This is a genomic window from Actinoplanes sp. M2I2, assembly GCF_023544445.1.
Classification (GTDB): domain Bacteria; phylum Actinomycetota; class Actinomycetes; order Mycobacteriales; family Micromonosporaceae; genus Actinoplanes.
Genome location: NZ_JALPVJ010000010.1, coordinates 168,962 through 225,693, shown reverse-complemented (window position 1 = coordinate 225,693; position 56,732 = coordinate 168,962). Strand labels below are relative to the sequence as shown.

The window sequence follows — 56,732 nt, the reverse complement described above, 5'->3', positions numbered from 1 at the left end:
CACCGACGGTCTGCGGGCCGAGCGCGAGCAGGGCATCACGATCGACGTGGCCTACCGCTACTTCGCCACGCCGCGGCGCAAGTTCATCATCGCCGACACCCCGGGCCACATCCAGTACACCCGGAACATGGTCACCGGCGCCTCCACCGCCGACCTGGCGCTGATCCTGGTCGACGCGCGCAAGGGCCTGGTCGAGCAGTCGCGCCGGCACGCGTTCCTCACGTCGCTGCTGCGGGTGCCGCACCTGGTGCTCTGCATCAACAAGATGGACCTGGTCGACTGGGACAAGGCGGTCTACGACCGGATCGCCGACGAGTTCACGTCGTTCGCGGCCAAGCTCGAGATCGGCGACCTGACGATCATCCCGGTGTCGGCGCTCAACGGCGACAACATCGCCTCCCGCTCCGAGAACAGCCCGTGGTACGACGGCCCGTCGCTGCTGCACCACCTGGAGCACGTGCACATCGCCAGCGACCGCAACCTGGTCGACGTGCGGTTCCCGGTGCAGTACGTGATCCGTCCCCAGTCGACGACCGTGACCGACTACCGCGGCTACGCGGGCCAGGTCGCCTCGGGCGTGCTCAAGCCGGGCGACGAGGTCCTGGTGCTGCCGTCCGGTCTGACCAGCACGATCGCGTCCATCGACACGGCCGACGGCCCGGTCGGCGAGGCGTTCCCGCCCATGTCGGTCACGGTGCGGCTCAACGACGAGATCGACATCTCGCGCGGTGACCTGATCTGCCGGCCGCACAACGCCCCGGCGGTCGCCCAGGACATCGAGGCGATGGTCTGCTGGATGGACGAGACCGCTCCGCTGCGCGTGGGCGGCAAGTACGCCATCAAGCACACCACCCGGACGGCCCGCACGGTGGTCCGCGGCCTGCAGTACCGGCTGGACGTCAACACGCTGCACCGCGACGAGCAGGCGGGCGAGCTGCAGCTCAACGAGATCGGCCGGGTGCGGCTGCGCACCACCGTGCCGCTGCTCGCCGACGAGTACCGGCGCAACCGCACCACCGGCGGTTTCATCCTGATCGACGAGAGCACCAACCGCACGGTCGGTGCCGGCATGATCATCGAAGCCCAGTAACCGTTCGTCAGGCTGACCGGACGGCAGTCACGGAGTTCGTGGCTGCCGCCGGCCCGGCTCGATCGGCGGTTGCAGCGTCGCCCACACCACCTTGCCGGTGCGGGTCGGCAGGCTGCCCCACGTCACCGCCTGCTCGCTGACCATCCGCAGGCCCAGACCCCGCTCGTCGAGCGGCCGGCCTCGGAGTACCCGGCTCGGCTTGAGCAGCCGGGGCAGTTCGTGGACGCCGTCGGCCACGCTGAGGTGGATGCCCTTGCCGCGCAGGCTGACCACGACCGTCATCTCCGTCCCGGCGTGCTCGATCGCGTTGTTGACCAGTTCCGACATGACCGATCGGCAGGGGTGCAGCAGCGGGAGCCGGTTCCAGGCCAGGCACGCGTCACCGACCAGGTTGCGGGCAAGGCTCGCCGAGTCGGGCTCGGGCCGGAGAGTGAGCGAGAGGCGCTCGCTCAGCGGCAGGCGGCTGGCGATGGCCACCTGGGCCTGCCGCACCTTGGCATAGATCGGCAGGAACCGGCGGGCGCCGAGGCGCTGCATCCGGTCGGCCAGCGGGAGCGCGGGCGGGATGACGAGCGCCAGCTGCACGGACGGCGCCATCGCCGCGGCCGTCTGCTGCGCCGTCACCCAGGTGGGTGCGCTGGCCGCGCGCGGGTCGTCGAGCCCGGTGAGATCCACGATGAGGGCCTCGGGGTGCTCGGCCAGGCATTTGCGCAGCCGCTCGCTGGTGAGCTGCCACAAGGCCTTGTCCCAGTGGCCCTGGACGGTCAGGAGGACGACGGACGCATCGACATCACATTCGACATGCACTGCGCGCTCCTCTGGTTAGTCGAGCTGCGCTTACGGGCATCTCGCCACGGTAGACGCGAAAAGGGCTCGGCGAGGTGCCCCTTAGCTCCCCCGGGTGATCGGACGTAAGTACTGCAACGTTGTATAGTCCACTTTCGTGCCACCAGGGCTCAAGGATGTCGCCGCGCGGGCCGGTGTGTCGATCAAGACGGTCTCCAACGTCGTCAATGGTTACGTGCACGTGGCCCCGACGACCCGCGCCCGTGTGCAGGCCGCGATCGAGGCGCTCGGCTACGTGCCCAACATGGCCGCCCGGCAGCTGCGCAGCGGGCGTTCCGGGGTGATCGCGCTGGCCGTGCCCGAGCTTCAATCGCCCTATTTCGCCGAGATCGCCGGGCTGATCGTGCAGGCCGCCGAGCGTCGGTCCTGGACGGTGCTGATCGACCAGACCGACGGGCTGGCCGAGCGCGAGCGCGACCTGGTCGAGGGGCTGCGGCGGCACGCGATCGACGGGCTGATCTTCAGTCCGCTGGCGCTGGCCGGCGAGGAGCTCGCCCTGCGCGACGGCACCCCGATGGTGCTGCTGGGCGAGCGGGTCTGGCACGGGCCGGCCGACCACGTCGCGATCGACAACACCGCGGCCGCCGCCGACGCCACCCGCCATCTGACCGCCCTGGGCCGCCGCCGGATCGCCGCGATCGGCGTGCAGGACAAGCCGTCGGCGGTGACCGCGCATCAGCGTCTGGCCGGCTACCGCACCGCGCTGGCCGAGGCCGGGCTGACTCCCGACCCGGCTCTGGAGATGCCCGCCGAGGGCTTCCATCGGGCCGACGGGGCGGCCGCCATGGCCCGCCTCCTCGACGAGGGCGCGCCGCCGGACGCGGTGTTCTGCTTCAACGACCTGCTGGCGCTGGGGGCGCTGCGGACGTTGCTGTCCCGCGGCGTCTCGGTGCCGGGCGACATCGCGGTGATCGGGTTCGACGACATCGAGGACGGGCGGTTCTCCACGCCGACGCTGAGCACGGTCGCGCCGGACGCGCCGCGCATAGCGCAGCTCGCCGTCGACCTGCTCGCCGAGCGTCTCGGGGACGGTTCGGCGGCCACCGGCTCGCCCCGCGAGCTCCGGGTGGATCACCGTTTGCTGCCCCGCGAGAGCACCGGAGCCTGAACTCGTTTCCAGAACGTTTCGGGATCTTTACCGCCGTCTCTTTACAACGATGAATGCAACGTTGTAAAAACGTGGGATGGCAGTGGCGCAGCTCACCCTTGATCCGGCATTCACGATCGCCCCCGTCGACCGGCGGCTCTTCGGCTCCTTCGTCGAGCACATGGGGCGGTGTGTCTACACGGGCATCTTCGAACCTGGTCATCCCTCCGCCGACGCCGACGGCCTGCGGACCGACGTGCTCGATCTGGTCCGCGAGCTGGGCGTCACCACGATCCGCTACCCGGGCGGCAACTTCGTCTCCGGCTACCGCTGGGAGGACGGGGTCGGCCCGCGGGAGAACCGTCCGCGCCGGCTCGACCTGGCCTGGCGCGCCCTCGAGAGCAACGCCTTCGGGCTCAACGAGTTCATGCGCTGGTCCTCGCTGGCCGGCGTCGAGCCGATGATGGCCGTCAACCTGGGCACCCGGGGTGTCGAGGCCGCGGCCGAGCTGGTCGAGTACTGCAACCTGGCCGGTGGCACGGCCGCCGCCGACCTGCGCCGCGAGCACGGCGTCGCGCGGCCCCACGACGTACGGCTGTGGTGTCTCGGCAACGAGATGGACGGGCCGTGGCAGATCGGCAACCTCACCGCCGACGAGTACGGCCGCCTGGCCGCCCGGGCCGGGCACGCCATGCGCCGGGTCGACCCGAGCATCGAGCTGGTCGCCTGCGGCAGCTCCAACTCGGACATGCCGACCTTCGCGGCGTGGGAGTCCACGGTTCTCGAACACGCCTACGACCAGGTCGACTACATCTCGCTGCACACCTATTACGACCCCGAGAAGCACGACGACGCCAGTTTCCGGGCGTCCGCGGTCGACCTCGACGGCTTCATCGACAACGTGGTCGCCACCGCCGACCACGTGCGGGCCAAGCTGCGCCGGCAGAAGCGGATCAAGCTCTCGCTGGACGAGTGGAACGTCTGGTACCAGTCGCGGTTCACCGAGCCCGAGGACCGCGGCATCGAGGAACTGCCGCACCTGATCGAGGACGACTACGACGGCACCGACGCGGTGGTGGTCGGCAACCTGCTGATCAGCATGCTGCGGCACGCCGACCGGGTCACCGTCGGCTGTCAGGCGCAGCTGGTCAACGTGATCGCGCCGATCCGCACCCGGCCCGGCGGCGACGCCTGGCGACAGACGATCTTCCACCCGTTCGCGCACACCGCCCGGCTGGCCCGGGGCACCGTGCTGCGTCCCGCTGTCACGTCGCCGGACATGGCCACCGGGCGCTTCGGCGAGGTACCGGCCCTCGACGCCGTGGCGACCCACGACGAGGAGTCCGGCGCCCTCACCGTCTTCCTGGTCAACCGGGGCACCGAGCCGGTGCCGCTCGCCGTCGACCTGCGCGCCTTCCCGCAGCACCGCCTGCGCCAGCACCTCACGATCAGCGCCGACAAGCCCGAGCTCAGCGAGGTCGCCCCCCGGGACGACACCGAAATCCTCCTTCCGCCCGTCTCCTGGCACGCGCTGTGCCTTACTCCCGAGGAGTCCAAATGAATACGAACCCTTTGAATCGAACCGGATTGAACCGCCGCGGCCTGCTGGGCCTCGGCGTCGGCGCCGGTGGAGCCGTGCTCCTCAGCGCGTGCGGCGACGGCGGCCCCAGTGACAAGGTCACCGGAGGCGGGCAGAACGCCGCGCCCGCCGCGACCTCCTACACCGGGCCCAACGTGGCGCTGGCCTTCTGGAACGGCTTCACCGGCGGTGACGGCCCGTTCATGAAGAAGCTGGTCGACCAGTTCAACAGCGAGCACCCCAACATCAAGGTGTCGATGAACACCTACCAGTGGGCCGACTACTACCAGAAGACGCCGGCCGCCGTGGCCACCGGCAACGGCCCGGACGTCGGGGTCATGCACGTCGACCACGTGGCCACCAACGCCGCCCGCGGTGTGGTCCTGCCGCTCGAGGACCTGGCCAAGGCGCTGAACTTCAAGGCCGAGGACTTCTCGCCGCCGGTCTGGAACGCGGGCGTCTACAACAACACCCGCTACTCCATCCCGCTCGACGTGCACCCGCTCGGCTTCTTCTACAACAAGGCCGTGATGGAAAAGGGCGGTCTCGACCCGGAGAAGCCGCCGACCAACAACGACGAGTACCAGGCGGCCCTGGAGTCGATGAAGTCCAAGGGCATCCAGGGCGACTGGGTGACGCCGTTCGAGTTCACCGGCAGCATGCAGTTCCAGTCGCTGCTCTGGCAGTTCGGCGGCAACCTGTTCGACGAGGGCGGCACCAAGGCGCTCTTCGGTGAGCAGCCCGGCGTCCAGGCCCTCACCTGGATGACCGACCACGTCAAGAACGGCTACAGCCCCAAGAACGTGGCCCAGGACGCCGACCTGGTGGCCCTGCGCAACGGCAAGAACGCGTTCAACTGGAACGGCATCTGGACGATCAACACGCTCAAGGAGGACAAGGACCTCCAGTGGGGTGTGGCGCCGCTGCCGCAGATCGGCACGCAGAAGGCGGCCTGGGCCGGCTCGCACCAGTTCGTCCAGTTCAAGCAGAAGGCCAAGGACGACAACAAGCTCACCGCGGGCAAGGTCTTCATCAACTGGATCAGCCAGCACTCGATCGAGTGGGCCCGCGGCGGCCAGGTGCCGGCCCGCGCCGAGATCCGCAACGGCGCCGAGTTCAAGGCGCTGCCCGAGCAGTCGGCCATCGGCACGCAGATCGACAACCTGCACTTCCTGCCGCCCAAGCCCGGCATCGCCGACGTGATGGCCACCGTGGTCACCTCGATCAACGAGGCTGTCCTGGGACGCAAGGAGCCGGCCAAGGCGCTCGCCGACGGCGCCGCCAAGGCCAACCAGCTCCTGGAGCAGAACGCCAAGAAGTATGGCAGCTGAGACCGCAGTCACCCGTACGCCGCCGGCGCTGGTCGAGACCGGCGGCGGCGGCCGGGTGCGGCGTACCGGCAGGCTCACGCCGTACCTGTTCCTGCTGCCGTACTTCGCCGTCTTCGCCACCTTCGTGCTGGCGCCGGCGGTGTACGGCCTGTGGATCAGCCTGCACGACTGGGACTACCTGCTGCCCGGCAAGCCGTTCGTGGGGCTGGACAACTACCAGGCGCTGTTCGACTCGAACTCGGCGGTCTACAGCTTCTGGTGGGAAAGCCTGTCGGCCACCGGCATCTTCACGGTCCTCAGCGTGCCGCTCCTGCTGATCATCCCGCTGCTGCTCGCCCTGTTGCTCAACCGCAGCTTCCGGGGGCGCACCTTCTTCCGGGCGGTCTACTTCGCGCCGTACGTGCTCGGGGTGGCCGTGATCGGCGTGCTCTGGCGCTTCGTGCTCGACCCGAACCTGGGCGTGGTCAACTCCGTGCTCGGCGCGATCGGGCTGCCGGGGGACACGCCGTGGACCACGGCGCTGCCCTGGGGCTGGGTCACGCTGGTCGGGGTGACGGTCTGGTGGACGCTCGGCTTCAACGCGGTGATCTACCTGGCCGGGCTGCAGGACATCCCGCGTGAGCTCTACGAGGCGGCCCGGATCGACGGCGGCGGCAAGTGGGCCGAGTTCCGGCATGTGACGTTGCCGGGTCTGCGCCCGGTGCTGCTGTTCGTCACGGTCAACACGATCCTGGTGTCGGCCAACATGTTCGGGCAGTCCTACCTGATCACGCAGGGGGCGCCGGGCACCGAGACCCGTACGGCGATCATGTACATCGCCCAGGTCGGCCTGAGCGACTACAAGATGGGCAGCGCCGCGGCGATGAGCTACCTGCTCACCGCGTGCCTGCTGGTGATCAGCGTGATCGTGTTCCGCCTGTTCCGGGAGAAGGACGCATGAGACGCGTACGGCCCATCGCCTGGTACACCGTCCTGATCGGACTGAGCCTGGTCTTCATCGCGCCGCTGGTGTGGATGTTGCTGACCGCGTTCAAGACCCCCGGCGAGGCGACCCGGGTGCCGCCCACGGTGCTGCCGCAGGAGCCCACCACGGGCGCCTTCGACACGCTGCTGGGCAACTCGCAGACGCCGGTGCTGCGGTGGTTCCTCAACAGCGTGCTGGCCGCCACCGGTCAGGCCGTGCTGGTGCTGGCGGTCGCGTCGATGGCCGCCTACGCCCTGGCCCGGCTCGACTTCCGAGGCAAGCGGCTGATCTTCGGCATGATCATCGCGACGCTCTTCATCCCGAGCTTCGTGCTGATCATCCCGAACTTCCTCATCGTCGACCGGTTCGGCATGCTCGACACCCTGTGGGCGCTGATCATCCCGGGCGCGGCCGGCGCGTTCGGGGTGTTCTTCCTCCGGCAGTTCTTCCTCAGCCTGCCCCGCGAGCTGGAGGAGGCGGCCGTGCTCGAGGGGGCCAACGCCTGGCAGATCTTCACCAAGGTCGTGCTGCCGCTGTCCAAGCCGGCCCTGGCCACGCTGGCGGTGATCAGCTTCCTGACCAACTGGAACGACTTCATCTGGCCGATCTACGTGCTCTTCAGCCCTGAGCAGTTCACGCTGCCGCCCGGCCTGGCGATCCTGCAGGGCGCCTACACGATCAACTACCCGGTGATCATGGCGGGCGCGCTCGTCGCCAGCATTCCGGTGCTGCTGCTGTTCATGGTGGCGCAGCGCTACGTGATCGAGGGTGTCTCCCGTTCCGGCCTGAAAGGATGATCATGCGACGCCTGACGGCCGCGCTAGCCGCGGCGATCACTCTGCTCGGTCTCACCGCGTCGGCCGCGCAGGCCGCTCCGGGCGGCCCGAGCAACCCCGTCTCGGCGAGCTTCGCCGACACCTTCGCCGACCCGGTGATCGTCCGCGGCGACGACGGTTTCTACTACGGCTACGGCACCAGCGACCCGTTGCGCGAGGGCGAGAAGGTCGCGCACCGCATCCCGATGGCTCGCTCGACCGACCTCAAGAACTGGACGTACGTCGGTGACGCGTTCGGTGACCTGCCGCCGTTCGCGGCGGCCAACGCCTCGCTGTGGGCGCCCGACGTCCGCAAGATCGGCAACCGCTGGGTGCTCTACGCGACCGTCACCGAGACGACCACCGCGCCCGGCGCCTCGGCGATCGGCGTGGCCACCGCGCCCAAGCCGACCGGACCGTGGACCTGGGCCGCCGAACCGGCGGTGCCACCGCGCGCGGCGCCCGGGGGCGGCTGGTTCTGGACGTTCGACCCGGCCCAGCTGAGCACCCCGGACGGCAAGAAGTACCTGTACTACGGCAGCTACTTCGGCGGCATCTGGGTCAGTGAGCTCACCGCCGACGGCCTGCGCATCACCGGCACGGCGACCCGGGTCGCCGTCGACAACAAGTTCGAGGGCGCGTACGTCGTCCGGCGCGCGGGCTACTACTACCTGTTCGCCTCGTCGGCCAACTGCTGCGCCGGCCCGACCACGGGCTACTCGGTGTCGGTCGGGCGTTCGCGCAGCCCGCTCGGGCCGTTCACCGACCGCGACGGGCTGCCGCTCGACGCCTCCCGCGCCGGCGGCACGCCGGTGATCGCGCCCAACGGCAACCGCTGGGTCGGTACCGGCCACAACGGACTGATCACCGACAAGCGGGGCCAGGACTGGTTCGTCTACCACGCGATCGACCGCAACGACCCCTACCTCGACGAGCCGTTCGGCATCAACGAGCGGCCGATGCTGATCGACCGGCTCGACTGGGCCGGCGGCTGGCCGACGGTCAACCGCGGCGCCTGGGCCTCCGACGGGCGGGACGCGCGGCCGGCCCGCACGCCGGCGCCCGGCCGGCTGCTGTTCGCCGACGAGTTCCGCGACGAGAAGGCGGGCTGGAGCTGGGTACGCGAGGACCCGGCGGCCACCGTGAGCGGGGGAGCGCTGAACTGGCCGGTGCAGGGAGCCGACCTGACCAGCACGTCGAACAGCGCGGGCGTGCTGCTGCGGACGCCGCCGGCGGGGTCGTGGATCGCCGAGACCAAGCTGACGCTGCCGCTGGGCGAGGACGTCGTGCGCAACTACCAGCAGGCGGGTCTCATCGCGTACGCCGGCGACGACCTGTTCGCCCGGCTCAGCGCGGTCGCGATCTGGAACACCCGGCAGGTCGAGTTCGGCAAGGAGATGCCGTACGCGGACGCCCTGTCCTACGGCGGCACGATCGCCGGCACGCCGGGCCTGACGACGACGTGGCTCCGGCTCGCGCACCGGGTCGACCCGGTCAACGGCGAGCACGAGTACCGCGCCGGGGTCAGCCGGGACGGCAAGCGCTGGACGTGGGGCGGGGTCTGGACCCTGCCGGCCGACAGCACCCCGCGGGTCGGCCTCGTGGCCCACGGCGGCGCCGAGCCGGCGGTCACGGCCTCGTTCGACTACCTGCGGTTCTACAAGTGGTGAGACGAGTACTGCTGGCCGCGGCCCTGGTCGCGGCCGGCTGCTCGTCCCCGTCGCCCGCCCCGAAGGAGGAACCGGCCGAGGTGACTTTCACGAACCCGGTGTTCAGCGACAACTTCCCCGACCCGGGCGCCCTGCTGGTCGGGTCGACCTGGTACGCGTACGGGACCAACGGGCCGGCCGGCAACGTGCCGGTGCTGACCTCGCCGGATCTGGTCAAGTGGACCCCGGCGGGCGATGTGCTGCCCCGGGTCGGCAAGTGGGCCGAGAGCGGCAACACCTGGGCGCCCGAGGTCAGCGCCGGTCCGGGCGGGACCTACCTGCTCTACTACACGGCCCGCTCGACCGCGACGAACCGGCAGTGCGTCGGCGTCGCGGTCGCCGACAAGCCGGAGGGGCCGTTCGTCGACGACGCCGACGAGCCGCTGATCTGCCAGGCCGACGAGGGCGGGTCGATCGACGCCAGCCCGTTCACCGACGAGTCGGGCGAGCGGTGGCTCTACTGGAAGAACGACGGCAACGCGATCGGGCAGCCGACCTATCTGTACGGGGCCCGGCTGAGCGCCGACGGACGCAAGCTCGAAGGGGAGTCGAAGCGGCTGCTGCGCAACGACGCCGAGTGGGAGGCGCACGTCATCGAGGCGCCGCAGATGGTGCGCCACGAGGGCAAGCTTTATCTGTTCTACTCGGCCAACGCATTCGACCAGGAGGCGTACGCCCTGGGCTATGCCACCTGCGAGGGGCCGCTCGGCCCGTGCGTCAAGGCCGAGGAGAACCCGATCCTCAAGACCTCACCGGCCGCCGCCGGGCCGGGACACGGCTTCCTGGTCACCACGCCGGCCGGCGAGTCGTGGCTGCTCTATCACGCCTGGCCGCCCAGCGCGATCGGCAGCGTCGAACCCGGCCGGCAGCTCTGGCTCGACCGGGTCGACTGGACCGGCGGCCGGCCCGTGGTGAAGGGCCCGACCGTCGAGGCGCAGCAGGAGCCGCGTTAGGACTTGTCGCGGGTGGTGGCCTCGTCGATGCCGTCGCTGATGGCTTCGGTGAGGTCACCGGCCGGCACCGCGACGCTCTCGCCGAAACTCTCCCCGGTGCCGCGCTCGGGCTCGGGCGCGGTGCCGTCACCGGCGAAACCGAACTCGTTGGGCTCGTCGTGTTCCTGCTCGCGGCCCTCGTTCTGTGAAGTGGTCATGCCCACCGGTTACCCGGTGGGCCTGACCTTAAAGCTGGGTCGCGCCCGGCCCCGCGGTGACGGTCCAGGCGGTCGGCGGGGTGAAGCCTTCCTTCGCGTACGCCTCCTCGACCGCCGCGGTGACCGCGTCGGCCGCCCCGGTGTCGATCAGCGCCAGCACGCAGCCGCCGAAGCCCCCACCGGTCATCCGGGCGCCGTGCGCGCCGGCCCGCAGGGCCGTCTCGACCGCGATGTCGACCTGGGGCACGGTGATCTCGAAGTCGTCCCGCATCGAGACGTGCGAGGCGGTCAGCAGCGGGCCGATCTCCCGGACCTGACCGGTGTGCAGCAGCTTGACCGTCTCGAGCACGCGGTCGTCCTCGGTGACGACGTGCCGCACGCGGCGGCGCATGACCTCGTCGTCGAGCCGGGCCAGCACGTCGTCGAGCTGGTCGCCGGTGATGTCGCGCAGGGCGGGCACGCCCAGCAGGCGGGCCGCCTCCTCGCACGTCCGGCGCCGGGCGCCGTACTCCCCGTCGACGTGCTGGTGCGGGGCGTTGCTGTTGATCACGAGGATGGCCAGGCCGGCGGCGGCCAGGTCGAACGGGATCTGGTCGATCTCGTACGACCGGCAGTCCAGGAACAGCGCCTTGCCCTCCTGGCAGCGGATGGACGCCGACTGGTCGAGGATGCCGGTGGGCGCGCCGACGTAGACGTTCTCGGCGCGCTGGGCGATCGCCGGGCGCTTCTCCAGGGGCACGTCCAGGCCGCCGAGGTCGATCAGGGCGGTGAGCACCGACGACTCGAGCGCGGCCGAGGACGACAGGCCGGAGCCGAGCGGCACCTCGGAGGCGATGGCGATGCGCGCGCCGGGCACCTCGTGGCCGGCGTCGTGGAGCGACCAGACCACGCCGGCGACGTACGCGGCCCAGCCGGTCACCTGGCCCGGCTCGGTGAGCCCGAAGGCGACCGCCCGGTCCTCGGACGTGGAGCACACGGTCCACTCGCCGGCCGGGGCCGGGCCGACCGCCGCGATCGTGCGCTGCGGCAGGGCGAAGGGCAGCACGAACCCCTCGTTGTAGTCGGTGTGCTCGCCGATCAGGTTGAGCCGGCCGGGCGCGGCCCACAGACCGGCCGGCTCGGCGCCGAACTCCTCGCGGAAGGCGGCGACGGCGTCGTCGGTGATCATGCGACGTGCTTGCGGTAGAAGGTCCAGGCGTCGCCGATCATGGCCTGCAGCGTGTTCTTCTCAGGCACCCAGCCGAGCTCGTCGCGGGCCCGCGCGGACGACGCCACCAGCGTCGCCGGGTCGCCCTCGCGGCGCGGCGCGATCTCGACCGGCAACTCGGCCCCGGTGACCTCGCGGGCCACCTCGACGACCTGCTTGTTGGAGAAGCCGTTGCCGTTGCCGAGGTTGTAGATGCGGTGCTCACCCCGGGTGGCCGCGTCCAGCGCGAGCAGGTGGGCGCGGGCCAGGTCCTCGACGTGGATGTAGTCGCGCACGCAGGTGCCGTCGACGGTGGGGTAGTCGTCGCCGAAGAGCTGCAGCTTCTCCCGCTTGCCGGCGGCGGCCTGCAGCGCGATCGGGATGAGGTGCGTCTCGGGGTCGTGCCGTTCGCCGATCTCCTGGGCGTCGCGGATATAGGCTCCCGCGACGTTGAAGTAGCGCAGCGAGACGGCGGCCAGGTTGTGCGCGAACGCCTCGGAGGTGAGCGCCTGGTCGAAGGTGAGCTTCGTGGCCCCGTACGTGTTGGTGGGAGCCTTGACCGCGGACTCGGTGATCGGCAGCTCGACCGGGTTGCCGTAGACGGCGGCGGTGGAGGAGAAGATGAAGCGTGACACCCCCGCGGCGCGCACGGCGTCGAGGAAGGCGAGCGATTTCACCACGTTGTCGTGCCAGTACTTCTCCGGTTTGAGCATCGACTCGCCGGCCTGGATCAGCCCCGCGAAGTGCAGCACCGCGTCGAAACCGGCCTCGGGCGTGAGCACCTGGGCCGCGTCGGCGATGTCGGCCTCGACGAACGTGGCGTCGGGCGCGACCGCCTCGCGGAAGCCGGTGACCAGGTTGTCGAGAACGGTGACCTCATGACCGGCGTCGAGCAGCAAGCGGCTGGTGACGCTGCCGATGTAGCCGGCACCCCCGGTGACGAGCAGTTTCACGGCAATACCCCTTTGCTGAGTTGTCTCCATACTTCCATCAACTTCGCTCAAAAGTCAACATCTTCAAACATCGGGTCGAGGCGTACGGGTGGTTCGCGCCCCTCCTCCGGCGGCTGACACAATGGTCGTCATGTCCGATGTCGCCCGCCGCCCCCGCGTGCTCTCCGGCATTCAGCCGACCGCCGACTCGTTCCACCTCGGCAACTACCTCGGCGCCGTGCGCAACTGGGTGGCGATGCAGGAGACCCACGACGCCTACTACTGCGTCGTCGACCTGCACGCGATCACCATGGGCCACGACCCCGAGGCCCTGCGCGCCCGCACCCGCATCTCGGCCGCCCAGCTGCTGGCCCTCGGGCTCGACCCCGAGCGGTGCACGCTGTTCGTCCAGTCCCACGTGCCCGAGCACGCCCAGCTCGGCTGGGTGCTGAGCTGCATCACCGGCTTCGGCGAGGCCGGCCGCATGGTGCAGTTCAAGGACAAGTCGGCCAAGGCGGCCGACAGCACGACGGTGGGCCTGTTCACCTACCCCATCCTGCAGGCCGCCGACATCCTGCTCTACCAGGCCGACCAGGTGCCCGTGGGCGAGGACCAGCGGCAGCACCTCGAGCTCACCCGTGACCTGGCCCAGCGCTACAACACCCGCTTCGGCCGCACGTTCACGATCCCCTCGGCCTACATCCTCAAGGACACGGCCAAGATCACCGACCTGCAGGACCCGACGGCCAAGATGTCGAAGTCGGCCTCCTCGCCCAACGGCATCATCGAGCTGCTCGAGGACCCGGCCCGCTCGGCCAAGAAGATCAAGTCGGCCGTCACCGACACCGGTCGCGAGATCCTCTACGACGAGGAGAACAAGCCCGGCGTGAGCAACCTGCTCACCATCTATGCCGCGCTGACCGCGCGGACCATAGACGAGTTGCTCGAGCAGTACGACGGCCGCGGCTACGGCGACCTCAAGAAGGACCTCGCCGAGATCGTGGTCGAGTTCGTCCGGCCGATCCAGGAGCGCACCCGCGCCTATCTGGACGACCCGGACCACCTCGACAAGGTGCTCGCGATCGGCGCCGAGAAGGCCCGCGCGGTCGCCTCGGTGACGCTCGGCCAGGCCTACCAGAACATCGGCTTCCTCAGCCCCACCCGGGGTGTCTGACTCCGGTGTCCGACCCTCTCACCACCCGGATCGGCGTCGCGATCGACATCCCCGAGCCCTGGGGCGAGCAGCTCACCCGGCGCCGGGCCGACGCCGGTGACCCGCAGGCGGCCTACACCCCGGCCCACGTGACGCTGCTCGGCCCCACCGAGGTGCGCACCGAGGCGCTGCCGCGCATCGAGAAGCACCTGGCCGCCGTGGCCGCGACCCAGGCGCCGTTCACGATCCACCTGCGCGGCACCGGCACGTTCCGGCCGATCACCGAGGTCGTCTTCGTGACGCTCGCGGTCGGCATCAGCGAGTGCGAGCTGCTGGCCGAGGCGATCGTCAGCGGCGACGACGTGCACCGCGATCTGCGCTTCCCGTACCACCCGCACGTCACCGTCGCCCAGGACGTGCCGGCCGCCGCGCTCGACGCGGTCTTCGACGACCTGGCCGGCTTCTCGGCGAAGTTCCCCGTGTCGTCGTTCACGCTCTTCTCGCACGGCGGCGAGGGCCCCTGGCGCCGGCGACGGGACTACCCGCTCGGTGTCGCGCCGGGCGTCTGAGCGCGCGCCGGCCCGAGGTCGGCTACGGTCGGCGCGTGAATCCGATCGATCGGGCGTACGAGGCCGCCGAGTCTCGCATCATGTGGTTGCGCCACAGGTCCCGATATTTCGATCACCTGAGCCGGGCCGTGGTGCGTTACATCGACGTCCAGGGCGGGCGGCTGGCCGCGGCGATCGCCTACTACGGCTTCTTCGCGGTCTTCGCACTGCTGCTCATCGGTTACTCGATCTTCGGCATCCTGCTGGACAACAACGAGGACCTGTTCGACGTCGTCCGCGACTTCCTGCGGCAGAACCTGCCCTTCCTCGACGTGCAGGCGATCCTGGAGAGCGGCCGGACGGTCGGCATCGTGGGCATCCTCGGCCTGACCTTCACCGGCATCGCCTGGGTCGAGTCGATCCGGTCCTCGCAGCGACTGATCTGGCGGCTCAACGAACAGCCCGGCTACATCGGCGTCCGGCAGGCCCTCGACCTGCTCGTGCTGCTCGGCATCCTGCTGCTGCTGGCGATGTCCCAGCTCGCCGTCTACGGCCTCAACCTGCTGCTCGACTGGATGGCCCACGGCATGGTCCGCTCGACGGCCGGCCTGCTGCTCACCGTGGCGGTGAACATGCTGCTGGCCGCCGCGCTGCTGGCCGCGGTGCCCCGGTTGCGCATGACCGTGCGCCGGATGGCCCCGCCGGTGCTGCAGGTCGGCATCGGCATCACGCTGCTGAACACCGTCGGCAAGTCCTTCGTGGGCCTGGTGCAGCGCAACCCCGCGTACGGCCTGGTCGGCTCGGCCGTCGGCGTGCTGGTCTACCTTTACGTCTTCAACCAGCTGCTGCTCTTCGGAGCGGCCTGGGCGGCGACCAGCCCGCACGGACGCGTCGTCGACCTGTCAGCCGACGATAAAACTGCTCCCGTGGGGCAAAACACCTGGATTCGGAACACCAGCCCGGAATGATGAGCACGTGGGCACACTCGTGACGTTGGACCTGCCGGCCGGCTCCCCGGTGGCCGACCTCCCCTGGGTCATCACGATCGGATCCCTGGGCGACGAGGAGGACTGGGAACCGGTCGTCTGCGGACCGTACGAGCGGGCCCACGCCCTCGCGCTGGCTCAGGCCGTGGTGGCCGACGAGCAGCTGATGGCCGTCGTCGAGCCGCTGCTGCCCCGGGCCGACGCCGAGGCCATCCGCGACGAGATCGACCTGGCCCGCGCGGCCGTCGAGAACCCGGCCGGCGACGAGCCCGAGGCCGATCCGTTCGACGAGTACGAGACGCGCCGGGTGCGCCCGGGCCGGCCCCCGACCGAGGCCGAGGTGCGGGCGGGCTGGTCACGCATAGCGTCCCGCCTCACCGCGGTGTAGCCGGCACTGTCCACAGCCGCCAGTCGTCACAGAGTCAGCGATACGGTCGGCAACACGTCGAAGGTGACCCGGCCCTGGTCCTCGGCCGTGATGTACGGGGTGAAGAACGGGTGGCGTGTGCCGACGGCGACGTCGCGCCAGAATCGCTGGAGCGGGTTCTCGTGCGAGAAGCCGCTCGCGCCGTGCAGGTCGAGGAGCAGTTCCATCGCCTCGCGGCACTCCCGGGCGGCGGTCGACAATTCCACTCGGAGCTCGCTCCGGTCGGCGACCGGCATCGCTTCGCCCGGGCCCAGCGCCTCGAGGGTGTCGGCGACAAGTAGCGCGCGCCGCAGAGCCGTTGCGGTGCGCCGCGTCGCCTCGGTGAACCAGAAGCGCCCGAGGGGAGAATCCACGACCCGGGCGTACGTGGTCGCGTAGGGGCCCCGGTCACCGCTGATCGCCGCCGCGACGACATCCTGGGCTCCGCGTACAGCGCCGATCATCGGCGCGAGCGCCACCAGGCCGGCAGTGAACACCTGTTCCTGGGAGGGTTTGGCGCCCGGGCTGACGAAGTCGTCCGACACGAACACGTTCTCGGCCACCAGGGTGTGGCTGCTCGTGCCGGCCAGCCCCGCGGCCTTCCAGGTCTGGTGGATCGTCAGCTCGGAGACCGGTACGAGGACGGGGAAGGCCGCGGGCGCGGCGCCGTCGGCGACCGGCACGATGATCATCGCCCAGGTCGCCACCTCGGAACCCGATGCCATGGCCCATCCCCCGTTGAGGCGAAGTCCTCCGGGCACCCGCTCGCCGTGGCCGCCCTTCGGCACCCCGGAGGCGCAGACGGCGGCGTCGGGATCGGCGAGGAAAGCGTCGCGCGCCTTGGGCGAGAGCATGGACGGGATCAGCGCCTTGGTCGAGGCGCTCAGCCCGACGACCCAGGCGGTCGAAGGGCACCCGCGTCCCAGCTCGACGAGCACCTCGACCAGCGTGTGCAGGTTCACCTCGTGACCACCGGCCTCGCGGGGCGCCGTCAGTGCGAACAGGCCCGCGTCGCGTACCGCTGTGACGCTGTCCGGCGCGGGCCGCATCTCGCGTTCGGTGCGTGCCGCGTTGGCCGAGAGCGTCGGCACGGTTGTCCGGGCAGCGTCCAGCAAAACTTGGTTCATGGCTGGTGAGTGTCCTTATCGGAGATGGCCGTAGGGCCGGGTGTTCAGTTCTGGACGAGGGCGAGGCGGGCGGCGTCGGCCGAGCCTGGTTCCGCGGTGTAGATGACAGCGCGCAGGTCGCCCTCATGGAGGGTCAGGATGTCGCAGTCGACGGTGATCGGTCCGGCATCCGGATGCTGGACCGTGACCTGGTAGTCCCGGTGATGGGTGTCCACGGGCAGCTGCCACATGGTCGCGAACGGCACGCTGGCGGCCTGCAGGTCCGAGATCAGATCCTTGAGCCGGTCATCGCCGGGATACCGGACGGCGGTGCTCCGCAAATCGGTCACGATCGACGACTGGAACCGGATCTCCCGCTCGGACCACTCCTGCCTGTCCCCGGTGAAGGCGCGCCAGGCCATGTTCCGTTCCCGGCCGGCCGCGAGGACAGAGGTGGAGCACAGCATCTCCCAGGCGGTGTTCCAGGCCAGCAGAGTCCAGGCCGCGTCGAGAACGCAGACCGGGATGTCGCCGAGCCGCTCGAGCAGGCGCGTCGGGCCGGGGCCCACCTCGTCGGGCACGCGGCCGACGCGTGACGGAACGTGCCCGGCGAGGGAGCACAGGTATTCGTACTCCGGGCCGGACAACCGCAGAGCCCGGGCCAGCGCGTGGAGTACCGCTGCGGACGGCCGTCCATGGCCCTGCTCAAGACGCTTGATGTACTCGGCCGACACCCCCGCCGCGGCAGCGAGCTCGTCGCGCCGCATCCCGGGCGCACGCCGGGCCCGGGTCGGCTCGAAGCCGTCCTGCGGCGGGGTCGCCCGGTCACGCCAGCGCCGGAGCACGAACCCGAGATCGCTTCCCTCGTTCACCAATCCATGATCCCGCTGACCGGGCGAAACAGCGTGGCCCAATGACTACCAGCAACTTCGGGCTGATCATGCCGGGCGGTTGTAGAGGGCCTGCATCCCGCGCAGGAAGCCCTCCCGGCTCGGATCACCGATGAGCAGACGCTGCAGACCGTAGCCGGGCAGCATCGCGTACACGGCGCTGGCCACCTCGTCGATGTCCGAGCCGGCCGGCAACTCGCCGCTCTCCACGGCGTGCTCGACCAGCACCCGCAGCCGGCCCCGCAGACCCGTGTACCGCTCGCGCACGATCGCCCCGATCGTGGGATCGATCGTCGCCTCGGCCCAGATCTGCAGCCCGATCGGCAGCGCGCCGTCCGGCCCCGTCTGCTGGTCGACGAGCTCGAGGATCAGTGCCAGCGACTCGGTCAACGGCAGCCGCCGGCTCGCGATCAGATCGATCTGCCGGTTGATGCCGCCGACGACCCCTTCGGCGATCGCCGCGATGATGTCGTCCTTGGACTTGAAGTATCGGTAGACGGCGCCGACCGACAGCCCGGCCTCCTTGATCAGGTCCTGCATCGACGTGTTGTGCAGGCCTTTGCGCAGGAAGCAGGCGCGGGCGGCCGTGAGGATCTGTTCGCGGCGGGCGGTCAGGTGGTCTTCCGAGACACGTGGCACGCCCCACACTGTAAAACGAACGCTCGTTCTTGACACGATCTCGTGGCGAAGCGCACGCTGTCCCCTATAAAAGAACGAGCATTCGTTTTAGGGAGACAGCCATGCAACGTAAGCCCCTGGCCCTCGGCGTGCTCATCGCGATCCTCGTGGTCGCCGTCCAAGCGCTCCTCGTCCCGCTCTTCGCCGCCCCGGCGGCCAACATCGCTCCCCGTGACCTGCCCCTCGCGGTCGCCGGGCCACCCGCGCTGGTCGCCCAGCTCGAGGCCGCGCACCCCGGCGCGTTCGACGTCCGCGTGGTCGCCGACGCCGGCGCCGCCGACGCGGCCATCCGCAACCGCGAGGTCTACGGAGCGGTGCTGGTGTCCCCGGCCGGGCCCGAGATGCACGTGGCCTCGGCCGCCTCGCCCACCGTGGCGGCGCTGCTCACCCAGGCCGCCGCCGGGCTCGGCCCCCAGGTTGCCGTCCGTGACGTCGTGCCGCTCGACGCGAACGACCCCCGCGGCGCCGGGTTCGCGGGTGGCTTCCTGCCGCTGGCCATCACCAGCCTGCTCGCCGGTGTCCTGGTCTTCCTGCTCGTCCGGCGGCGCGCGGCCCGGTTGCTCGCGCTGCTGAGTTACGGGGTTCTGGCCGGCTTCTCCACCGCCGCGGTGCAGCAGGGCTGGCTCGACATCCTGCCGGGCGGGTACCTCGCCGTCGCCGCGGCGCTGGGACTGTTCGCGCTGGCCGTCTCCGCCGCCATGACGGGGCTGGCCGCTGTGCTCGACCGGGGTGGGCTCGGGCTCGGCGCGCTGGTCATGTTCTTGATCGGCAACGCGCTCGCCGGCATCGCGGCGGCTCCCGAGTTGCTGCCGCAGCCGTGGGGCGAGCTCGGCCAGTGGCTGCCGATCGGCGCGGGCGCCACCCTGCTGCGGTCGGTCGCCTACTTCGACGGCGCCGGCTCGGCCTTCGCGGTGTCGGTGCTCTCGGCGTACGCGGTGGGGAGTCTGCTCCTGACCCTGATCGGCCGCCGCGGGCTCACCTCGGCGGGTCCGGCCGAGCCGCGGCTCGCAGCCGGCCGGCCCGGCCTCGTTCCGGCCGGCTGACGACCGCTGGAATAGTTGGCGCATGGTCATCTCGCGGCGGTGGGCGGTCTTCCTGACCGGGGTCGGGGTCTGGACGTGGGTCATCTGGCCCCGGTTCGGCCTGGCCATCTGGAAGGACGACCGCTCGTTCGCCGACGGGCGGCCGACCGCCTTCCTGCTGATCCACGCGGTGCTGATCGTCGCCTCGCTCGCGATCGGCACCGTTGTCGGTGTGCTGGGCGTCAAAGCCTGGCGGAAGTCCTGACCCACGCCGCAAGGTTTCCGGTCCGTTACCGCCGGTGCCGATGATTTGCCGCACTAGCGGATAGAAGCCACGCCTCGTGTGCTCGGCGGTTGCGGGCGGATAACGGTGCGCCAACAGTCCGGACCAAACTGCCGACGACGTTCTGGCCTGCGGCTACGCTCGCGCGGTGAAGACTCACCGGCACGTGCCGGTGGGCGTTGGAAGGAGGGGCGTCTTGCGCCCAGTACGTGGGAACCGGCTCGTTGCGCTGCTCGCGGCAGGTGGGCTGACGCTCGCCGCCGCGGCCTGCAGCGACGCGCCTGACGAGACCCCTGCCGGCGGCAGCTCGAGTGCCGCCGCTGCTGCATACAAGGCCTGCATGGTCACCGACACCGGTGGCATCGACGACAAGTCGTTCAACGCGTCCGCGTGGGCCGGGCTCCAGGCCGCCAAGGCCCAGTCGCCCGGCGTCGACCCGAAGTACGTCGCGTCGACCGCCGAGGCCGACTACGAACCCAACCTGCGCGGCTTCGTGACCCAGAAGTGCAACTTCATCCTCTCGGTCGGCGGCCTCATGGGCGACGCCACCAAGGCTGTCGCGGCGCAGAACACGAGCCAGCAGTTCGGCATCGTGGACAGCTCGATCCAGGGCGCCACGAACGTCTTCCCGATGCAGTTCGCCACGCAGGAGGCGGCGTTCCTGGCCGGCTACCTCGCCGCGGGCTACTCCAAGTCGGGCAAGGTGGCCACCTTCGGCGGGCTCAAGATCCCGCCGGTGACCATCTTCATGGACGGCTTCGCCGACGGTGTGGCGCAGTACAACAAGGCCAAGAGCAAGAACGTCCAGGTGCTCGGCTGGGACAAGGCCAAGCAGAACGGCAGCTTCGCCGAGGACTTCGCCAGCCCGGCCAAGGGCAAGGCGCTGGCCAGCACGTTCGTCGCCCAGGGGGCTGACGTGATCATGCCGGTGGCCGGCGGCACCGGCCTCGGCGCGGCCGAGGTGGCCAAGGCCTCCAGCGGCAAGGTGTCGATCGTCTGGGTCGACCAGGACGGTTGCCAGAGCGCGGCGCAGGACTGTGACGTCTTCCTGACCACCGTGGTCAAGAACATCACCGACGCGGTCGAGACCGCCGTCGTCGCCGGCGCCACCGGCCAGCCGCTGAACGCGAGCCCGGGCTACCTGGGCACGCTGAAGAACAACGGTGTCTCGCTGGCGCCGTACAACCAGTTCGACAGCAAGATCGACCAGGGCCTGAAGGACGAGGTCGAGAAGCTCAAGACCGACATCGTCGCGGGCACGATCAAGGTCGAGTCGGCCAGCGCTCCGGCCTGAGCCATTACTGGGTAACATTCGGCCGCCGCACGGCTGCGAGGATTTCTCGTGGCCGGGCGGCGGTCGCCCCTTGTCAGCCGTCGAAGTCAGGAGATTCCGCTGAGACTCGAATTGCGCGGCATCACCAAGCGCTTCGGCGACCTGGTGGCCAACGACCACATCGACATCACCGTCGAGCCCGGTGAGGTGCACGCCCTGCTGGGCGAGAACGGCGCCGGCAAGTCGACGCTGATGAACCAGCTCTACGGCCTGCTCCAGCCGGACGAGGGCGAGATCCTGGTGGACGGGGAGAAGAAGGTCTTCCGCAGTCCCCGCGACGCCATCGCCGCCGGCATCGGCATGGTCCACCAGCACTTCATGCTGGTCCCTGTCTTCACCGTGGCCGAGAACATCGCCCTCGGCGCCGAGGAGGTGCGCGGCGGCCCGCTCGGCTGGCTCGACCGCCGCCGCAGCCGGCGCGACGTGCTGGAGACCTCCCGCAAGTACGGCCTGCCGGTCGACCCGGACGCCCTGGTCGAGAATCTGCCGGTCGGCGCCCAGCAGCGGGTCGAGATCGTCAAGGCCCTGACCCGCGACGTCGACCTGCTCATCCTCGACGAGCCGACCGCCGTGCTGACCCCGCAGGAGACCGACGAGCTGCTCGCGGTCATGCGGTCGCTGGCCGAGACCGGCAAGTCGATCGTCTTCATCACTCACAAGCTGCGCGAGGTCAAGGCCATCGCCGACCGGATCACGGTGATCCGGCGCGGCCGGACGGTCGGCACCGCGTCGCCCGACACCTCCACCGACGAGCTGGCCGCGCTCATGGTCGGCCGCGACGTCAACCTCGAGGTGACCAAGACCCCGGCCGACCCCGGCCGCGAGGTGCTCAAGGTCTCCGGGCTGATCGTCGACGACGACCGGGGCATCCGCGCCGTCGACCGCGTCGACCTGGTCGTCCGCTCGGGCGAGGTGCTCGGCATCGCGGGCGTCCAGGGCAACGGGCAGACCGAGCTGGTCGAGGCCATCATGGGTCTGCGCGAGGTGCGGGCCGGCGCGGTCGAGCTCGAGGATCAGAACCTGGCCGGCCGCACCACCCGGCAGGTGCTGCGCGCGGGCGTCGGTTACGTTCCCGAGGACCGCAGCCTCGACGGCGTGGTCAAGGACTTCACCGTCGCCGAAAATTTGGTGCTCGACCTGTACGACCGGGCGCCGTTCGGCAACGGCTGGAAGCTCAACCCCAAGGCGATCGACGAGTCCGCGCGTGAGCGCGTGACCCAGTTCGACATCCGCACCTCGTCACCGCAGTCGGCGGTCGGCACCCTCTCGGGCGGCAACCAGCAGAAGGTCGTGGTCGCCCGCGAGATGTCCCGCCCGCTCAAGCTGCTGGTCGCGTCGCAGCCGACGCGCGGCGTGGACGTCGGCTCGATCGAGTTCATCCACAACCAGATCATCCACGAGCGGGACGTCGGCACCGCCGTCCTGGTGGTTTCGAGCGAGTTGGACGAGGTAGTCGGCCTGGCCGACCGCATCGCGGTGATGTATCGGGGCCGCATCCTGGCCGTCGTCTCACCGGACACGCCGCGCGAGGAGATCGGGCTGCTCATGGCCGGCGTCACCGGCGCCGGGAACGAAGAAGAGGACAGCGAGTGACCACCGAAGCTCCTGAGAAGAAGGAGGAGGAGCGCGGTAAGGAGGAGTCCTTCTTCGGCCTCTTCCTGCACAACCTCTGGTCGGCCAACACCGTCGTGGTGACGATCCTGTCGATCTTCCTGGCGCTGCTCATCGGCGCGGTGCTGATCGTGATCTCCGACTCCGAGGTGCTCGCGACGTTCTCCTACTTCACCGCCCGGCCCAGCGACGCCCTCACCGCGAGCTGGGACCTGATCAGCCAGGCCTACGCCGACCTGTTCAAGGGGGCGATCTTCGACCCGGCCGCCGTGCAGGCCTGGTTCGACGGCTCGGGCGACTGGAAGACCGCGCTCAACCCGCTCTCCGAGACCCTGACCTACGCCGCCCCGCTGGTCTTCACCGGTCTGTCGGTGGCGATCGCGTTCCGCGGTGGCCTGTTCAACATCGGCGGTCAGGGCCAGGCGGTCATCGGCTGCGTCACCGCCGGGGTGGCCGGCTTCGCCATCGGGCTGCCGGCCGGGCTGCACCTGCTCGTCGCGCTGTCCGCCGGTCTGATCGGCGGCGCCCTCTGGGGCTTCCTGCCCGGCCTGCTCAAGGCCCGCACCGGCGCCCACGAGGTGATCACCACGATCATGCTCAACTACACGGCCACGCTCTTCCTGGGCTGGCTGATCCTGCAGAACGGCGTGCAGGACCCCGACCGCACCGACGCGGTCAGCAAGACGATCGAGTCCAGCGCGGCGCTGCCGTCGCTGCCCCAGCCGTTGCGCGTGCACCTCGGCATCGTGCTCGCCGTCCTGGTCACCGCCGGGGTGGCCTGGCTGGTCAACCGGTCCTCGTTCGGTTTCGAGCTGCGCGCCGTGGGCGTGAACCCGCCGGCCGCCCGCACGGCCGGCATGAGCGTCGGTCGCACGTACATCTGGCTCATGGTCGTGGCCGGTGGGCTGGCCGGTCTCGGCGGCGCGGTCCAGGTGCTCGGCACGGCCGACCGGCTGACCGGGCAGGTGGCCGGCAACATCGGCTTCGACGGCCTGCTGGTGGCCCTGCTCGGCCGGAACCGGCCGTGGGGCACCCTGTTCGCCGCGATCCTCTACGGCGGGCTGCGGGCCGGCGGCAACCTGATGCAGGTCGACGTGGGCGTCTCGCTCGAGCTCGTCACCGTGCTGCAGGCCCTCATCGTCATCTTCATCGCGGCGCCCGCCCTGGTGAAGGCCATCTTCCAGCTCCGCGATGCGCGCACCGCGCGGCTCGGCGCGTCCATGGCGAAGGGTTGGTGAGCGGCGTGTCGACCACGACCGCGGACGAGTTGGCCGAGGCGACCGCCCCGGTCCGGTTCTGGAATCGGCAGCGCCGGCTCGGCGCCGCCCTGGTGATCATCGGCCTGATCGCGGCCGTGATCTTCGGTTCGCTCGCCGACTCGGCGACGGCCCGCTTCACGCTCAGCGAGGACGCCGAGGGCGCCGCGCTCTCGATCAACGGCCAGTTCGGGGCGATCCTGTTCGGCGTCGTCACGATCGCGACCGGCGCCGCGATGCTGGCCGGCGTGGCCAAGCGCTGGCAGACCACGCTGCTCAGCGTCGGCATCGTGACCTTCGTCTTCTCGTTCCTGTGCTGGCAGGTGGCCGGCAAGTTCCTCCCGCTGGTCGACACGGCCAGCGGCTCGCTCGAGCTCGCGCTGCCGCTGATCCTGGGCGCCCTGGCCGGCGTGCTCTGCGAGCGGTCCGGCGTGGTCAACGTGGCGATCGAGGGCCAGTTCCTGATGGGCGCGTTCGGCGCCGCGCTGGTCGGCACGCTGGCCACCAGCGTGTGGGCCGGGCTGATCAGCGCGGTCGTCGGTGGTGTCGTGATCGCCGCGCTGCTGGCCGTGCTGGCCATCCGCTTCCTGGTCGACCAGGTCGTCGTCGGCATCGTGCTCAACCTGCTCGCGCTGGGCGTCACCGGCTTCCTCTACGAGCGTCTGATGCAGCCCGACGCGCTGAAGTACAACGCGCCCCCGCGGCTGCCCGAGTGGCGCATCCCCGGGCTGGCCGACATCCCGGTGATCGGGCCGGTGCTGTTCGAGACCAACCTGCTGGTCTGGCTGGCGCTCGCGCTGGTCCTCGTCATCCACTTCGGGCTCACCCGCACCCGCTGGGGCCTGCGCACCCGCGCGGTCGGCGAGCACCCCACGGCGGCCGACACGGTCGGTGTCCGGGTGCGTGGTCTGCGATACCTGAACGTGCTGCTCGGCGGTGTCGTCGCCGGCGCCGGAGGGGCGTACTTCACGCTGGTCTCGACCGGGGCGTTCAACAAGAACATGACGGCCGGCGCCGGCTTCATCGCGCTGGCGGCCCTGATCTTCGGGCGGTGGACGCCGTTCGGGGCGCTCGGCGCGGCGCTGTTCTTCGGCTTCGCGCAGAAACTGGCGAACTACCTGAGCGCGGTCGGCAGCCCGGTGCCCAACCAGTTCCTCAACATGCTGCCGTACATCGCGACGATCATCGCCGTGGCCGGTCTGGTGGGCCGGGTGCGGGCGCCCGCCGCCGACGGTGTGCCCTACGTCAAGAGCTGACGTCGGAGCACGTCAGGCACAATTTGCACCATGGAGATCGACTGGGCTGGGTTGCGGGCTGCCGCCACCGACGCCATGCGGCACGCGTACGCGCCTTACTCCGACTTCCCGGTCGGTGCGGCGGCGCTCGTGGACGACGGCCGCGTGGTCGTCGGGTGCAACGTGGAGAACGCGTCCTACGGCGTGGGGCTGTGCGCGGAGTGCGGGCTGGTCAGCCAGCTGCACATGACCGGGGGCGGGCGGCTGGTGGCGTTTTCGTGCGTCGACGCCACCGGCGGGCCCCTGATGCCGTGCGGGCGCTGCCGCCAGCTGCTGTGGGAGAACGGCGGCCCCGAGATGCTGGTCGCGTGGCACACCGGGCCGCTGCGCCTGGCCGAACTGCTGCCGCACGCGTTCGGCTTCGAGGACCTGGAACGGGTCAACGGCGCCGCGCCCGTTCCCGAGGTCCCCAACGAACTGGCCAAATGGCGCGGCCGGGGCACCGTTTTCGTGCACCCGGACCTGTCCGGCGGCGAGACTGTCTGGACCGCCTACTGGGAGCGGTCGGGTGGCAGTCCCGCCGAGAGCGACGCCGAGAAGGGCGTGCTCGAGGAGGGCCCCAACTTCCCGGTCGCGGCCGAGGCGGTGGCCTGGGGCCGGGTGCGCACCCCGCGCATCGTGGTCGTGGACGCCGCCGGCGGACTGGCCTGGGCCGGAGAGGGCGCGCCGCCCGAGGGCATCCCGGTTACATGGGAAGAGGACAGCAATGACTGAGTTCGCCGCGGTCGACGTCATCCGGGCCAAGCGGGACGGGCACGTGCTGAGCGACGCCCAGATCGACTGGGTCGTCGACGCGTACACCCGGGGGGTGGTCGCCGACGAGCAGATGTCCGCGCTGGCCATGGCCATCCTGCTGCGCGGCATGACGCCCGCCGAGATCGCCCGCTGGACCGCCGCGATGATCGCCAGCGGGGAACGGCTGGACCTGTCCGCGGTCACCCGCCCGACCGCCGACAAGCACTCCACCGGCGGCGTCGGCGACAAGATCACGCTGCCCCTCACCCCGCTGGTCGCCGCCTGCGGCGCGGCCGTGCCGCAGCTCTCCGGCCGGGGGCTGGGGCACACCGGCGGCACCCTGGACAAGCTCGAGTCCATCCCCGGCTGGCGGGCCTCGATCAGCAACGACGAGTTCAAGCGGCAGCTCGAGGACGTCGGCGCGGTCATCTGCGCGGCCGGCGAGGGCCTGGCCCCGGCCGACCGCAAGCTCTACGCCCTGCGCGACGTCACCGGCACGGTCGAGGCCATCCCGCTGATCGCCAGCTCGATCATGAGCAAGAAGATCGCCGAGGGCACCGGCGCCCTGGTGCTCGACGTCAAGGTCGGCTCGGGCGCGTTCATGAAGAGCCTGGACACCGCGCGCGAGCTCGCGCGCACGATGGTGCGGCTGGGTCAGGACAGCGGGGTCACCACGATCGCGTTGCTGACCGACATGAACACCCCGCTCGGCCTGGCCGTCGGCAACGCGATCGAGGTCACCGAGTCGGTCGAGGTGCTGGCCGGCGGGGGCCCGCCCGACGTGGTCGAGCTGACCCTGGCGCTCGCCCGCGAGATGCTCGCCGCCGCCGGGATCGACGCCGACCCCGCGAAGGTGCTCGAGTCGGGCGCCGCGATGGACACGTGGCGCGCGATGATCCGTGCCCAGGGCGGCGATCCGGCCGCGCCCCTGCCGGTCGCGCGGGAGACCGAGGTGCTGCGGGCGCCGGCCGACGGGGTGGTGAGCAGCGTCGACGCGTACGGGATCGGCATCGCCGCCTGGCGTCTGGGCGCCGGACGGGCCCGTAAGGAAGATCCGGTCAGCTTCGGCGCCGGCGTGCTTCTCAAGGTCAAGCCGGGCGACGAGGTGCGCGCCGGTGACGTCCTGCTCGAGCTGCGGGCCGACGATCCGGCCCGCATCCCGGCGGCCCGCGAGGAGGCGGCCGCGGCCATCGTCGTAGGTACGGAACGGCCGGCTCTTACGAATCTGGTGCTCGACCGCATAGCCTGACCCACCATGCAGAAGGCAGTACCCGACCCGCGCGCCGTCCGGGAGGCCAGCCTCGACGAGGTGGCCCGGCTCGGGCTGCCCCAACCGCCGCCCGGGTTCCCCCTGGTCTGGGAGCCCGGCGACACGGTCGAGCTGCGTCCCACCCCCGAGCTGGAGGCGCGGGCCGCGGTCCTGCACGTGGTCGTGGCCCGCTGCTTCGGCATGCCCACCGAGGCCGCGATGAGCTGGCTGCTCGGGTCGCGCCTGGTCGATCTGGTCACCCCGCCCGAATGGCAGTTCGTGATCGGCGCGAAGGGTGACCATCGATCCTTCGTGCTGCATCACGACGCCGTCTTCGCCCTGGCCTGGCTGCTCGGGCTGAGCGGGCATCTCGACCCGACGACCCCGCCGGAGGGGCGGATGATGACCCAGATGCCCGACCTGCCTGCGGGGGAGACCTTCGGGCAGTGGCGGTCGCGGTCGCTGATGTCCCCGCGGGACCCGGTCGAGGCCGCGGTGCTCCTGGATCTCTACTACTGCCTCGACTGGGCCTTCCAGGAGGCCGAGCACGAGGGCGTGCCGCTGCCCGGTGAGATCGACGGCAACGCCATCGGTCAACGGCGCTGGGCACTCGAGTGGGCGGTCCTTTTCCATGGCCCGTACCACGACAAACCGGCCGAATGGGAAGAAGTCGATCTCTCGATCTAAGGTCGACCGCGCGGTCGTAGCGTGGCGGGGTGTACGGATCGCTGCTCCCGCCGAGGGCCGCAACGCAACAAGCTGGCCGCTGCGCGTCCAGAACGCTCGCCGCGTCACGGCGACGTGCGTGAGCGGTCGCGCTCAAACCGGTCGATAGGCCGTGACCAGGACGGAAGCCGTCACCGTGGCCGGGCCGTCCGGCGCGGTGGCCTCGGTGAGATGGTGGGCGCTCGGGGTCATGCCGATCAGGGTGCGCGCTTCGGTGGCGGTCAGGCGCATCTCGCGACGCAACGGCATCGTGTGGTCGAGCTTGAAGTGCTCACCCAACGCGTCCTGGACCCGGGCCGCCTTGTCGGGATCGACGTGGATCAGATCGTGGGCGGCGACCAGTTCGCGCAGGTGATCGGGTTCCGGCGTGACCACCAGCAGCAGCCCGTCCGGGCGCAGGATGCGGTGGAACTCGGGGCCGTTGCGCGGGGCGAAGACGTTGAGGACGACATCGGCCACGCCGTCCGCGATCGGCAGCGGGCGCCACAGATCGGTCAGCACCGCCGCGGCCCGCGGGTGCGCGCGGGCGGCCCGGCGCAGGCCCGGTTTGGAGACGTCGAGGCCGAGCCCGGTCGCGCCGGCCGTGGCCTCGAGAACGTGGGCGAGGTAGTGGCCGGTGCCGGTACCCGCGTCGACGATCAAGCTGCCGCCGGTCGAACCGCCGGTCGAACCGCCGGTCGAACCGCCGGTCGAACCGCCGGTCGAACCGGCGAGCGCGTCGGCGATGAAGTCGTAATGACCGGCGGCCAGGAAGGCGGCCCGGTCGGCGACCATCTCGGCGGTGTCGCCGACGTGCGGCATGCGGCCCGCGGTGAGGTCGGCGTATCCCTGCCGGGCCATGTCGAAGCTGTGCCGCCGGGGGCAGCGCAGCGTCCGGTCGTCGCGCTCGAGCGGCTGCCGGCAAACCGGGCATCGCAGGTGCGGCAATGCTCCGTCGATCATTGGTCTCCTGCCTCTAGGCTCGGCTGATGGCCGCCATCGCATTCTCCGACATCGTCCCGGCGCCCAAGGCGCTGCTGCACGACCACCTCGACGGCGGGCTCCGCCCCGCCACCATCGTGGAGCTGGCCGACCGGGTGGGCCACCAGTTGCCCACCACCGACCCGGTCGCGCTGGGCGAGTGGTTCGTCGCGGCCGCCGACTCCGGGTCGCTGGAACGCTACCTGGAGACGTTCGCGCACACCGTCGCCGTCATGCAGACGGTCGAGGGGCTGCATCGCGTGGCCAAGGAGTGCGCGCTCGACCTGGCCGCCGACGGTGTGGTCTACGCCGAGGTGCGCTACGCGCCCGAGCAGCACCTGGAGGGCGGGCTGTCCCTCGACGAGGTGGTCGACGCGGTGAACGCCGGCATCGCCGAGGGCGCCGCCGAGGCCGCCGCGCAGGGCACCCCCATCCGCATCGGCGTGCTGCTGACCGCGATGCGGCACGCGGCCCGCTCACAGGAGATCGCCGAGCTCTCGGTGCGCTACCGGGACGCGGGGGTCGTCGGCTTCGACATCGCCGGCGCCGAGGCCGGCTTCCCGCCCACCCGTCACCTCGACGCCTTCGAATACCTGCAGCGTGAGAATTTCCACTTCACCATCCACGCGGGCGAGGCCTTCGGCCTGCCGTCGATCTGGCAGGCGCTCCAGTGGTGCGGGGCCGACCGGCTCGGTCACGGTGTGCGTCTGGTCGATGACATCACCGGTACGCCGCCGGACGGCGACATCGTTCTCGGCCGTCTCGCGGCGTATGTCCGGGACAAGCGCATTCCCCTGGAGCTGTGCCCGTCGTCCAACGTGCAGACGGGAGCGGCGCCGTCGATCGTCGAGCATCCGATCGGTCTGCTGCACGATCTGCGTTTCCGCGTCACCGTGAATACGGACAACCGGCTGATGAGCGGCACGTCGATGTCCCGCGAGATGGCCCTGCTGTGCGAGGCCTTCGGCTGGGGGTGGACCGATCTGCAGTGGCTGACCATCAACGCCATGAAGTCGGCCTTCATCCCGTACGACGAGCGGCTGACGATCATCAATGAGGTCATCAAGCCTGGTTACGCCAAACTCCTGGGCTGACCGGGCACGCTTGGTCCCGATCGCCCGATGGCAACCGACATTGCCGGTTCGGCGGTACTGATCATCCGTTCGGCCAGAATGGTGCCTACAAAAGTTGCGAAATCGGGCATCTCACCTTGCCGATCGTTCGCGACCGCGCCATCGTCTCTCCTGCCGCGATCCTTTACGATCGGGCCCGATCGTTCGGCGTAACCCCCGCGCCGGCTCGATTGGTCTGAGTGACTCAAGAGAACAGGCACATCTACATACCGTGATATCGACCGGCGATGTCCCCGCTTCGGCGGAGCAACATCGCGTCACACAACCGGTCCGTGTCCGGCGGCCCTTTCTCTTTGACACTCGTCGTGATGGAATCTCGGGGGCCCGACGCGGCAGTCGGCCGTGTGCGGCGCCCGGCGAGCCGAGTGCCGGGGCCCGAAACAGGAGGACGGTGACGTGAGCAAGCGCCCCCAGACGGCGACCGGCGTCATGTCGCGTCTCCGTCGCCCGGCCGATCGGCTGCGAGATCTGCCGATCTGGTCGAAGCTTGGCTTGATCATGTTGGTGCCCACCCTGGCGACGATCATCGTCGGCGTCAGCGGCCTGGTCGACCACATCGAGGAAGCCAACAACGCGGAGCGCGCCCGCACCCTTTCGGTGCTGTCGGAGGCGGCCGGTGGTCTCGTCGACCACCTGCAGAACGAACGCGCCTACGGCATGATGATCACCACGATCAAGGACACCAAGAGCCCCGATTACACCAAGGCCAAAGAGCAGTACAGCGCCGAGAACGCCCTGGTCGACGCGGCCAAGGCGCCGTATTCGCAGCAGAAGGCGGCGCTCGACGACGTCCCCGAGAACGTCAGCACGCTGTTGCTCCGCCTGGACCGCAACCTCGAAGAGCTGCCGGCTCAGCGCAGCCAGATCGCGAACAACCGGCCCGGCACCGAGCAGGTGGTCGAGGAGAGCTACACCAAGCTCATCGACGACCTTCTCGGCGTGCGTGACGCCGCCGCGCAGCTGGCCAGCGACACCGAGCTGAGCGACCACCTGCGGTCGGTCGCCGCCGTGGCCCGCGCCAAGGAGTACATCGCCCAGCAGCGCGACATCGGCCACGAGATCCTAGGCGAGGGCCAGCTGACCGAGCAGTTGCGGCGCGACTTCCTGCTCGCCGACACCGGCTTCGAACTCGCGGGCACCACGCTGCACTCCGTCGGCCTCGCCCCGGACGTCACGGCCTTCGACCGCATCCAGAACCTCCCGGCCGGCCGGGCCGCCACCAACTACACCGGTCAGCTCGACCGTCTGCAGGGCGCGAACGTTCGCAACATCCCGTTCAACACCGCCAACTGGGAACAGGCGATGACCGGGTACAACGACGAGTTCCGCACGGTCGAGTCCCGGATCGACTCCGAGATCGTCGCGCAGGCCACCGACCTTCGTAACGACGTGAACCGGCGGGTCTTCCTCGAGACCAGCATCCTGCTCGGCATGCTGCTGCTGGCCATCCTCTTCGCGTGGCTCGTCGCCCGGTCGATGGCCCGCTCGCTGCGCGAGCTGCGACAGGGTGCGCTCTCGGTCGCCCAGTTCGGCCTGCCCCACGCGGTGAGCCGGCTGCGCGATCCGCAGCTGTCCACGTCGCTCACCCCGGCTCAGCTCGCCGACCAGATCGCCGAGCCGCTTCCGGTACGCAGCCGCGATGAATTCGGTCAGGTGACCGAGGCGTTCAACGCGGTCCACCTCGAGGCTGTCCGCACCGCGGCCGAGCAGGCCGCCCTGCGGGCCTCCGTCGCGACGATGTTCGTCAACCTCGCCCGCCGCTCCCAGATCCTGGTCGACCGGCTCATCGGTCACCTCGACCGGCTGGAGCGCGGCGAGGAGGACCCGGACCGGCTGGCCGAGCTGTTCCAGCTCGACCACCTGGCCACCCGGATGCGCCGCAACGACGAGAACCTCCTGGTCCTCGCCGGCGCCGACTCGACCCGCGTGCAGCGCGAGCCCGCGGCCCTGATCGACGTGCTCCGGGCCGCGCAGTCCGAGGTCGAGCACTACACCCGCATCGAGTTCGGCATGATCGACCGGGACATCGAGGTGGCGGCGCACGCCGTCAACGACATGGTCCACCTGGTCGCCGAGCTCTTCGACAACGCGACCGCCTTCTCGCCGCCCAACTCGACGGTCATCGTCGAGGCCCGGCGGCTCGGCGACGACGCGCTGCTCTCGGTGGAGGACCGCGGCATCGGCATCAGCCGCGAGCAGCTGCGCGAGCTGAACGAGCGTCTCGCCAACCCGCCCATGGTCGACGTGGCCGTCTCCCGCATGATGGGCCTGGTCGTGGTCGCCCGGCTGGCCAACCGGCACGGCGTCAAGGTCGAGCTCCGCCCGGCCGACACCGAGCGGGGCACGGTGGCCGAGGTCGGTCTGCCGCTCTCGGTGCTGACCCCGAGCCAGGGCCAGAACGTGCTCCCCGGAGGCCGCGCACAGCTCGGCGCCGGCTACGACGAGCAGGGCCGGCCGGGCATGCCCGAGCCGCTCGCGCTCGAGAGCGGTCGCGGCGGCTACCCGAGCGGCAGCTACCCGACCGGTCGCCCGTTCGACCCGAACCCGCCGATGAACTCGGGCGGCATGCTCGGCACCAACGGCCGCTCGGTGCCGGCCTGGTCCGACCTCACCGGCGCGTCGTCCAACGGCTTCGGCGCCAACGGCTCGCTCAACGGCGGCAACGGGAACGGCAACGGCAGCAATGGCAGCAACGGCTTCTACGGCCCGCGCAGCAACGAGGCCATCCCGCCGCTGCCGTCCGGTCCTGGCGGTCCGCCGTCGTCGCCGCAGGGCTTCTCCACCGCGCCCGACGGGCTGCCGCAGCGCCGCAACGGCGACCAGGGCCGCCCCGACGGCGACGCCAACGGCTTCGGCGCCACCATCCCGCGCCAGCTGCCGGCCAACCCCGAGATCCAGGGCCGCAACCCGTACGTGCCGCCGGTGTCGGCTCCGCCGGTGCCTCCGGTCTCGGCTCCGCCGGTGCCGTCCGGCCCGCCCTACGGCGGCCGCCCGACGTCGTCGCCGACCGGATCGGAACCTCCGGTCTCGGCCCCGCCGACCGGTGCCCAGTCGTTCGCCCCGCCGGTCTGGCCGCCGGTCGCCCCGGAGCGGGACAACCCGGCCCCGCACGTGCCCGAGAGCCTGGCCGCCGCGCTCGACATGACCGCCGAGCTGCCGCGCTACCGGCCCGAGCAGCGTGGCGACCAGCGCCCGCAGGTCGAGCGCCCGACCAACCCGCAGACCGCGCCGATCCCGGCGTCCGCCCCGCCGGCCTCGCCGGTGTCCGCGGCCCCCACGTCGGGCGGCCCGCAGACCGAGGCGGAGCGCGCCGAGTCGCAGCGGGCGTCCGCGGCGGCCCGGGCGGCTCACGAGGCCGCGACCGCGCAGGCCGCCGAGGCTCAGGCCACGGCGGCGGCGCAGATCGCCGCGGCCCAGGCCGCCCGTCAGCGGGACAACAACCAGGGCCAGTTCGCCGACGAGACGATGGAGCTGCCGATCTTCCGGGAGCTCGAGTCGGCCTGGTTCACGACGGCCCGTCCGGCCGATGCCAAGCCGTCGGCCAACGGGCTCGACGAGCCGGTCAGCTCGCAGCGGATCCCGACCGGGGAGCCGTCGCGATCGATCGGCGTGCCGCAGCAAGCCGTCTCGCCCGAGTCTCGCGACCGGGATCCGGCTACTGTGGGTGTCGGCGCCGCCAACGGCGCCGGTTCCAACGGGATCAGTTCCAATGGGATCAGTTCCAACGGCATCAGTTCCAACGGCAACAGTTCGAACGGAAGCGTCGCCACGAACCCGTGGCAGACCGCGGCCGACACGGGCTGGCAGGCCGCTCAGGCGGCGGCCGAGGTGGCAGTCGATACGACGACCACGGCGGGTCTGCCCAAGCGAACCCCGATGGCGCAGCTCGTGCCGGGTGGGGTCGATCGCGAAGACCGATCCGTCCAGCGCCGTACCCCCGAAGGTGTCCGTGGTCTGCTGTCCGCCTACCACCGCGGTGTGCAGCGCGGACGCACCAAAGAATCGACCAACCCGGAGGAGACTCCGGGAGGGCAGCAGTCCTCGCAGGCTGGCAAGGAGCATGAGGCATGACATCTACGCAGGATCTCGGTTGGCTCCTGGCCAACTTCGCCGACCGCGTTCCCGGCGTCGCACATGCGATCGCGGTCTCCGCTGACGGCCTGCTCCTGGCGGCGTCACGGGACCTTCCCCGGGACCGCGCCGATCAGTTGGCCGCCATCGCGTCCGGCTTGGTGAGCCTCACTCAGGGCGCCGCGCGGTGCTTCGAGGGTGGCGCCGTGCTCCAGACGGTGGTCGAGATGGACAACGGGTTCCTTTTCCTGATGTCCATCTCGGACGGCTCGTCCTTCGCGGTGCTCGCGGCGCGCAGTTGCGACGTGGGCCAGGTGGGCTACGAGATGGCCCTCCTCGTCGACCGTGTCGGCGAGGCGCTCACCCCGGCCCCGCGTTCCGCGGCCGGCGTCCTCGGCTGAACGGGCAGCCGGCCGGTTATTTCGGCCGCTGTTCAAAAAGTTGACAACAAGAGACACTTCTAGGGGTTCGAGGAAGGGGTGAGCGGTGACGATGCCCGAACGCGATGAGCCGACCGGCGCGCTGGTGCGGCCGTACGCCGTGACCCGTGGTCGGACCCGACCGAAGCTTGAGATAGCGCTGGAAGCGCTGGTCGAGACAACCGTTCGCGGCCGATCTGGCATGATGCGCGGCGGGCAGGGTGGAAGCGAGCATCAGTACATCGCGGCGATGTGCGACGGCGGCCGAGTTCAGTCGCTGGCCGAAATCGCTGCACGCATGCAACTGCCGCTCGGTGTGGCTCGAGTCATCGTCGCCGACATGGCCACTGATGGTCTTGTCGCGGTGTACGAGCCCACCTCGCTGGACGACGAGACCGACGCGGTAGGCACGGAACTGCTGGAAAGGGTGCTGAGTGGACTTCGCAGGCTCTGACATGTCGCACCGTCCCTCTGCGGGGCGCGTGACGTCGGCGAAGATTGTTATCGCCGGCGGGTTCGGCGTCGGTAAGACGACGCTGGTCGGTTCGGTCTCGGAGATCACCCCGCTCACCACCGAGGCCATCATGACCTCGGCGGGTGTGGGTGTCGACGACAACCGGCAGGTTCCGGGGAAGATGACGACCACCGTCGCCATGGACTTCGGCCGAATCAGCATCGATCGCGACCTGATTCTGTACTTGTTCGGAACACCGGGCCACACGCGTTTCTGGTTCATGTGGGACGAGCTGGTGCGGGGCGCGATCGGTGCGGTCGTGATGGTGGACACTCGGCGTCTCGCCGACTGCTTCGCCGCGATCGACTTCTTCGAGCACCGTCGCCTTCCGTACCTGATCGCGATCAACTGCTTCGACGGCATGCAGTATCACAACGCCCAGGACGTTCGGGACGCGCTGGCGATCTCGAGTGACGTCCCGGTGGTGAGCTGCGACGCCCGCAACCGTGAGTCGACGAAGAACGTCCTCATCTCGCTGGTCGAGTATGTGCTGACGATGCGTCGGACACGCGCGGTCGCGCCCGCCTGACAGTCGGTCGAAGCCCCGCTCCGCTAGGTCGGAGCGGGGCTTCGCCATGTCCTCCGGCCGTTTCGGAGCCGCCGTCTTTCCCGGGTCGCTTCGTCAGGACGTGCTGACCAGCAGGGCCGGCAGCTCGACCAGGTCGTCGATGGTCAGCGCCGGCCGGTACGAGTCGGGGTCGGCCCGCAGCATCGCGGCCCCGGGATGCGCGGCGTTGGTCACCAGCACCGGCCGCATCCCGGCGCGGCGGGCGCCGTCGTGTTCGCGGCTGCCGCCGTCGCCCACGAACCAGCAGTCGGCGGCGGCCACCCCGAGCCGGTCGGCCGCGGTGGCGTACAGCCTTGGGTCCGGCTTGCGGCAACCCTCCTGCCAGGAGAAGACGGCGGCGTCCAGGCGCGAGGCGTACGGCGTGGTGGGCCAGGCCTCGCACAGTTCGCTGGAGCAGTCGCTGATCAGTCCCAGCCGCCATCCCTGGGTGCGCAGGCGGTCCAGCAGCTCTAGAGCTCCGGGCCGGGGAACGCGTACCCGCTCGGCTCCGGCCCGCTGCGCGGCCACGGCAGCGTCAAGCCGGTCGCCGGTGGGCTCCACGCCGCAGCGGCGAGCCATGGCCAGCAGCGTGTGGCGGGTGTCCCCGTACGAGCCGACGATGCGCTCCGGAAAGCTCGCGGCCATCACCGCCCAGAAGTCGGCGAGCGGAACGCCCAGGGCCTCGGCGGTGCCAGCGAAGGACGCCCGACGGTGGGCCTCGGCCGCCGGGTCGGTCAGCGTGCCGAAGAAGTCGAAGACGATCGCGCGCACCCGGACATCATGGCAAGCGGCCGGCCCGGGAAACCGGTTGTGCCCGGTGACACGCGTCGGCAGGATCGCACCAATGCGTGCTTTCGTGACTGTCGACGACGTGACCGGGCTGATGGCGGAGCATTTCGGCAGCGACCGGCGGGTGAACGCACTGACCCGCCTCACCGGGGGCACCAAGAAGGGCGTCTACCGGCTGGTCCTCGATGACGGCACGTCAGTGGTCCTCTATGTCTGAGCGGAAGCGGAGAACTACTGGCCGGGGGCCGCCACCGTGCCGGACGATCCGTTCACCGACGCGTCGGCGGCCTCCCTGTTCGCCGGCAATCAGGCGTTGCTGGCCGGGGCCGGCGTCCGCGTCCCCGACCTGCTGCTGATCGACCGCGACCGTCGTCATCTCGACGCCGACCTCGTGCTGGCCGAGGATGTCGGCAGCGAGACGCTCGAGTCCAGGATGGAGCGGGATCCGGCTGCGGCCGCCGGACCGGTCGACGCGCTGGCGACGGCGTTGCGGCGCATGCACACCACGTTCGGTCCCGACTGGGGCCGCCCGGACCCGGCCGTCGCCCAGACCCGGCCGCCCGAGGAGATGATCCTGGAACGCGCGCTGCTCCACCTCGGCAGCGTGTCGACCCGCGACGACCGGCTCGCGGCCGCCCGCCCCCGGATCGACGAGCACCTGCGTGCTCTGCGCGGCCACGTCACAGCCCGGCACGAGTACGCCCTCATCCACGGCGAACTGGGCCCCGACCACGTGTTCCTGTCGGCGGCGGACGAGCCGGTGATGATCGACATCGAGGGTGTGACCTACTTCGACGTCGAGTGGGAGCACGCCTTCCTCCAGCTGCGCTTCGGGTCCGCGTACGAGTCGTTGCGCCCGGTCGCTCTCGATCCGGCCCGGCTCGAGTTCTATCGCTTCGCCCAGGTGATCGGGCTGATCGAGGGGCCGCTGCGGATCGCCGGCACCGACTTCCCGGACCGGCGGTGGATGCTCGATCTCGCCGAGTTGAACATCGGGAAGGCCCTGGCCGCGGTGGTCTGAGCGCCCTCAGCCGAGCAACGGGAGCTTGCCGACCAGCTTGTCGAGCGGGTTGCGCGGTCCGACGATGCTGACCGCGTAATAGTCCAGGCCGTCCGCCGCGGTGCGACCCACCGTCTCGAGATATTCGCTGTAGACACGGGTGTGCTGGGCCGCGGCCGGCATGTCGGCGACGAAGAAGTCGGCGCGAGCGGCGGCCTTGGCGCGGATCGTGCGCAGCGTGGCCGGGTCGGCGGCGAGCACGGTGCAGCCGGCCCAGGGCAGCCCGGGGTGCGGGTTGCCGTCGGCGTCCACGGCGGCCGCGCCGAGCAGGCCGGACACCGCCTGCGTGGTGGCCGCGGCGGTGCAGATGGCGGCGTTGGCCGCTCGCCCGGCGGGCAGCTCGCCGTCGACCACGACAACCCACTTCAAACGGGCGGCGCGGGTCGGCGCGCTCTGGTCGATCTCGTCCGCGGTGAATCCGATCATTGTCTGCTCTCTCCGTGCGTCTGTGCAGCCTGCGACCGGAATGCTAGGCAGGTGTTAGGTTGAGCCGCAACAACTCCGTACTAGTCTCGGCAGAAGGATGGAAACGGTGGACCTGGACGAACTAGATACGGCGATCCTGCGGGAACTGCAGTCGGATGCACGGAAGACCAACCGGGAGGTCGCCGCGGCAGTCGGCGTCTCGCCCACCACCGCGCTCGACCGCACCCGGGCCCTCCGCAAGCGCGGCGTGATCCGCGGGGCCCTGCTCGACCTCGATCTCAAGGCCATCGGGCGACCGGTGCAGGCCCTCATCGCCATCCGGATCCGGCCGCCGTCGCGGCGCAACATCGAAGCGTTCCGTGAGTGGGTCAGCACCCTGCCCGACACGCTCGGGCTGTACGTCACGACCGGCACCGACGACTTCATCGTGCACGTGGCCGTCCCCGACAACGACAGCCTCTACGAGTTCGTGATCGACCGGCTCACTCAGCGGCCCGAGGTGGCCGACGTGCGCACCTCGATCGTCTACGAGCACATCCGCAACAACCGGATCCGTCCCTCCCGCTGACCGCCCGCGGAGGGAGGATGGGCTCATGACGAAGCTCGATGGAAAGCAGATCGCGGCGGAGAAGCTGGACGGCTGGGTCTACCTGCCCGGCGGCCTGCACACGAGGATCGAGACCAAAGACTTCGGTACGGGTCTGGCGCTGGTCAACGCCGTCGGTGAGGTGGCCGAGCAGATGAACCACCACCCCGACGTCACCCTGCGCTACTCCGCCGTCGACCTGCGCCTCACCAGCCACGACACCGGCGGCGTGACGTCCCGCGACGTCCGCCTGGCCCGAGCCGTCTCGTCGGTGGCGTCCGCGCTGGGCCTGCGGTTGTCGGTGCTCGACGTGTCCCGCGTCGAGTGGGCGCTGGACAGCCCGGCCCACGAGACGGTCCTGCCGTTCTGGGCGGCCGTCTACGCGATGCGGCCGGACGACGGCGATCTCCAGGACCCGGCCGGTCAGCTGCCGGCAATCTGGTTCCAGCGTTCCGGCTCCGAGGAGCCCCGGCAGCGCTGGCACCCGGACATCTGGATCGACCCGGCCCAGGTCCAGCCCCGCATCGACGCGGCCGTCGCCGCCGGCGGCACGCTGGTCAGCGACGCCGAGGCGCCGGCCTTCTGGGTGCTGGCCGACCCCGAAGGCAACCGGGTGTGCCTCTGCACCTGGCAGGATCGCGGCGCCTCGAGCTGAGGCGACGTGCGCACCTGGCAGGATCGCGGCGCCTCGAGCAGGGGCGACGTGCGCACCTGGCAGGATCGCGGCGCCTCGAGCAGGGGCGACGTGCGCACCTGACCGGTGAGCACCTCCCAGGTGCGCTCCCGTCCGCTCAGGCGCGGGTCAGCGCGCTGACCGGGCCGCTCAGGCGTGGGCCAGGGCGCTGACCAGGCCGCGCATCTCGCGGAGGACGCTCGGGTGCGGGCGGCGCCCGCCGGTGTCGACGACCTCGGACACCCCGGCCAGCAGGCGCTCGGCGGTGGCGACGTCGCCCAGCTGGACGACGGCCTGGGCGGCCAGCCAGTCGCAGTAGGTCCGGCCGGCACCGGCCCGGCGCAAATCCTCGACCAGCACCAGGCAGACCTCGTCCAGGCCGGCCGCCAGCACCAGCCGGGCCAGGAAGTCGGTGCCCTGCAGCCACTCCGGCGTTCCCGGGAAGAGCTCCCGCAGCGTCTCCAGGGTCTCGGCCGCCTCCTGCCGGCGCCCGGCACCGATGAGGCTGCGGCCCAGGTCCAGCATCGTCCGGGCGATGAGCGGACGGTCCTCGGGCGTGAGCTCGGCCAGCGCCCGGCGGGCCAGCTCGGCGTTCCGCAGGGCCTTGGCCGCGCGGACCTCGGGACGGGCGTAGCCGCCGTGCCGCAGCACGACGGCCTCCCGGGGTGCCGCGACCGTGTGCGGAGGACGCCCGTCCACCCCGACGAGCCGCTCGTGCACCCGCCCCTGCCAGCAAACGGCGCCCGCCCGGAACAGGTGCGTGGCCGAGTTCGTGTACGGCAGTTCGTCGTGCTCGTTGTCGACGTCGACTTCCACGACGTCGGCCGGGCACTCCGCCAGCATCGCCCGCAGGGCCCGCGGATCTCCCCGGTAGCGCTGGTCGGCGTCCACGCTCAGCACCCAGAGAGCGCTCCACCCGTCCAGAGCGGCGTTGCGGGCCGCGGCGAAGTCCTCGGTCCACCGGCCGACGGTCACGGTCGCGCCGAGCTCTGCGGCGATCTCGGGGGTTCCGTCGACCGACCCGGTGTCATGGACGTGCACCTCGTCGACCACACCCTCGAGCGACGCCAGACAGGCCGGCAGGTCGACCGCCTCGTCGCGCACGATCAGACTGGCGGCCAGAAACGGAATGCTCACTCCTGCATGTTCGACCCACCCACCACCGACCTGACGCGTAACGACGACCCCGTCGCCCACCCGGTCGACCCTGACGCCGGGTAGCTGGGAAAGCGCTCGCCCCGCCGCCATCCGGTGATAGGCGCTGCCCGAATCTGCCCCGCAAATCCGGCCGCCGGACGTCAGCTGATCCCGGCTCCCACTCCGCAGCCCACCCCTGCAGCACGCCGATTCAGCCGCCGGACGTCGCCGAGTCCCGCGCACTGCTCAGGCCGGGCGATGGCCGGGCGATGGCCGGGTGACGGCCGGATGACGGTTCGGGAGGCATGACACGCCTGACAGCGCAGCCACGGAAATCCCGTACAGCCTGGGCATCTATCGTCACACAGCGGCACATCATGGTGACGTCACGGCGAGCGGAGGCAGGATGCCCGAGGACAACACTTACGTACGGGATCAGAACGCTCGGGTGGATCCGATGTTCACCCTCGGGACGATCACCGTTGCGGAGCTGCGCACCATTCTGGCCGACCTGCCCGGCGAAGCCGTCGTCGTCGTCGGGCCTGACGAAGCAGGAGAGGACGACTGTTCACCGCTGGCCGATGTGGAAGAGGTCTGGTATCTCCCCACTGCCGGCGAGTCGGTTCCCCTCGGACGCGATGCCGACGGAAACGTCCACGAGCCAGGATCCCGTGATCTGTACGCCGTGCTCCTACGTCCCACCAGTCGCCGGTGACATCAGCCCTGACCGCCTTCCCCAGCGGCATGAGCGGCTGAAGGATCGAGGCAGGCGCGTCCGGGGGACAGCTCGCCGCGTCCTTGAGTTCGAAGTCCCCGCCCGTCGTGGCAGAACACCTAGGACGACGCCAAGAACTCGCGGATCGCGGCCAGCCAGCGGGTCGGATTGTCGAAGTGCGCCATGCGGGCCGCGTCGGGTATCTCGGCCAGCGTGCTGGCCGGCAATGCGGCGTGCAGACGCCGGGCTGTCCCGATCGGGAAGCTCATCTCTTTCGCGCCGTGCAGGATCAGTACCGGCCCGCCCCAGTCCGACAGCACGCCGGGGGCGTTCTCGGGTCCGCCTGGCAGCAACTCTCCACTGGCGTAAGGCCGGTTGTAGTCACTGGTGAAGCGGACTTGATCGAGGATCTGCCGCCAGGCGTCGAGGCGGTCGAGGCTCCACACCTGCAGGGGCGCGTCAGCGTTGGCCATCGCCCTGCTCAAGGCGCCGTCCGGCGCTGACGGCCCGGTCAGCACCGGGTCGTCGAAGCTGATGTCGGTACACCTGAGGCGGCGCTGCCGGTACTCGGCGGATTGTCTGAGCTCGCCGTCGAAGTCGGCATACGCCGTGGTCGAAGCCAGGATCAGCCGGTTGACGACATCGGGATGTTGCTCCACGAGACGCATGGCGATCCGGCCCCCGAAGGAGAATCCGAGCACATCGACGGGCCCGGCGGACAAACCCTGGAGAGCGCGGCGACGTCGTCGGCGAGCAAGGGAGGTTGCAGCCGGCTCTCCGCAAGGTCCCCGATCGGGGGCGTCCGGTGGCTGCGCCCGCAACCACGCAGGTCGAACAGGACGACCTGGGCCGTGTCGACCAGGTCAGCGACAGTTGGCAACAGATAGCTGTGATCCCAGGTCGGACCGCCGTGGATCACCATCAGCACGGGCAGATCGCGATGCCCGAAGCGGCGGACGAACAGGTCGACCCCGTTGAGCCGGACGACGGCTCCCTCCTCAGCGACGTCATCCAAGGTGGCCCTGTTCACCGTCCTGATCCCAGATCCACGGCCGGGGGCCGGCGGGCGACATGGAGCTCAGGACCACCAGCAGCACGCGCTTTCGGAGACGACCCGCGCGGACCTCGGATCGTCACTGAGTTCGAGCTCGCAGTTCCTCGCGCAGCGTGCGCACCTCGTCCGGGACAGGGTCGGGGAAACGGGGCGCCGATTCGGCGATCGCCTCGGTCTTCTCCTCGCCGATCACCTCGGTGATGGCCTCCCACAGCACGGAACGGGCCCGGGCGAGACGCGGTCCGACGAGCCAGTCGGTGACGAACTGGTCGAGCGTGGCGGCGTCGGCGTCGGCGTCGGCCTCGCGGGCGCCGATGCGGTCCAGCGAGATGACGATGCTCTCCAGGAGCCGGGCAGTTTCGACGGCCTTGTCCAAGGGGATCGCGACGAACGGGTCGGAGCCTTCAGCGTTCATGGTGGGCTGAACATACGCCAACGGCCCGGGTTGCTCCGTCCTGTGACGGAGCGACCCGGGCCGAAGGCGATCAGATCTAGCGGGAGCCGTAGCCCGCGTTGTTGCTGGCGCCGTTGTTGCGGAAGTCGTCGGCGCCCTCGCGGTCGCGGGTGAAGTCCCAGCCGCCGGCCGCCTCGCGGCCCGGGCGGCCGCCCATGGCGAAGCCGCCGATCTCCTGTCCGCGCCGCCAGCCCCGGAAGTAGCCGGTGGTGTGGGCGGCGATGCTCGCCGCGTCGCGGACGATGCGCAGCGGGCGCTCGTCGCGGAGCGGGGAGCCGGGCACCAGGTTGGCCTGGGGCACCCGCTTGGGCAGGCCGGCCGCTGTCTCGGCGGCCACCTCGGGCGTCGAGGCCTTTTCGGCGGCCCGCCAGCCCGTGTCGTTGGGGTTGGTCCAGTCGAGCTTGTCGCTCGCGGCCTCGGTGTGGCCGGTGAACCAGGCCGAGCGGGCCGCCGCGAAGATCAGCAGATCGCCGTCGCTGCTGTCGGCCGCGACCGGCGGCGTGGTGCTGCGGTCGAGCGCCGTGAGCTTGGTGTTGGTCGTGGAGGGGGACCGGCGGGTGCCGTTGCGACCCTCGACCAGGCGCAGCGGCGGAGGCTCGGCGATCGCGGACAGGTCGGTGACCGTCGTGTCGAGCTGGCCGTCGACCAGGCGCAGCGCCGGCGGCTCCTTGGGCATGTCCTGCCAGGGCGGGCGCACCCGGCCGTCGGACGGCGGGCTGCTCGCCGAGGCGGCCGGCGTGGTGGCCGCCTCGTCGTTGCCGCTGTTGATCAGGGGCCAGTTGGCCCGCGAGCCGGGCTCGGGGGTCTCCTGTGCGGGGCGCTGCGAGGGCATCGGCAGCGAGAAGTCGGCGGCGTCGGGCGTCGGCGCCGAGGAACGGGTGGACGGGCGCGGCGGGATGACCGTGCGCTGACGCTCGGCCCGGACGCTGTTGATCGCCGCGTTGGTGATCGTGGCCCGGAACGGCTGGCCGGTGTCGGCCGGGCTGGTGCCGTTGGGCGCCCCGGAGGACGGCGAGGCCGCGGCCGGCGACACCGAGGCCGCCGGGAACACCGTGCCGGTCGGCGGCTCCGAGGTGCGCGAGGCCGGCCGTGAGCCCGGCGTGATCGGGGTCATGCCCGGCGGGGGCGGCGGCACCGAGACGGGCCGGTTGCCCGGCGCGGTGGCCCGGTTGGGGAACAGGGAGGCCGCCGGGGCCGCGGGCGGCGGCGTGACCGGCCGGGGCGCCAGGGGCGGCGGCATGACCGGCGCGGGCGCGACGGGCGGCTTGGTGAGCGGCTGCGGGATGACCGGGCCGGTGCCCGTCGTGGCGGGCTCGGGACGGTTGCGGCGCCCGAACCGGCCGGTGTCACCGGACGCGGGGGACAGCGGGGCGGCCTCGGCGCGCCGCGTGCGGCGACCGGCGTCGGCCAGGGCGCTGCGGGCGGCGATCGTGCCGATCAGGGCCGCGCAGGCGGCGTCACCGGCGCGCACCGAGGCGACCGCCTGACGCACCGTCTCGCCGGCCGCCGGGGCCAGCGACTTGTTGACCCCGCCGCGGCGGGGCGACTCGCTGATCGCGACCTGCAGGGCGGTGACCGCCGAGATGATCTCGTCCTCGGTGCCGTCGCCGGCCCGGGTGAGCTCGACCGCGACCTGCTCGGCGATCTGCTGCGGTTCGCCGTGGGCCGAGAGCCGGCCGGGCTCGGGCAGCGCGTCGAGCACGGCCAGGGCGAGCGGGTGGGACGGGTCGGGATAGGCGCGCAGCGCGGCCGGGTAGAGCTCGCGCAGCACCTCGCGCAACGCGGTGGCGGCGGCGTGCCGCCCGCTGAGCAGGGCGACGTGCGCGGCCAGCACGGGCTTGTAGCTGACCAGGTCGCGCGGCACCGGCAGGTTGCCGGCGACCAGGGCGCCGGCCTGCAACGCCCGGGCCAGGCCGACGGCCCGGCGGGCAGCCGGCGGGGCCTGCATCTCCTCGACGGAGTCGTCGTCGGCGAACCGCTCGGCGAAGTCGTCGGCGGTGTCGTCGTCGGCCACGGCCAGCGGCCGGCCGGCCGCGGTGAGCAGGGACGTGACCAGGTGGTCGTCGCTGTCGGCGGCGACCGCGGCGTCGGTGAATCCACTCGTCCGTTCCACGAGCAGCGCACCGAGCTCGGCGTAGCCGCCGGGGTCGTCGCTGATCTCGTGGACGCCGAGCAGTCGTCCTGCGTCGTCCACCACGGCGATGGTCAGTTGTGCGGCCGAGGCCCCACGCACCGATTCATCCGCCGACGCCAGACCGCAGTACACGCGCACGAGCGCCACGGCGTCGTCCTCCTCCCCGGAGACAGCTGTTATTTGGCCAAGGGTTGATGGTCCCTGGTGAGGGGTCAGTCGCGCCAGTCCACAGCTGCAGAGATCTTGCCGATTACCGAGCGCCAGCCGAGACTTGCCTGTTGTGCCCCGATTTTCTTCAGTCGGCGACGACCGAAGAAACCACTCATCCCGCCGTTCTCCGCGGACCGGAGCGACTCGTCGAGGTCGTCGAGCGGCGAACCGGGCGACAGTGCCAGGATCACCGGCTTGAGCCGGAGCGCGTGACCCAGGTCACGCGCCACCTCGCCGGCGGCGATGAGGAGCGGCAGGTCCCACGTGTCGTGACCGCCACGCAGGTTTTCCACCACGAGGTCGAGCTCGTAGCGGTCCTCCGGCAGGGGGTCGACGTCGGTCGACTGTACCTGCTCGGCGAGGGTGCTCCAGGTGTCGAGCTGGGCCAGGTCGTGCGGAGCACCCGAACGAATGAAGGAGACCAGCGACTCGGGCGTCTTGAAGGCGATCAACCGGCCCTTGTGGCTGAGAAAGGCGGGGACCTCCTCGTCCGCTTCGGCAGAGGTCTCGTCCGCATCGTCCTCGAAGTCGGCCGGATCGGGCTCGTCGACGGGGCCGTCCTTACCGTCGGCCTCGCCCTGGGCCAGCAGCGCCTTGTACTCCTCGTCGACGATGACTTCTTCCTCGTCGTCCTCGTCGTCACGGGTCGTCGCGCGCCGGCGGGCCTCGAACGGGTCGTCCTCGTCCACGTGGATCTCGGTGGGGGTCAGCGTCGACGCCTTGCGGTAGGCCCGCAGGGTGAGGGCCACGCCGCCGGGCAGCGCGATCTCGACCGGCTCGATGCCGACGGAATCCCAGAGCTCACGCCCGGAGAGCCCGCCGCCTTCAGACTGCTCAGCGGACTTCGCGGCCACGGGCGCGGACGCCTCGGGCTCGTCGGACTGGCTGGTCACGGTGACCTCCGGGATATCTGCTGGCCGATGGGACGGGTGATTCTGCCGACACACCCTAGTGGGCGTGCCTGGGCGCGGGCTGACCGTCCCCCGCACTTCCCCTCTGACCGGTGGGAACCGATCAGAAACCCTTGGGATGCCAGACCGTCTTGATCTCCAAGAGGGCGGTCATCGGGCCGGTTCCCGGGTCTCCGGTGTAGTCAACGCCCGACACCGGGCGAAGGACCCGCTTGAGGGTGCCGGCGGCCGCCCGTTCGAGTTCGGTGGCCAGTCCGGCGTCGTCGACACCGGACAGGTCGAGCGCGTTGACGTCGTCGTGCGAGGCGAGCCAGGGCGCGATCTCGGCGCCCCTGCCGGTGAGGATGTTGACCACGCCGCCCGGCACGTCGGAGGTGGCGAGCACCTCGGCCAGGGTGATCGCGGCCTGGGGGTTGGACGCGACGACGACCACCGTGTTGCCGGTGACGATCGCCGGGGCGATCACGCTGACCAGGCCGAGCAGCGAGGACGGGGCGATCACGCCGACCACGCCGGTGGGTTCGGGCGCCGAGATGTTGAAGAACGGCCCGGCGACCGGGTTGGCGCCGCCGGCCACCTGGGCGACCTTGTCGGACCAGCCCGCGTACCAGACCCAGCGGTCGATCACGGCGTCCACCTCGACCGGCGCGACGCCCAGGGCGGCGAACTCGGCCCGCCGCGCCTCGATCATCTCGGCGACGCGGTAGAGGACCTGACCCCGGTTGTACGCCGTGGCGCCGGCCCACTTGGGCTGGGCCGCGCGGGCGGCCACCACCGCGTCGCGCGCGTCCTTGCGGGAGGCGAGGGCCACGTTGTCGCCGTCCACCAGATAGGTCCGTCCTGACTCGCTGCGCGGGAACTTCCCGCCCACATACAGCTTGTAGGTCTTGCGCACGGCGAGGCGTGAGCGTTCCGCGACGGCCGGGGCCGTCTTCGAGGACTTAGGCAAGGTACGCCTCCAGGCCGTGCCGGCCGCCCTCGCGGCCGTAACCGGACTCTTTGTAGCCACCGAACGGCGACGTGGGATCGAACTTGTTGAACGTGTTGGCCCAGACGACCCCGGCCCGCAGCTTGTCGGCCACGGCCAGGATCTGCGAGCCCTTGTCGCTCCAGATGCCGGCCGACAGACCGTACGGCGTGTTGTTGGCCTTCTCGACGGCCTCGGCCGGCGTACGGAACGTCAGGACCGAGAGCACCGGGCCGAAGATCTCCTCACGGGCGATCCGGTGGGCCTGGGTCACGCCGGTGAAGATCGTCGGGGGGAACCAGAAGCCGCGGTCGGGCAGCTCGCAGGGCGGCGACCAGCGTTCCGCGCCCTCGGCCGCCCCGATTTCCGACAATTCAGTAATCCGCGCGAGCTGGGCGGCGGAGTTGATCGCGCCGATGTCGGTGTTCTTGTCGAGCGGGTCGCCGACCCGCAGCGTGGCCATCCGCCGCTTGAGCGAGGACAGCAGCTCCTCGGCGATCGACTCCTGCACCAGCAGCCGGGAGCCCGCGCAGCAGACGTGGCCCTGGTTGAAGAAGATGCCGTTGACGATGCCCTCGACGGCCTGGTCGATCGGCGCGTCGTCGAAGACGATGTTGGCCGCCTTGCCGCCCAGCTCGAGGGTCAGGCGCTTGCCGGTGCCCGCCACCGAGCGGGCGATCTGCCGGCCCACCTCGGTCGAGCCGGTGAAGGCGACCTTGTTGACGTCCGGGTGCTCGACCAGATAGCGGCCGGTGTCCCCGGCGCCGGTGACGATGTTGACCACACCCGGGGGGAGCTCGGCCTGGCGGCAGACGTCGGCGAAGAAGAGCGCGGACAGCGGGGTCGTCTCGGCCGGCTTGAGCACCACGGTGTTGCCGGTGGCCAGCGCGGGCGCGATCTTCCAGGCCAGCATCAGCAGCGGGAAGTTCCACGGGATGACCTGACCGGCCACGCCCAGCGGACGCGGGTCGGAGCCGAAACCGGCGTACTTCAGCTTGTCGGCCCAGCCGGCGTAGTAGAAGAAGTGGGCCGCGACCAGGGGCAGGTCGACGTCGCGGGACTCCCGGATCGGCTTGCCGTTGTCGAGCGACTCGAGGACGGCCAGCTCACGCGCGCGTTCCTGCAGGATCCGGGCGATGCGGAACAGGTACTTCGCGCGTTCCGAGCCGGGCAGGGCCGACCAGCCGGCGAAGGCCCGGCGGGCGGCGGCGACGGCGCGGTCGACGTCCTCCGGGCTCGCCAGCGCGACCTCGGCCAGCACCTGCTCGTCGGCCGGGTTGACGGTCTTGAAGGTGTCCTTGGCCTCGCCGAACTCGCCGTCGATGAACAGGCCGTACGAGGGTGCGAGGTCGACGATCGAGCGGGATTCGGGGGCGGGGGCGTATTCGAACATGCGGCCTCACTCAGTCCAGGGTGAAGTAGTCCGGACCGGCGTAGTGGCCGGTGGTCAACTTGGTGCGCTGCATCAGCAGGTCGTTGAGCAGCGACGACGCGCCGAGCCGGAACCAGTCGGGGTGCAGCCAGTCGTCGCCGCAGGTCTCGTTGATCATGACGAGGTACTTGATGGCGTCCTTGGTCGTCCGGATGCCGCCCGCCGGCTTCACGCCGACCTGCCGCCCGTACCGGTCGCGGAAGTCGCGCACCGCCTCGAGCATCAGCAGCGTGACCGGCAGCGTCGCGGCCACCGGGACCTTGCCGGTGGAGGTCTTGATGAAGTCGGCGCCGGCCAGCATGGCCAGCCAGGACGCGCGCCGGACGTTGTCGTACGTCCCGAGCTCGCCGGTCTCGAGGATGACCTTGAGGTGGGCCGGGCCGGCCGCCTCCTTGACCGCGACGATCTCGTCGAACACGTGGGCGTAGTCGCCGGCCAGGAAGGCGCCCCGGCTGATCACCATGTCGATCTCGTCGGCGCCGCCGGCCACCGCGTCCCGGGTGTCGGCCAGTTTGACGTCGAGCGGGGCCTGCCCGGACGGGAAGGCGGTGGCCACGCTGGCCAGGTGGACGCCCGAGCCGGCCAGCACCGCGGCGGCCGTCGGGACCATGGCCGGGTAGACGCAGACAGCGGCGACCGGCGGGCAGGTCGGGTCGGCCGGGTCGGGCCGCAGGGCCTTGGCCGACAGCGCCCGGACCTTGCCGGGGGTGTCGGCGCCCTCGAGGGTGGTGAGGTCGACCATCCGGATGGCCAGGTCGATGGCCTGCGCCTTGCTCGTCGTCTTCACCGATCGGGTGCCCAGCGCTGCCGCCCTGGCCTCGATGCCCACCTTGTCGACGCCGGGCAACCCGTGCAGGAAGGTCCGGAGATCGGCGGGAGAATCGGGCAGGCCGGACAGCCTTGACGTCGCTGTCGCAGTCATGAATCGGATTCTACGCGGCCCCCCGAGAGTTGATCTTGATTGACCGGTAGGTTGATCGGCGTGGACGTACTCGTCGTAGATCACCCGCTGGCTCAGACCCGGCTCACCGCGATGCGCAAGGCCGAGACCGACTCCGGCGTCTTCCGTGCGTCCCTGCACGAGCTGACCACCATGGTGGTCTACGAGGCGGCGCGCTCGTTCGCCACCGAGACCTACCCGATCAGCACGCCGGTGGCGCCCACCGAGGGCATCCGGCTGGCCAACCCGCCGCTGATCGTCCCGGTGCTGCGGGCCGGCCTGGGCATGGCCGACTCGGCGCTGGCACTGCTGCCCGAGTCGTCGATGGGCTTCGTCGGCCTGGCCCGCGACGAGCACACGTACGAGCCCCGCGCCTACATGGAGTCGCTGCCCGGCGACCTCTCCGGCCAGCCGGTGCTGGTGCTCGACCCGATGCTGGCCACCGGCGGCTCGCTGCTGCACTGCTGCAAGCTGCTGGTCGACCGCGGCTGCACCGACGTGATCGTCTGCTGCGTGCTGGCCGCCCCCGAGGGCATCAGCCGGCTCGAGAAGTCGGGCCTGCCGTTGCGCCTGGTCACCGCCTCGATCGACGAGGGCCTCAACGAAAAGATGTACATCGTGCCCGGCCTGGGCGACGCCGGCGACCGCCAGTTCGGCGGCATGCGCCGCTTCTGAAGAAGTGGCCAGAGCCGCTTCTAGGACGTAAAACTCCAGCTCAGCGCCTTGCCGTCGGCGAACGGCATGACGCCGTGGAAGACGGTGGGGGAGTCGGCGAAGACCAGCGGCAGGAAGTGCCGGTCGGACTCCCACATCGGCACCCGCCCGGCCAGCACGTCGTCGACCGGTACCCAGTGCAGGCTGCCCTCGTCGTTGGCGGTCGCCGGGGTGCCGCTCCACTCGGGGACGCGGAAGAGGAAGCCGAACCAGTTGGCCCCGCCGCGGCCGAAACCGGGCCAGGAGATCGTGCCGGCCAGCTCGACGGCGGCGCACTCGAGGCCGGCCTCCTCGCGGATCTCCCGCCGCAGACCGCTGACCACGTCCTCGTCGGGCTCCAGCTTGCCGCCGAGCCCGTTGTACTTGCCGTAGTGGAGGTCGTCCGGACGGGTGTCCCGGCGCACCATCAGCATCTCGCGGCGGTCGGGGGAGAGCACGTAGCCGAGGGTCGCGATGATCGCCTGCATGGCAGCGACTTTAGGGGACCACCCGCAACCGGGATATAACCGACCTGGCGATCGGATTGCGTGACTGGGGACACTATCGTTGCCATCCATGACCACCATCCCTCTCGCCGAGGAACTGCTCCTCCTCGCGTACGACGACCAGACCGGCAAGGCGACCGGATCCCGCATCGGGCTCGACCTCGGTATGGCCGCGGCCGTGTTGGTCGACCTCGCGCTGGCGGGCCGGATCGCTTACGTCGACGGCTACCTCAAAGTCATCGACCCGAGCCCCATCGGTGACACGATCGCCGACGCCGTGCTCGCCAAGGCCGCCGACGACGAGCCGCACACCCCGGCCCAGTGGCTGCAGCGCCTGCGGCACCGCCTGCGCATCCGGGTCCTCGAGGACCTGGTGGCCCGGGGCGTGATCCAGGACGTGGACGAGACCCAGATGGGCGTCATCCACGTGCACCGCTACCCGACCACCGACCACGCCTTCGAGACCGAGATCCGGGGCCGGCTGGCCGAGGCGCTGACCAGCGCGGCCATCTGTGACGAGCGCACCGCCGCGCTGGCCACCCTGCTGGTCGCCTGCCGCATGGAGCCCAACCTGCGGCTGCCGGCCGACGAGGTCGCGCGGGCCCACGAGCGGCTCGAGCAGATCGCCTCGGGCGCCGGGTTCATGGCCGGCGCCAACCTGGAGGACTCGATCGTCCGCCCGAGCGTGGCCCTGGTCGTCGCGACGCTGGGCAAGGCCATCTCGGCCGCGCTGGGCGCCCCCAAACCGGCCTGATCAGACTCCGAGGGCCGCGGCGATCTCGCGCCGCAGCTCCACCAGACCGTCGCCCGCCCGGGTGCGGGCGGCGGCCAGGTCGCCGGCGGTGACCGGTTCGACCACCTCGAGGTACGCCTTGAGCTTGGGCTCGGTGCCCGACGGGCGGATCACCGCGCGCGCCGAGCCGGTGCGGAACGTCAGCACGTTGTTGGCCGGGTCGTCGGTCGTGGTGACGGCGGCGCCGAGCAGTGTGGCCGGCGGCGCCTGCCGGGCCCGGGTCATCGCCGCCCCGATCTCGGCCAGGTCGTCGACACGTACCGACAGCTGGTCGGTGGCGTGCACCCCGAACTCGATCGCCAGTTCGTCGAGCCGGTCGGCGAGCGTGCGCTTCTCGGCCTTCAGCCCGGCCGCCAGCTCGGCCACAGTGAGCGCGGCGGTGATGCCGTCCTTGTCGCGGACCATCCCCGGCGCGACGCAGTAGCCGAGCGCCTCCTCGTAGCCGTACGCGAGATCTTCGGCCGCCCGCACGATCCACTTGAAACCGGTCAGAGTCTCGGCGTACGGCACTCCCCGGGCGGCGCAGAGCCGGCCCAGCAGCTGCGACGAGACGATCGTGGTCGCGTACGTGCCCGGGACGCCCCGCCGGATCAGGTGATCACCGAGCAGCACGCCCAGTTCGTCCCCGCGCAGCGCCCGCCACCCGCCGTCCGCGGCCGGGATCGCCACCGCGCACCGGTCGGCGTCCGGGTCGTTGGCGATGGCCAGATCCGCGCCCGAGGAGGCGGCCAGCGCGAGCAGCCGGTCCATCGCGCCCGGCTCCTCCGGGTTGGGGAAGGCGACGGTCGGGAACTCGGGGTCGGGCTCGGCCTGCTCGGCCACCACGGCCGGGACCGGGAAGCCGGCGGCCTCGAACGCGGCGAGCAGCGTCGCGCCGCCCACCCCGTGCAGCGGCGTGTACGCGACGGCGAGATCCCTCGGCCCGTCCGCGGTCAGCACGGCCGCGGCGCTCCGGGCGTACCCCTCGACGGTCCGGTCGTCGACGAGCCGGCCCGACGGCCCCAGCGGGATCTCGGCGATCGGCCCGGCGGCGCGGATGGCCGCCTCGATGCCCGCGTCGGCCGGCGGGACGATCTGGGCCCCGTCGCCGCCCGGGCCGCCCAGCTCACGGCCCAGATAGACCTTGTAGCCATTGTCCTGGGGCGGGTTGTGGCTGGCGGTGACCATCACGCCGGCGACGGCGTCGAGCGCCCGCACGGCGTACGCCAGCACGGGGGTCGGTCGCAGGCCGGGCAGGAGGAGCGCCTCGCGACCCGCGCCGGTCGCGACCCGGGCGGTCTGCTCGGCGAACTCCTTCGAGCCGTGCCGCGCGTCGTACCCGATCACCAGCGGGCCCCGGCCGCCCTGCGCGGCCAGCCACGAGACCAGACCGGCGGCGGCGCGGGTGACGACGGCGAGGTTCATGCCGTTCGGTCCCGCGCGCAGCCGCCCCCGCAGCCCGGCCGTGCCGAAGGTCAGCGGGCCGGCGAACCGGTCGCGCAGCTCGGCCGCGGTGCCGGGCAACCCGGCGATCAGCCGGGTCAGCTCGTCGCGCGTGGCCGGGTCGGGATCGTCCGCGAGCCAGGTCTCGGCCAGGGACTGAAGTTCGTCAGGCGCCATCAGGGATTGATAGCACGACCGGAGTCCTCAGGAGGCCTGCAGGGCATAGGTCTTGATCATCTGATCGAAGATCGGCCGGCTGGCGGCGAACTGCGACTCCTTGGTGGTCAGGTAGAACGAATACGCCTTGCCACCCGAGATCGTCGCGCCCCACAGCCCGTGCCGGGCCTCGGCGCCGGTGCCGCACTTGTATTCGAGCACGGCGCCGTCGCGGCCGGAGATCTGGACGTCGTCCAGCCCGACCCGGGTGAAGGGGTCGGCGCAGCTGGCCGACCGGGTCTTGAGCGTGTTCTCCGCGACGCCGAGGAACGACTGCGGCGTGGCGCTGGACGAGGCCGGCTCGACCAGGATCCGCACCTTGCGCTTGGCGTCGTTCGGGTCGGCGTAGTCGACCCAGCTGCCGGCCGACTTGCGGGTCCAGGCCTTCGGGACCTCCACCGTGATGCCGCGCCCGTTGTACTCCTGGGTCGGGAGGGCGGCCGGCTTGGCGGCGGCGTTGCCGGTCGGGCCGGCGACCGGCGTCCCGGGGTCGTCGCTGCCCGAGCCGATCAGCGAGAAGGCCACGATAAGCAGGACCACCGCGGCCAGGGCGCCCCCGCCGGCGATCAGCTGCTGCCGGCGCGGCCAGCCCTTGACCGTGGTGACGGCCTTGCCGGTGGTCTGCTTGGCCGTGTCGACGACCTTGGCGACCATCGCCTGACGCTTGGCCGCCGGGCTCGAGACGACCGTGCCGCCGGACATCGGGTCACGGGCGGCCCGGGCGCCGTTCCAGGCGTCGCGGGGCGGGAGAACGCTGGTGGTGTCGCCGCTGTGCGCGGACGGCATCATCCCGGTCGGGGCGGGGTCGGCCGCGCGCCGGCGACCGCCACCGGAGGTGGGCGCGTTCTCCTGCTGGAGCTTGGCCAGGTGGTCGGTGAGCGACTGGCCGGGCGCGAGCATGGCCCGGCCGCCGATCTGGCCGCTCGGCTGGGGCGGGATCGGCTGGGTCTCGGCCGGCGCGGCCGGCGGCCGCTGCGCGGGGACGACCGAGTAGGGGTCGGTCATCATGTGCGGCGGGCTCTTGCTGGCCAGCGGGCCGGCCAGCTGCTGCCGCAGGATGGTGCGCGCGGTCCCCACGTCCATCCGCCGGGCCGGGTCCTTCTCGAGCAGGCCCATCAGCACCGGGGTGAGTGATCCGGCCCGGACGGCCGGGGCCGGCGGGTCCTCCACCACGGCGTGCATGGTCTCGATCGGGTCGCCCTTGTCGAACGGGGGCCGGCCCTCGACCGCGGTGTAGAGCGTCACACCCAGCGAGAACAGGTCGCTGGGCGGGCCGAACTCGCTGCCCATGGCCCGCTCGGGGGAGATGAAGTGGGGCGAGCCCAGCACCATGCCCGGGGTGGTCAGCTGCACGTCGGTGGGCATGCGGGCGACGCCGAAGTCGGTCAGCACACAGCGGCCGTCCGAGCAGATCAGCACGTTGGCCGGCTTCACGTCGCGGTGCAGCACGCCGTGGGCGTGCGCGACCTCGAGCGCGCCGAGCAGCGCGATGCCGATCTTGGCGACCACGCGCGGCGTGACCGGCCCGTCCTCGATCACCATGTCGGCCAGGCTGCGCGCGTCGAGCAGCTCCATCACGATCCACGGCCGGCCGTTCTCGTGGACGACGTCGTAGACCTGCACCACGGCCGGGTGCTGGAGGGCGGCCGCGGCCCGGGCCTCGCGCATGGTCCGCTCGTACATCGAGTCGCGGTCGCTGGGCGCCAGGCCGGGCGGGAGGATGACCTCCTTGATGGCCACGTCACGGCGCAGCAGCGTGTCGGCCGCGCGCCACACCGTTCCCATGCCGCCGTGACCCACGGCGGCGCGGAGGGTGTATCGCCCGCCGATGAGCGTGCCCGGGGCTGCGCGTCCGCTGGCCGGAGCGTTGTTGCCACCGCTCCACGTCGGAATCTGAGTCACTGAGGATGCCACCGAGGGGTGTAGGGGCCGTCGACCGAACCCCGCTATCTTGCCGTGCGCCCACCCCGATTTGAAAGTCACCGCCGTCGTGTTCCGAAGAACTCGACGGTAGGTGACCGGGAAATCGCATTGGGTGGACAGATTCGGACGCAGAGTGCGAAAGTCCTCACGCTCCCGGTTGAACGAAGCCTTAGGATTCCCGATGTGGAAGCGGAGTCGGGTTTCGAGATCAAACCGGTGTATCGACAGGACGACGTCCCGGCGGACGCCCCGATCGGCGAACCGGGCGAGTTCCCGTACACCCGCGGTGTCTATCCGACGATGTACACCAAGCGTCCCTGGACGATGCGGCAGTACGCGGGCTTCGGCACGGCGGCCGAGTCCAACGCGCGCTATCACCAGCTGCTCGCGGCCGGCACGATGGGCCTGTCCGTCGCGTTCGACCTGCCCACCCAGATGGGCTACGACTCCGACGACCCGATCGCGCACGGCGAGGTCGGCAAGGTGGGTGTCGCGATCGACTCCCTCGACGACATGCGCCGGCTCTTCGACGGCATCCCGCTCGACCGCGTCTCCACCTCGATGACGATCAACGCGCCCGGTTCGGTGCTGCTGCTGCTCTATCAGCTGGTCGCCGAGGAGCAGGGAGTGCCCGGCTCGGCCCTGCAGGGCACGATCCAGAACGACATTCTCAAGGAATACATCGCCCGGGGGACGTACATCTTCCCGCCCAAACCGTCGTTGCGGCTGGTCGCCGACACCTTCGCCTATTGCCGCACCGAGATCCCGCGATGGAACACCATTTCGATCTCCGGCTATCACATGGCCGAGGCCGGGGCCTCACCCGCTCAGGAGATCGCCTTCACCCTGGCCAACGGCATCGAGTACGTCCGGGCGGCGCTCGCCGCGGGCCTGGCCGTCGACGATTTCGCGCCGCGGCTGTCGTTCTTCTTCGTGGCCCGCACGACCCTCCTCGAGGAGATCGCCAAGTTCCGCGCGGCCCGCCGCATGTGGGCGCGGATCATGCGCGACGAGTTCGGCGCCCAGGATCCGAAATCGCTCATGCTGCGCTTCCACACCCAGACGGCGGGGGTGCAGCTCACCGCCCAGCAGCCCGAGGTCAACCTGGTGCGGGTGGCCATCCAGGCGCTCGGCGCGGTGGCCGGCGGCACCCAGTCGCTGCACACCAACGCCTACGACGAGGCGCTGGCCCTGCCCACCGAGAAATCGGCGCGCCTGGCCCTGCGGACCCAGCAGGTCCTGGCCTACGAGTCCGGGCTGACCGGCACGGTCGACCCGTTCGCCGGGTCCTACGCCATCGAGGCCCTCACCGACGAGGTGGAACGGCAGGCCGACGAGCTGATCGAACGCGTCTTCGCCTACGGGTCGGCGGTCGACGCCATCGAGCAGGGCTTCCAGAAGCAGGAGATCGAGACCTCGGCCTACCGGATCGCCAACGAGATCGACAGCGGCGAGCGGGTCGTGGTCGGGGTCAACCGCTTCGCCGCCGACGAGGAGGAGCGTTACGAGCCGCTCCGCGTCGACCCGGCGATCGAGGCGGCCCAGGTCGCCCGGCTGGCCGCTCTGCGGTCGGCCCGCGACAACGACGCGGTCGAGGCCGCCCTGGCGGATCTGGCGAAGGCCGCCGGTGGGACCGAGAACGTCCTACCGTTGATGAAAGAGGCGTTGCGGCTCCGTGCCACTGTGGGCGAGGTCTGCCACACCTTGCGCGGTGTCTGGGGCGTTCACCACCCTGTCGAGCGTTTCTGACCACTGCGTGGCACCGTTGAACCTGAGTCGTCCCTGTCCTCGTAACAGCTTGTAGGGGGCGAGGAGCCACCAGCTCCGGTATCAAGGGCTTTGTCACCGTGCGCTGTTCACTCCGTACGGGAATGGCGTTGCACAGCGTCACCGAAAACGGTCTAGGCTGTCGCGCGTCGCGAAAACCCGACAAAACCTCGAGAACGCTGTATTGGCGCGCACAGAACTGGAAGTCGACGTGACTACTGCTCTGACGGAGCCCGAAGGGGCTCAAGCGGAGTGGCCCGGGCCGCTGCCCGGCGCCGAGCCCCTGCCCGGCCGGCTCGACCGCTGGCTTGCCA

54 protein-coding genes and 2 pseudogenes (2 of these 56 running past the window's edge) are annotated in these 56,732 nt (G+C 70.9%); 34 read left to right on the top strand and 22 right to left on the bottom strand.

Annotated elements, in window-relative coordinates; all coding sequences use genetic code 11:
• Positions 1-1,090, top strand: the 3' portion of a protein-coding gene (locus tag HJC40_RS22185) for a sulfate adenylyltransferase subunit 1 (RefSeq protein WP_250003236.1). Its footprint begins 209 nt before the window's first position; the window shows 1,090 of its 1,299 coding nt (coding positions 210-1,299); its start codon lies beyond the left edge, outside the window; it ends in the stop codon at positions 1,088-1,090.
• Positions 1,091-1,117: 27 nt separating this feature from the next.
• On the opposite strand, the gene HJC40_RS22180 is transcribed toward HJC40_RS22185, so the two are convergent.
• Positions 1,118-1,897 (bottom strand): ATP-binding protein, encoded by a 780-nt coding sequence (locus HJC40_RS22180; protein WP_250003235.1) that lies wholly within the window; start codon positions 1,895-1,897, stop codon positions 1,118-1,120.
• 136 nt (positions 1,898-2,033) lie between these two features.
• Between HJC40_RS22180 and HJC40_RS22175 the strand changes: the two genes are divergently transcribed.
• The 7 genes from HJC40_RS22175 to HJC40_RS22145 all read left to right on the top strand — a co-directional run bounded on the left by HJC40_RS22175 (position 2,034) and on the right by HJC40_RS22145 (position 10,374).
• On the top strand, positions 2,034-3,044 hold the full coding sequence (locus tag HJC40_RS22175) for a LacI family DNA-binding transcriptional regulator (protein WP_250003234.1): 1,011 nt from the start codon (positions 2,034-2,036) through the stop codon (positions 3,042-3,044).
• 76 nt (positions 3,045-3,120) lie between these two features.
• Entirely contained in the window at positions 3,121-4,584 is a 1,464-nt protein-coding gene (locus HJC40_RS22170) for an alpha-N-arabinofuranosidase (protein ID WP_250003232.1), read from the top strand.
• Complete coding sequence (locus HJC40_RS22165) at positions 4,581-5,933, top strand: ABC transporter substrate-binding protein (RefSeq protein WP_250003231.1); 1,353 nt, start codon at positions 4,581-4,583, stop codon at positions 5,931-5,933. The genes HJC40_RS22170 and HJC40_RS22165 overlap by 4 nt, the downstream gene beginning before the upstream one ends.
• The gene (locus HJC40_RS22160; RefSeq protein ID WP_250003229.1) at positions 5,923-6,873 is read left to right on the top strand and encodes a carbohydrate ABC transporter permease; all 951 of its coding nucleotides are present in this window, start codon (positions 5,923-5,925) and stop codon (positions 6,871-6,873) included. Before HJC40_RS22165 ends, HJC40_RS22160 begins: the two co-directional genes overlap by 11 nt.
• Positions 6,870-7,694, top strand: coding sequence for a carbohydrate ABC transporter permease (locus HJC40_RS22155; protein WP_250003227.1), 825 nt, complete (start codon positions 6,870-6,872; stop codon positions 7,692-7,694). Before HJC40_RS22160 ends, HJC40_RS22155 begins: the two co-directional genes overlap by 4 nt.
• Before the next feature lie 2 nt (positions 7,695-7,696).
• The gene (locus tag HJC40_RS22150) at positions 7,697-9,382 is read left to right on the top strand and encodes a family 43 glycosylhydrolase (RefSeq protein ID WP_250003226.1); all 1,686 of its coding nucleotides are present in this window, start codon (positions 7,697-7,699) and stop codon (positions 9,380-9,382) included.
• Positions 9,376-10,374 carry a glycoside hydrolase family 43 protein gene (locus HJC40_RS22145; RefSeq protein WP_250003224.1) on the top strand — a complete coding sequence of 333 codons (999 nt, stop codon included), beginning with the start codon at positions 9,376-9,378 and terminating at the stop codon, positions 10,372-10,374. Before HJC40_RS22150 ends, HJC40_RS22145 begins: the two co-directional genes overlap by 7 nt.
• On the opposite strand, the gene HJC40_RS22140 is transcribed toward HJC40_RS22145, so the two are convergent.
• The 3 genes from HJC40_RS22140 to galE are packed head-to-tail and all read right to left on the bottom strand — an operon-like array spanning position 10,371 to position 12,710.
• On the bottom strand, positions 10,371-10,571 hold the full coding sequence (locus HJC40_RS22140; protein WP_250003223.1) for a hypothetical protein: 201 nt from the start codon (positions 10,569-10,571) through the stop codon (positions 10,371-10,373). The genes HJC40_RS22145 and HJC40_RS22140 overlap by 4 nt on opposite strands.
• Positions 10,572-10,599: 28 nt before the next feature.
• Positions 10,600-11,739, bottom strand: coding sequence for a galactokinase (galK, locus tag HJC40_RS22135; protein WP_250003222.1), 1,140 nt, complete (start codon positions 11,737-11,739; stop codon positions 10,600-10,602).
• Positions 11,736-12,710 carry a UDP-glucose 4-epimerase GalE gene (gene galE / locus HJC40_RS22130; protein ID WP_250003221.1) on the bottom strand — a complete coding sequence of 325 codons (975 nt, stop codon included), beginning with the start codon at positions 12,708-12,710 and terminating at the stop codon, positions 11,736-11,738. The genes galK and galE overlap by 4 nt, the downstream gene beginning before the upstream one ends.
• Positions 12,711-12,840: 130 nt before the next feature.
• Between galE and trpS the strand changes: the two genes are divergently transcribed.
• Genes trpS through HJC40_RS22110 form a run of 4 tightly spaced genes read left to right on the top strand, consistent with a single transcriptional unit; the run spans position 12,841 to position 15,764 of the window.
• Positions 12,841-13,863 (top strand): tryptophan--tRNA ligase, encoded by a 1,023-nt coding sequence (trpS, locus tag HJC40_RS22125; RefSeq protein ID WP_250003220.1) that lies wholly within the window; start codon positions 12,841-12,843, stop codon positions 13,861-13,863.
• Positions 13,864-13,868: 5 nt separating this feature from the next.
• Entirely contained in the window at positions 13,869-14,411 is a 543-nt protein-coding gene (locus HJC40_RS22120) for a 2'-5' RNA ligase family protein (protein WP_250003219.1), read from the top strand.
• Positions 14,412-14,446: 35 nt separating this feature from the next.
• Positions 14,447-15,358 (top strand): YihY/virulence factor BrkB family protein, encoded by a 912-nt coding sequence (locus HJC40_RS22115; RefSeq protein ID WP_250003218.1) that lies wholly within the window; start codon positions 14,447-14,449, stop codon positions 15,356-15,358.
• Between the two features lie 7 nt (positions 15,359-15,365).
• Complete coding sequence (locus tag HJC40_RS22110) at positions 15,366-15,764, top strand: hypothetical protein (RefSeq protein ID WP_250003217.1); 399 nt, start codon at positions 15,366-15,368, stop codon at positions 15,762-15,764.
• 26 nt (positions 15,765-15,790) lie between these two features.
• Here HJC40_RS22110 and HJC40_RS22105 read toward each other — a convergent pair whose 3' ends face one another.
• The 3 genes from HJC40_RS22105 to HJC40_RS22095 all read right to left on the bottom strand — a co-directional run bounded on the left by HJC40_RS22105 (position 15,791) and on the right by HJC40_RS22095 (position 18,417).
• Positions 15,791-16,909 carry an acyl-CoA dehydrogenase family protein gene (locus HJC40_RS22105; RefSeq protein ID WP_250003215.1) on the bottom strand — a complete coding sequence of 373 codons (1,119 nt, stop codon included), beginning with the start codon at positions 16,907-16,909 and terminating at the stop codon, positions 15,791-15,793.
• 44 nt (positions 16,910-16,953) lie between these two features.
• Complete coding sequence (locus HJC40_RS22100) at positions 16,954-17,760, bottom strand: helix-turn-helix transcriptional regulator (RefSeq protein ID WP_250003213.1); 807 nt, start codon at positions 17,758-17,760, stop codon at positions 16,954-16,956.
• 66 nt (positions 17,761-17,826) lie between these two features.
• Positions 17,827-18,417, bottom strand: coding sequence for a TetR/AcrR family transcriptional regulator (locus tag HJC40_RS22095; protein WP_250003211.1), 591 nt, complete (start codon positions 18,415-18,417; stop codon positions 17,827-17,829).
• A gap of 101 nt (positions 18,418-18,518) precedes the next feature.
• On the opposite strand from HJC40_RS22095, the gene HJC40_RS22090 reads away from it, so the two are divergent.
• The 9 genes from HJC40_RS22090 (at position 18,519) to HJC40_RS22050 (ending at position 27,927) form a co-directional block, all read left to right on the top strand.
• Positions 18,519-19,499, top strand: a complete 981-nt coding sequence (locus HJC40_RS22090; RefSeq protein WP_250003209.1) for a hypothetical protein — start codon at positions 18,519-18,521, stop codon at positions 19,497-19,499.
• A gap of 22 nt (positions 19,500-19,521) precedes the next feature.
• Positions 19,522-19,743 carry an SCO4848 family membrane protein gene (locus HJC40_RS22085; protein WP_250003207.1) on the top strand — a complete coding sequence of 74 codons (222 nt, stop codon included), beginning with the start codon at positions 19,522-19,524 and terminating at the stop codon, positions 19,741-19,743.
• 214 nt (positions 19,744-19,957) lie between these two features.
• On the top strand, positions 19,958-21,055 hold the full coding sequence (locus HJC40_RS22080) for a BMP family protein (protein WP_250003206.1): 1,098 nt from the start codon (positions 19,958-19,960) through the stop codon (positions 21,053-21,055).
• Between the two features lie 111 nt (positions 21,056-21,166).
• A complete protein-coding gene (locus HJC40_RS22075; protein ID WP_308200929.1) occupies positions 21,167-22,687 on the top strand; it encodes an ABC transporter ATP-binding protein in 1,521 nt (506 codons plus the stop codon).
• Complete coding sequence (locus HJC40_RS22070) at positions 22,684-23,943, top strand: ABC transporter permease (RefSeq protein WP_250003204.1); 1,260 nt, start codon at positions 22,684-22,686, stop codon at positions 23,941-23,943. The genes HJC40_RS22075 and HJC40_RS22070 overlap by 4 nt, the downstream gene beginning before the upstream one ends.
• Positions 23,944-23,948: 5 nt before the next feature.
• Positions 23,949-25,217 carry an ABC transporter permease gene (locus HJC40_RS22065; RefSeq protein WP_250003202.1) on the top strand — a complete coding sequence of 423 codons (1,269 nt, stop codon included), beginning with the start codon at positions 23,949-23,951 and terminating at the stop codon, positions 25,215-25,217.
• Between the two features lie 30 nt (positions 25,218-25,247).
• Positions 25,248-25,970 carry a cytidine deaminase gene (locus tag HJC40_RS22060; RefSeq protein ID WP_250003200.1) on the top strand — a complete coding sequence of 241 codons (723 nt, stop codon included), beginning with the start codon at positions 25,248-25,250 and terminating at the stop codon, positions 25,968-25,970.
• Entirely contained in the window at positions 25,963-27,240 is a 1,278-nt protein-coding gene (locus HJC40_RS22055) for a thymidine phosphorylase (RefSeq protein ID WP_250003198.1), read from the top strand. The genes HJC40_RS22060 and HJC40_RS22055 overlap by 8 nt, the downstream gene beginning before the upstream one ends.
• Positions 27,241-27,246: 6 nt before the next feature.
• Positions 27,247-27,927 (top strand): DUF4272 domain-containing protein, encoded by a 681-nt coding sequence (locus HJC40_RS22050; RefSeq protein WP_250003196.1) that lies wholly within the window; start codon positions 27,247-27,249, stop codon positions 27,925-27,927.
• Positions 27,928-28,059: 132 nt separating this feature from the next.
• Here the strand turns inward: HJC40_RS22050 and HJC40_RS22045 are convergent, their stop codons facing one another.
• Complete coding sequence (locus HJC40_RS22045; RefSeq protein WP_284043531.1) at positions 28,060-28,908, bottom strand: putative RNA methyltransferase; 849 nt, start codon at positions 28,906-28,908, stop codon at positions 28,060-28,062.
• A 26-nt stretch (positions 28,909-28,934) separates the two neighbouring features.
• Here HJC40_RS22045 and HJC40_RS22040 point away from each other — a divergent pair, with 26 nt between their 5' ends.
• The 5 genes from HJC40_RS22040 to HJC40_RS22020 all read left to right on the top strand — a co-directional run bounded on the left by HJC40_RS22040 (position 28,935) and on the right by HJC40_RS22020 (position 35,592).
• Positions 28,935-30,020, top strand: a complete 1,086-nt coding sequence (locus tag HJC40_RS22040) for an adenosine deaminase (protein WP_250003194.1) — start codon at positions 28,935-28,937, stop codon at positions 30,018-30,020.
• A 435-nt stretch (positions 30,021-30,455) separates the two neighbouring features.
• Entirely contained in the window at positions 30,456-34,130 is a 3,675-nt protein-coding gene (locus HJC40_RS22035; RefSeq protein WP_250003192.1) for a sensor histidine kinase, read from the top strand.
• Complete coding sequence (locus HJC40_RS22030) at positions 34,127-34,531, top strand: roadblock/LC7 domain-containing protein (protein ID WP_014447580.1); 405 nt, start codon at positions 34,127-34,129, stop codon at positions 34,529-34,531. The genes HJC40_RS22035 and HJC40_RS22030 overlap by 4 nt, the downstream gene beginning before the upstream one ends.
• A 91-nt stretch (positions 34,532-34,622) precedes the next feature.
• Positions 34,623-35,003 (top strand): DUF742 domain-containing protein, encoded by a 381-nt coding sequence (locus HJC40_RS22025; RefSeq protein ID WP_250003444.1) that lies wholly within the window; start codon positions 34,623-34,625, stop codon positions 35,001-35,003.
• A gap of 1 nt (position 35,004) precedes the next feature.
• A complete protein-coding gene (locus HJC40_RS22020; RefSeq protein ID WP_250003443.1) occupies positions 35,005-35,592 on the top strand; it encodes an ATP/GTP-binding protein in 588 nt (195 codons plus the stop codon).
• 93 nt (positions 35,593-35,685) lie between these two features.
• Here the strand turns inward: HJC40_RS22020 and HJC40_RS22015 are convergent, their stop codons facing one another.
• Positions 35,686-36,381 carry an HAD family hydrolase gene (locus tag HJC40_RS22015; protein ID WP_250003191.1) on the bottom strand — a complete coding sequence of 232 codons (696 nt, stop codon included), beginning with the start codon at positions 36,379-36,381 and terminating at the stop codon, positions 35,686-35,688.
• A 73-nt stretch (positions 36,382-36,454) separates the two neighbouring features.
• Here HJC40_RS22015 and HJC40_RS22005 point away from each other — a divergent pair.
• Positions 36,455-37,420 (top strand): annotated as a pseudogene (locus HJC40_RS22005) (phosphotransferase family protein).
• 6 nt (positions 37,421-37,426) lie between these two features.
• Here HJC40_RS22005 and HJC40_RS22000 read toward each other — a convergent pair.
• On the bottom strand, positions 37,427-37,885 hold the full coding sequence (locus HJC40_RS22000) for a DUF2000 domain-containing protein (protein WP_250003188.1): 459 nt from the start codon (positions 37,883-37,885) through the stop codon (positions 37,427-37,429).
• 97 nt (positions 37,886-37,982) lie between these two features.
• Here HJC40_RS22000 and HJC40_RS21995 point away from each other — a divergent pair, with 97 nt between their 5' ends.
• The gene (locus tag HJC40_RS21995; protein ID WP_250003187.1) at positions 37,983-38,453 is read left to right on the top strand and encodes an Lrp/AsnC family transcriptional regulator; all 471 of its coding nucleotides are present in this window, start codon (positions 37,983-37,985) and stop codon (positions 38,451-38,453) included.
• A gap of 25 nt (positions 38,454-38,478) precedes the next feature.
• The gene (locus HJC40_RS21990) at positions 38,479-39,126 is read left to right on the top strand and encodes a 4a-hydroxytetrahydrobiopterin dehydratase (RefSeq protein ID WP_250003186.1); all 648 of its coding nucleotides are present in this window, start codon (positions 38,479-38,481) and stop codon (positions 39,124-39,126) included.
• Positions 39,127-39,294: 168 nt separating this feature from the next.
• On the opposite strand, the gene HJC40_RS21985 is transcribed toward HJC40_RS21990, so the two are convergent.
• Complete coding sequence (locus tag HJC40_RS21985) at positions 39,295-40,281, bottom strand: glycosyltransferase (RefSeq protein ID WP_250003184.1); 987 nt, start codon at positions 40,279-40,281, stop codon at positions 39,295-39,297.
• 406 nt (positions 40,282-40,687) lie between these two features.
• Between HJC40_RS21985 and HJC40_RS21980 the strand changes: the two genes are divergently transcribed.
• Entirely contained in the window at positions 40,688-40,996 is a 309-nt protein-coding gene (locus HJC40_RS21980) for a hypothetical protein (protein WP_250003182.1), read from the top strand.
• Between the two features lie 119 nt (positions 40,997-41,115).
• Here HJC40_RS21980 and HJC40_RS21975 read toward each other — a convergent pair whose 3' ends face one another.
• The 8 genes and pseudogenes from HJC40_RS21975 to deoC all read right to left on the bottom strand — a co-directional run bounded on the left by HJC40_RS21975 (position 41,116) and on the right by deoC (position 49,080).
• The gene (locus HJC40_RS21975; RefSeq protein WP_250003180.1) at positions 41,116-41,817 is read right to left on the bottom strand and encodes an alpha/beta fold hydrolase; all 702 of its coding nucleotides are present in this window, start codon (positions 41,815-41,817) and stop codon (positions 41,116-41,118) included.
• Positions 41,799-41,918 (bottom strand): annotated as a pseudogene (locus tag HJC40_RS46635) (hypothetical protein); the annotation flags it as partial. The gene HJC40_RS21975 and the pseudogene HJC40_RS46635, both read right to left, overlap by 19 nt.
• 211 nt (positions 41,919-42,129) lie before the next feature.
• Positions 42,130-42,465, bottom strand: a complete 336-nt coding sequence (locus HJC40_RS21970; RefSeq protein ID WP_250003179.1) for a hypothetical protein — start codon at positions 42,463-42,465, stop codon at positions 42,130-42,132.
• Between the two features lie 76 nt (positions 42,466-42,541).
• Positions 42,542-44,785 (bottom strand): transposase, encoded by a 2,244-nt coding sequence (locus HJC40_RS21965; protein ID WP_250003177.1) that lies wholly within the window; start codon positions 44,783-44,785, stop codon positions 42,542-42,544.
• Between the two features lie 65 nt (positions 44,786-44,850).
• Positions 44,851-45,741, bottom strand: coding sequence for a DNA primase (locus tag HJC40_RS21960; protein WP_250003176.1), 891 nt, complete (start codon positions 45,739-45,741; stop codon positions 44,851-44,853).
• 121 nt (positions 45,742-45,862) lie between these two features.
• A complete protein-coding gene (locus HJC40_RS21955; RefSeq protein ID WP_250003175.1) occupies positions 45,863-46,708 on the bottom strand; it encodes an aldehyde dehydrogenase family protein in 846 nt (281 codons plus the stop codon).
• Positions 46,701-48,119 carry an aldehyde dehydrogenase family protein gene (locus tag HJC40_RS21950; RefSeq protein WP_250003174.1) on the bottom strand — a complete coding sequence of 473 codons (1,419 nt, stop codon included), beginning with the start codon at positions 48,117-48,119 and terminating at the stop codon, positions 46,701-46,703. Before HJC40_RS21950 ends, HJC40_RS21955 begins: the two co-directional genes overlap by 8 nt.
• A 10-nt stretch (positions 48,120-48,129) precedes the next feature.
• Positions 48,130-49,080, bottom strand: coding sequence for a deoxyribose-phosphate aldolase (deoC, locus tag HJC40_RS21945; RefSeq protein WP_250003173.1), 951 nt, complete (start codon positions 49,078-49,080; stop codon positions 48,130-48,132).
• A 60-nt stretch (positions 49,081-49,140) separates the two neighbouring features.
• On the opposite strand from deoC, the gene upp reads away from it, so the two are divergent.
• The gene (gene upp / locus HJC40_RS21940; protein ID WP_250003172.1) at positions 49,141-49,773 is read left to right on the top strand and encodes a uracil phosphoribosyltransferase; all 633 of its coding nucleotides are present in this window, start codon (positions 49,141-49,143) and stop codon (positions 49,771-49,773) included.
• Between the two features lie 20 nt (positions 49,774-49,793).
• Here upp and HJC40_RS21935 read toward each other — a convergent pair whose 3' ends face one another.
• On the bottom strand, positions 49,794-50,279 hold the full coding sequence (locus HJC40_RS21935) for an 8-oxo-dGTP diphosphatase (RefSeq protein ID WP_250003171.1): 486 nt from the start codon (positions 50,277-50,279) through the stop codon (positions 49,794-49,796).
• Positions 50,280-50,367: 88 nt separating this feature from the next.
• Here HJC40_RS21935 and HJC40_RS21930 point away from each other — a divergent pair, with 88 nt between their 5' ends.
• Complete coding sequence (locus tag HJC40_RS21930) at positions 50,368-51,051, top strand: GPP34 family phosphoprotein (protein WP_250003170.1); 684 nt, start codon at positions 50,368-50,370, stop codon at positions 51,049-51,051.
• On the opposite strand, the gene HJC40_RS21925 is transcribed toward HJC40_RS21930, so the two are convergent.
• On the bottom strand, positions 51,052-52,689 hold the full coding sequence (locus HJC40_RS21925; RefSeq protein WP_250003168.1) for a phospho-sugar mutase: 1,638 nt from the start codon (positions 52,687-52,689) through the stop codon (positions 51,052-51,054).
• 27 nt (positions 52,690-52,716) lie between these two features.
• On the bottom strand, positions 52,717-54,630 hold the full coding sequence (locus HJC40_RS21920; protein ID WP_250003166.1) for a serine/threonine-protein kinase: 1,914 nt from the start codon (positions 54,628-54,630) through the stop codon (positions 52,717-52,719).
• Positions 54,631-54,834: 204 nt separating this feature from the next.
• Between HJC40_RS21920 and HJC40_RS21915 the strand changes: the two genes are divergently transcribed.
• Both HJC40_RS21915 and HJC40_RS21910 read left to right on the top strand, forming a co-directional pair.
• Positions 54,835-56,400 (top strand): acyl-CoA mutase large subunit family protein, encoded by a 1,566-nt coding sequence (locus HJC40_RS21915; RefSeq protein ID WP_250003164.1) that lies wholly within the window; start codon positions 54,835-54,837, stop codon positions 56,398-56,400.
• Between the two features lie 229 nt (positions 56,401-56,629).
• A protein-coding gene (locus HJC40_RS21910) for an amidohydrolase (RefSeq protein ID WP_250003163.1) crosses the window boundary here: on the top strand, positions 56,630-56,732 show its start. It continues 1,154 nt past the right edge of the window; 103 of the gene's 1,257 nt are visible here — the first part of the coding sequence; it begins with the start codon at positions 56,630-56,632; its stop codon lies beyond the right edge, outside the window.

What these genes read in the sequence shown, in the direction of transcription:
- HJC40_RS21995 (WP_250003187.1), top strand. Translation starts at nt 37,983, where the DNA reads ATGGAAACGGTGGACCTGGACGAACTAGATACGGCGATCCTGCGGGAA.
- HJC40_RS22165 (WP_250003231.1), top strand. Translation starts at nt 4,581, where the DNA reads ATGAATACGAACCCTTTGAATCGAACCGGATTGAACCGCCGCGGCCTG.
- HJC40_RS22105 (WP_250003215.1), bottom strand. Translation starts at nt 16,909, where the DNA reads ATGAACCAAGTTTTGCTGGACGCTGCCCGGACAACCGTGCCGACGCTC.
- HJC40_RS21980 (WP_250003182.1), top strand. Translation starts at nt 40,688, where the DNA reads ATGCCCGAGGACAACACTTACGTACGGGATCAGAACGCTCGGGTGGAT.
- HJC40_RS22020 (WP_250003443.1), top strand. Translation starts at nt 35,005, where the DNA reads ATGTCGCACCGTCCCTCTGCGGGGCGCGTGACGTCGGCGAAGATTGTT.
- HJC40_RS22000 (WP_250003188.1), bottom strand. Translation starts at nt 37,885, where the DNA reads ATGATCGGATTCACCGCGGACGAGATCGACCAGAGCGCGCCGACCCGC.
- HJC40_RS21925 (WP_250003168.1), bottom strand. Translation starts at nt 52,689, where the DNA reads ATGGCGCCTGACGAACTTCAGTCCCTGGCCGAGACCTGGCTCGCGGAC.
- HJC40_RS22060 (WP_250003200.1), top strand. Translation starts at nt 25,248, where the DNA reads ATGGAGATCGACTGGGCTGGGTTGCGGGCTGCCGCCACCGACGCCATG.
- HJC40_RS22150 (WP_250003226.1), top strand. Translation starts at nt 7,697, where the DNA reads ATGCGACGCCTGACGGCCGCGCTAGCCGCGGCGATCACTCTGCTCGGT.
- HJC40_RS22055 (WP_250003198.1), top strand. Translation starts at nt 25,963, where the DNA reads ATGACTGAGTTCGCCGCGGTCGACGTCATCCGGGCCAAGCGGGACGGG.
- deoC (WP_250003173.1), bottom strand. Translation starts at nt 49,080, where the DNA reads ATGACTGCGACAGCGACGTCAAGGCTGTCCGGCCTGCCCGATTCTCCC.
- HJC40_RS21990 (WP_250003186.1), top strand. Translation starts at nt 38,479, where the DNA reads ATGACGAAGCTCGATGGAAAGCAGATCGCGGCGGAGAAGCTGGACGGC.
- HJC40_RS22030 (WP_014447580.1), top strand. Translation starts at nt 34,127, where the DNA reads ATGACATCTACGCAGGATCTCGGTTGGCTCCTGGCCAACTTCGCCGAC.
- galK (WP_250003222.1), bottom strand. Translation starts at nt 11,739, where the DNA reads ATGATCACCGACGACGCCGTCGCCGCCTTCCGCGAGGAGTTCGGCGCC.
- HJC40_RS21950 (WP_250003174.1), bottom strand. Translation starts at nt 48,119, where the DNA reads ATGTTCGAATACGCCCCCGCCCCCGAATCCCGCTCGATCGTCGACCTC.
- HJC40_RS22155 (WP_250003227.1), top strand. Translation starts at nt 6,870, where the DNA reads ATGAGACGCGTACGGCCCATCGCCTGGTACACCGTCCTGATCGGACTG.
- HJC40_RS22040 (WP_250003194.1), top strand. Translation starts at nt 28,935, where the DNA reads ATGGCCGCCATCGCATTCTCCGACATCGTCCCGGCGCCCAAGGCGCTG.
- trpS (WP_250003220.1), top strand. Translation starts at nt 12,841, where the DNA reads ATGTCCGATGTCGCCCGCCGCCCCCGCGTGCTCTCCGGCATTCAGCCG.
- HJC40_RS21970 (WP_250003179.1), bottom strand. Translation starts at nt 42,465, where the DNA reads ATGAACGCTGAAGGCTCCGACCCGTTCGTCGCGATCCCCTTGGACAAG.
- HJC40_RS21935 (WP_250003171.1), bottom strand. Translation starts at nt 50,279, where the DNA reads ATGCAGGCGATCATCGCGACCCTCGGCTACGTGCTCTCCCCCGACCGC.
- HJC40_RS22045 (WP_284043531.1), bottom strand. Translation starts at nt 28,908, where the DNA reads ATGATCGACGGAGCATTGCCGCACCTGCGATGCCCGGTTTGCCGGCAG.
- HJC40_RS21930 (WP_250003170.1), top strand. Translation starts at nt 50,368, where the DNA reads ATGACCACCATCCCTCTCGCCGAGGAACTGCTCCTCCTCGCGTACGAC.
- HJC40_RS22090 (WP_250003209.1), top strand. Translation starts at nt 18,519, where the DNA reads ATGCAACGTAAGCCCCTGGCCCTCGGCGTGCTCATCGCGATCCTCGTG.
- HJC40_RS22085 (WP_250003207.1), top strand. Translation starts at nt 19,522, where the DNA reads ATGGTCATCTCGCGGCGGTGGGCGGTCTTCCTGACCGGGGTCGGGGTC.
- HJC40_RS22160 (WP_250003229.1), top strand. Translation starts at nt 5,923, where the DNA reads ATGGCAGCTGAGACCGCAGTCACCCGTACGCCGCCGGCGCTGGTCGAG.
- HJC40_RS22140 (WP_250003223.1), bottom strand. Translation starts at nt 10,571, where the DNA reads ATGACCACTTCACAGAACGAGGGCCGCGAGCAGGAACACGACGAGCCC.
- HJC40_RS22025 (WP_250003444.1), top strand. Translation starts at nt 34,623, where the DNA reads ATGCCCGAACGCGATGAGCCGACCGGCGCGCTGGTGCGGCCGTACGCC.
- HJC40_RS22050 (WP_250003196.1), top strand. Translation starts at nt 27,247, where the DNA reads ATGCAGAAGGCAGTACCCGACCCGCGCGCCGTCCGGGAGGCCAGCCTC.
- HJC40_RS22170 (WP_250003232.1), top strand. Translation starts at nt 3,121, where the DNA reads ATGGCAGTGGCGCAGCTCACCCTTGATCCGGCATTCACGATCGCCCCC.